Below are 54910 nucleotides of genomic sequence, written 5' to 3' on the forward strand. Positions count from 1 at the left end.
CCTGGAGTTAGCAGGTCGGACAGACGTTTCACAATTGTCGTGTTACTTACCGCCCAGCCCTTTCTTCGCCAGTTCTTCTTTGAAGTTTTCGCGGGTGATCAACACCACATCTGTGACTTCGGTGAAGACCGGGGGTTCTGCGCCTTTAGTCACCCAGTTGTAGAGCATCTCGCTGGATTTATAGCCGTGGACGTCCGGGCTTGGCAGCAGTGAGCCATAGAACCCGGTCGCTTCACCCTTGGAGAGTTCACTAATCGCATCAACGCCGTTAATGCCGATACCAATCACGTTCGGAGCTTTAAAGCCTTGTCCTTCAGTAGCACGAACGCCACCCAGTACGGTGTTGTCGTTCATACCGACAATCAGCCAGTGTTTAACCTCTGGGTGCTGAACCAGCATGGAGTTGGCGGCGTCGAATGCGCCTGGGATATCATTGGATTTGGTCGGAACCTGGTAGATCTGTTTTTCCGGGAAGCCCGCAGCTTTGAGTGCTTCCATTGATCCGGAAGTACGACGACGTGCGGTATCCAGTTCATTAGCGGTAATGGCCATCACGGCAGAAGATTTCACATCCCAGCCGCGTTTCTGCATTTCGTTGTACAACTCCTGTCCCTGACGCTCACCAATTTTTGTTGCCGCCATCATTACCAACGGTACGGTATCCATTGGCTTACCTTTGGCGTTGGCGAACTGGTCATCCACAGCGATGACTTTCATATCATAGCCACGTGCCTTGGCCATAATGGCTGGCCCAAGTTTCGGGTCAGGGGTACAAATCACGAACCCTTTTGCGCCACTTGCCGCCAGGCTGTCGATAGCATTAAGGGTTTTTTCACCGTCCGGGACAGCAATTTTAATTACCTCAAAGCCAAGATCTTTACCGGCTTTATCCGCAAAATTCCATTCTGTCTGGAACCAGGGTTCCTCCGGTTGTTTCACCAGGAAACCGAGCTTCATGGATTCAGCGATAGCGGATTGTGACATAACGGCAGCCAGACCGATGGCCGCCAGCGCTTTAGTGAATTTGTGCATGGTTAACTCCAGCTTTAACGTTCTTTTATGTAGGGTAAAATCAAACGATTTTTTGTAATTCAGACATAAAACAAGGCATTACTTTGATTGATAAGATCAACGCCAGTGCTGAGAGTAGTTGTAGCGGGAAATTGATTCTCCATAAGAGAGCGGCATCACACCACAGAATTACAGTAATTGCGTACATAAATTCAGTGGGAAATGACATAAAAAAGCGCTGCATTTCTGAAGGGAATAATAAGGAGTAGCAGATTAATCCATAACATCAGCCAGCGAATCCTTGTTCCCGAATACCGAAGCATTCGGGGATCCAGAGATTACCATGCGTAATAAATGTGTTCGGCGTGATCGCGAACAGAAGCGTCATCATCTAACAGACGAGCTGAGAGCGTGAAAGCAAAATCAAAAATATGCCCTAAACCTTTACCACTGAGAAGATTCCCATCTTCCACGACGGGCGCATCAACATATTCCCCGTCAGTAACATTTGCCCACAGTTCACCAGAGCACACATAGCGGCGTCCTTTCAACAAACCGTTACCGCCCAGCACCCGGGCTGCGGCAGAACAAACCGGGCAGATAAGTTTCCCGGCTTCATCATGACGAGCAACAAACTGAACTACCGCATCACTGGCAGCAAGGTTAACGCTTCCCTGTGGACCGCCTGGCAGCACAACTGCGTCATAAACGGTCTCCAGTCGGGCCATCAAAGTACTGTCGGTCACCATCGGGATATCGTGATAGCTCACTACCGCTCGAGACTCGGCGCAGGCCAGGGTCTCAACATCAATATTAAGACGACGCAAAATATCGATGGTAACAATGGCTTCAGCCTCTTCAAAACCGGGAGCCAGCAGCACCGCAACCTTCTTCATATACAACTCCTCGTTTAACCCACATAAACACCACAACAAATACCGAATTATTTATGCCGTCAGAGTAATTAAATTCGTTAAAACTGATCTAACGCATAAAATTAACCACCAGATAATTTCCATCAGCGTCGCTGAGAACAGAAAAATTCCATTAGCGTAATGATTGAAAATCGCCTGTAGAACCAGATTATCTTGTTGTAGAATTTATTTTTGTGACATGAAATAGCATTTCATTATTTTTATTCGCAATTAATTACTGATACATCAATTAGTTAACCACACCCCACTATGCTGCGGCGACAGATGCACAAATATTTTTATGACGATATGTAAAAAAATATAAATATGTAGTTTTAAGGATTTTCTTATGACCAGGCTGGCGTTATGATTATTTGTGATCGGTAAAGAGATCACTCTTTGGTCACCTAAAGGACCGGCGGAACGGAATTATTCTGCTAACAGTATGACTTGTACGTTGATGTGAAGTGCAGCGACAGCCCGTTGTACTGCCGTTAGTAACGTACAGCTTTCTTTCTGGAAATAAGGATATTGATATGGCTGCAGTTGGAATTGTTCACAAACTCAACGCGCAAATGAATCTTGAGTTTTACGCATCGAATCTCTACCTTCACTTTAGTGAGTGGTGCTATGAGCATAGCCTGACAGGCACCGCAACGTTTCTGCGTACTCAGGCGCAGGCGAACGTGACGCAAATGATGCGGGTGTTTAATTTTATGAAAAAAGCAGGCGCTAATCCTATCGTGAAAGCCATCGATGTTCCCGGAGATGAGCTGACATCCCTTGAAGAGTTGTTTCAAAAAACGCTTGATGAATATCAGCAGCGCTCCAGCACGCTGTCGCGCTTAGCGATCGAAGCTGAAGCATTGAACGATGCCCCTACCATTGATTTTCTGAACGATCTGGAAAAAGAGCAGCAACAGGATGGCATGCTGTTACAAACGATTCTCGATGAAGTTCGTAGCGCCAAACAGGCAGGCCTGTGTATGGCGCAAATGGATAAGCACCTGCTAAATGTCGTTAACTACCAGCAGCACTAATCTTTGATTCACTCTGCTTTCATGCCGGATGGTGATGCGATTCACCTTACCCGGCTTACACTCGGTCATCTATACGTTCACGCCTCCCGTTCCGGGAGGCGCAAAAAAACCTTTCTAAAACCTGAAACAACGGTTTATTTTAGTGAGACTCATTCTGCGGAGTGAATTTCAGTTCGATCAATGCAACCGCTTTTTGAATTGCACGCATAGTCACTGGATCGGCACCCGCCGGGTGACTGGAAAAATCGATGTTTTTAAGCTGGCTGGACATTTTCTCCCGGACTTCAACCGGGGCAATGACATCAATGATATCCAGAATTTGCTTGATAACCAGTTGGCAGGCAACAACATCCGAGAGCAGTTCCTGATCGGCATTCAGTGTTTGGGACATAGTGAGCTCCTTATAGAAAGGTCGTCATAGTACCCATTCAGCTGTCGAAACGATAGCGGCGCAAGCAGTGTAGTTGCGCTGAAAATAAAAAAAACAGTCAATTTCTTTGAGATGGCAAGCACGACATGAGTGAACATTTAGCGGTTGAGAAATTACGTGGCCTTTCGCCGGCAGCACTGCTCGTTGCCGGGGCCTTCTTTATGGAATTTATCGATGGCACGGTCATTGCCACCGCCCTGCCCGATATGGCAAAAAGCTTTGGTGTGCAGGCGGTTGACCTGAACATCGGCATCAGTGCCTATTTGATTACTCTGGCGGTCCTGATCCCCGCCAGCGGCTGGATAGCCGATCGTTTTGGCGCACGTAAGGTATTTACCCTGGCGCTGGCAATATTTACCCTCGCATCCGTCTTTTGCGGATTATCCACCAGCCTCGAAGGCTTTGTGGCGATGCGTATATTACAGGGTGTGGGCGGCGCACTGATGGTTCCGGTCGGTCGTCTCGCCGTCCTGCGTACAACGCCAAAGCATCAATTAATCACCGCCATTGCCACTCTGACCTGGCCTGCACTGGTTGCCCCGATCATCGGCCCGCCGCTCGGCGGGTTTATCACCAGCTATGCCAACTGGCGCTGGATCTTTTTTATCAATGTACCGTTGGGACTGCTGGCGATAGCTCTTGCGTTACGTATTATTCCGGATATTCATGACGACGAGCGCCGTCCGTTTGACTTCCCCGGTTTTATGGCAATGTCTGTCGCTATGGTCAGTCTGGTGTACGCCATGGAGTTACTGGGTTCACAACAGCCTCAGGGCTGGCTCACAGCCGGGCTGCTCACTCTCGGGATTGCCACCTTCATATTCGCTCTGCGCCACTTTCATCATGCCGCCTGGCCGATGATTCGTCTGGAGGCTATGCAGGTACCAACATTCCGCGTCACAATGTACGGCGGCTCACTGTTTCGTGCATCTATCAGCGCCGTACCTTTTCTGCTGCCGTTAATGTTTCAGGTCGGCTTTGGCATGAACGCCTTTCATGCCGGATCCCTGGTGCTGGCAGTGTTTGTGGGAAACCTGACGATTAAACCAGCCACCACACCATTGATACGCTGGCTGGGCTTTAAGAAACTGCTGTTGATTAACGGAGTTCTGAATGTTCTGGCGCTGCTGGCCTGCGCACTGATTACTCCACAAACTCCGGTATGGGTGATTTTACTGGTGCTATATCTGGGCGGCGTTTTCCGCTCGATACAGTTTACCGGCGTCAGCACGCTTGCCTTCGCGGATGTCCCTGCACCACAGATGAGCTATGCCAATACGTTGTTCAGTACGGCAACACAATTAGCGGTAGGGTTGGGGATATCACTGGCGGCTATCGGGATCCGAATTGGCGATAAAATCAGTGAATGGTTGGCGCTGGACAATATTCCGGGGATCAGTTTTCGTCTGGCATTTGTGGCTATCGCCATCATTTGCCTGATTGGTATGGTTGATACATTGCGTCTGACCCGCGATGCAGGAAGCGCGGTATCAAACAAAAATCGTTAAGCCCGGCAGACCGCTACCACCGGGCAACAGGATTTAGCCAATGATCTTACGGACAAACGCTTCGATCGCTTTGTCCTGGCAATTTTCAAAGAAACACTGTTGGAAACGCGGGCCCGACACGGCGGTTTTCACCAGTTCAGGATCGATAGCGCGCAGGGTATCAAGATAGTTTTCTTTTACCACTGCCGCTTTCACCTGATTCAAAATACCTGCGTTACGCACCTGCGGTTCTTTGCGCTCCGGCGGGTAACCTTCGCCATTACGACCTGTAAATGCTTTTTCAAACATGTAGCGCACGTTCAGCTCAGCGCCCCAGCCAAAGCCTTTGGCGAACGCCAGGGAGAGCGCATTACCATTATTGATCTGCGCAAACAGGAAAGCATCTGCCGGATCGAGACAATAGCCACACACCACACCAGGATGGATATTCAGCGACATCATGGCACCTTGTCCAGTGCCACAGCCTGTCACCACAAAATCGACCGCTTTGGAATTGAGCAGAATGCTGGCCATAATACCGAGGTGAATATAGGTCAAATGATGGTCGTTTTCGTCACTCATTCCAACGTTGAAGACAGGAAATCCTTTCTCATCCGCGACAGCCTTAAGCTCGTTATGAATGATCGCGTTTTTGCTTGCCTGGCTGTTTTCCATCATCAATGCAATTTTCATTCTGTATTCTCCTGAATGCGTCGCGGGAATTCCGCTGTGAGTCATAACATTCAGATCACATTACTATCTCTCAAACGCACTTTCAAATTTAATGAAATTTAGTTTTAAGAAATAATGAGATGCTCACATTTCCCCCGTTAAACGGCAGAATTCCTTACAACAAAAGCGTCGTTGTGATTAATCGCAGGTGATCTTCACGTTATTCAACCCATTGACTCGTCGCTGTATCAGTCAGGATAACGTATCACCGAATTTTCAGAGCGATATCATGAAGCCTCTTATTCTTGCACTCTTGCCGCTCGTGCTAACGGGATGCACTATCACAAAACAGGCGCAGGTCAGCGAAGCCAGCCCCATCACTGGCGTGGTTCGTCTTACTTACAACCAGGCAATGCTACAAACAGCGCGCACAGACAACTATATTGCCCAGAGTACGGCAACAAAAGAGTGTCAGCGGATGGGATACGCCAGCGCTGTAGCATTTGGTCAGCCAGTGGCAACTTGTAGCGTTTACGCAGGTTCCCTGTGTATGAATACCAGGATTACGCTTGCCTGGCAGTGTCATGGTGTGGCCGTGTCGCAGACACAACCTTTCGGCTATTAACCTTTCTGACCTGCATTGTTTTGCTGGTCTTTTATTACTTATATACCCGTCATACTTCAAACTGCAGGTGCGTTGACTACACTCAGAAACCCCAGTCACATAGTTATTTATGCTCCTGGGGATTTCCTCCCTTGCCGGGTGACTCGGCCTACGGCCTCGCCCCTTTGGGGCCTGCGCAAGCGCTGTTCAAAATACCTGCTGCATTTTGTCCTGCAACTCAAATTATTTAGAATATATCGCTCTTTTAATAGTATTAATGCGTTTTATTCCCATTCTCATTTTTAATAAATAAATTTATTATTTTACCTTTTGCAAATAATTAAATAACAAATTATAGTGGCGCCACGTAAATATATAATTAATGTTCGTGGAGCAGAACCATGCTGAAAACAGAAATGATCGACAAACTGAATGAGCAAATGAATCTTGAACTTTATTCATCTCTGCTCTATCAACAGATGAGCGCGTGGTGCAGCTACCACAGCTTCGAAGGTGCCGCTGCGTTTCTGCGTCGCCACGCCCAGGAAGAGATGACGCACATGCAGCGTCTGTTCGATTACCTGACAGATACCGGCAGCTTGCCGTGCATTAATACTGTGCCGTCACCGTTTGCTGAATATGCTTCTCTGGATGAACTGTTCCGTGTCACCTATGAACATGAGCAGTTGATCACGCAAAAAATTAATGAGCTGGCTCATGCGGCAATGACTCACCAGGATTATCCAACATTTAATTTCCTGCAGTGGTATGTTGCCGAGCAGCATGAAGAAGAGAAATTATTTAAATCTGTTATTGATAAGTTATCACTGGCAGGAAAAAGCGGTGAAGGTCTTTATTTCATCGATAAAGAACTGGCTACGCTTGATACACAGAATTAATTCTGTTGGATTACGGTGGCTGACCGCCACCGTTATTCGAGGATCTTAATGGCGGCAGATCTTGCTTTCATGAGTAGAAAAACCGTCATCGCTGGCAATGAATTTCCCCTTCGCCGCCAAAAACGCCACCAGCTCAGCCGCCGTCATGCCTTCAGCAGAACAGGTATGAAAACGCGCCTGCTCACCAAAACGGGCCGTAATCGCCGCTTCAAGACTGGCATTTGAATACTGCTCGCCAGACTCAATCATCATGTTGAGCACTTCGTGACCGTGAATAGAATCCATACTCCCTCCTTAATAAACCCCGTAGCCTAATGTGAACCATATTGCACTGCTTTGCGCTAACGCAGGTTTATGCTGGCAGGACACAAAAAATATCATCTGTAATACATCTTCACCGCCAAATATTCGTAAATTAATCTGTACACAGATTGTAACGGTGATTTGACGAAAATATCGTTATGCCTTAACCTGCGCCGCAGATATAACCGTTGATTATCTCTGGGACAGAGGAAAGCGTGAAGAATAGAACTCTGGGTAGTATTTTTATCGTGGCGGGAACCACGATTGGCGCCGGTATGTTGGCGATGCCGTTGGCTGCGGCGGGCGTGGGGTTTAGCGTCACGCTGGCGTTGTTGGTTGGGCTATGGGCACTCATGTGTTACACCGCGCTGTTGCTGCTTGAAGTGTATCAGCATGTACCAGCGGACACCGGACTTGGCACGCTGGCTAAACGCTATCTTGGTCGCTACGGGCAGTGGGTGACAGGCTTTAGCATGATGTTTTTAATGTACGCGCTAACGGCTGCATACATCAGTGGCGCAGGTGAATTACTGGCGTCAAGCATCAGCGACTGGACCGGTGCCAGCATATCCCCTACGGCGGGTGTACTGCTGTTCACCTTTGTTGCCGGGGGTGTGGTATGTGTCGGGACGTCACTGGTCGATCTGTTCAATCGCCTGTTATTCAGCGCCAAGATTATCTTCCTTGTCGTCATGCTCGCCCTGCTGATGCCGCATATCCATAAAGTGAATCTTCTCACTCTGCCGCTACAACAAGGCCTCGCACTCTCCGCAATTCCGGTGATTTTCACCTCGTTCGGTTTTCATGGCAGCGTTCCCAGCATCGTCAGCTATATGAACGGTAATATCCGTAAACTGCGCTGGGTGTTTATCACAGGTAGCGCTATTCCACTGGTCGCCTATATTTTCTGGCAACTCGCTACACTCGGCAGTATCAATTCATCGACGTTTATGGGGCTGCTCGCCAACCATGCTGGCTTAAACGGTTTGTTACAGGCGTTACGTGAAGTAGTTGCCTCGCCACACGTAGAGCTGGCGGTGCATCTGTTTGCCGACCTCGCGCTGGCAACATCCTTCCTTGGCGTCGCACTAGGATTATTCGACTATCTGGCCGATCTCTTCCAGCGCCGTAATACCGTAACAGGCAGAATACAAACCGGTGTGGTGACGTTCCTGCCGCCGCTGGCGTTCGCTCTCTTCTATCCGCGTGGTTTTGTGATGGCATTAGGCTATGCAGGCGTTGCCCTGGCGGTGCTGGCTCTGCTCATCCCGTCAATGCTGGTCTGGCAAAGCAGAAAACACAATCCACAGACAACCTGGCGCGTAGCGGGTGGTACACCAGCACTGGCGCTGGTTTTCATTTGCGGGATCATCGTGATAGGCGTGCAATTTTCTATCGCAGCAGGACTGCTACCTGAAGTCGGTTAAAACAATAGCTTTAGAGTCGCATTAAAGTTGTTAGTAAGACGAAGGGGCTAAACGCCCCTTTTTCTTAATGCAGACAGCACTGCTTATACTTTTTACCACTACCACATGGGCACGGATCGTTACGCCCAATTTTGGCATCCGTTTTTAACGGAACCTTCACCGGCGCTTCCTGTGGATGCGCCATCCAGTAGGCATGCAGATCCAGAGCCGCCAGGCGGATCGCATCCACGCTCTCGTCAAATGCTTCAGGAGTCAGTTTCTCAACGACCTCGAAGTTCTCTTCCGTACCGTGCAACGCAATTGCTTCAAGCGCCGGCTTTAACGAATCCGGTAATGAAGACCAGTCAGACAGCGCGACACCTCGCATATAGCCAAAGCACCACTCTTCAACAATAGTCAGCTCATGCTCTTCAATTTCGCGCAGGCCAAACAGCGGTTCAAACTGCTCAGGAAATTCGTCAAGGCGATCGGCTGTATCAGCCATATGCTGAAACGTCAGGTTCATGAAACGCGTCATTTCTTTCTCGGAGGACCAGCGAGGGACATACTGCGCGCCTCCCCATATAGCGACCAGCCATTGCTCCGGCTCAATTTCATAAGGTGAACTGAGCACCGCCGTCAATAAGCCATCCAGCTCTGACACATCCAGAATTGCCTTGTCCGTATTGTACTTAGTCAGTACATCATCCAGCCATTCCAGTTCGCTTTCGTTTAGTGGTCCCGTTTTCATAACGCTTTTCCTTAGTAAAAATTCTTGCCTGTGATTATCTTACATGGCTGGTGGGATAACAGATACAAATGGGCATGAGCGGTTCACTGACACCGCCTGTTCAGGTTAACAGGAAACGAGGGTAATTCCGGTAGTTAACGCACAAAAGAGGTCACAAAAAACCTGGTATCATCTTCTGATAACCAGAAAACCACCCGCAGGTGGTTTATTGTTGTTCAATATGGTTGAGCGTGGCCGTATATCCTGTTTTTGCTACCGCCTTGAGTAGCGTATCAGTAGAGAAATCTTCAGGCACGATCACTTCAGCCTGGCGCGTCTTCAGCGACGATTTAGCCTTGATCACGCCGTCAGTTTCACGTAGCGCCTGATTAACAGAAATGACACACAGCGAGCAGGTCATATTTTGTATATCCAGCACCACTTTTTGATGAGCTGCCTGAGCCCACAACGGCAGCAATAAGCAAGCGATCAGAGTGACTATTTTCATTCAAATACCTCATAAAACCAGGCAACCAGCGTTGGATAAAATAACACCGGTAAAATCACTATCAGCGTACACCAGTAGAGAATACGCATCTGTTTCAGGGTCAGCCAGCCGGTACACCACAACCTTTTGGAAAAATAGAGCCGCCAAAAGAGGCGCAACAGCAGCCCAAGCGTCAGCAGAATCAAGGGGAGACGCAAAAACTCGAAACGAGCGAATACCGTAAAACTTGCCGCCGAAATGCCAAACAGCAGATATAACAGTGGCCCCACGCAGCATAATCCTGCGGTGACGGCAGCCACAGCGGCCGTCAGCAGAGTGAGGCCAGCGCCTTTAGCGTTGTTCTGTTGCGACATAGCTGTAGGAGAACGCTTTAGGGTCATAGAAGTTGATCGGATCGCCGTCTACTTCCGCATAGGGGTAACCAAAATTGTTCATCGCCCCCTGTTCTGTGGCCGGATACAGTTCAAAATCACGTCCGTAGTTGAACCCTACCCAGTTCATTTCCCAGTTACCGAACAGGTAGGTGTTAACGGCCTGCACATCAGCATCCTGATGCGTTTTTTTCTCGGCCAGACGCATTTTCGTCACGTCCGCCGGGTCGCAAGGCAACCAGCCGTAGCCAGCCAGATAAAACTCTGCGCGACAGTGCTGACCTCCACTCACATCAGCTACCCCGGCACCGTCGGCTTTACCAAAGGCGCTTTTCGAGTAGCGTTCAAGCTTATTGGCTTTCCCCAGACGAATCCCGAATAATTCACGCGCCGGAATGCCGCTGGCACGTGCCAGAGCGACGAAAACGGAACTCATATCGGTGCATTTCCCTTTGAGTTTGCCACTCTTCAGAATCTCCGCCACATCACCCGTTCCGCAGCCGATAACGTCATTATCACGCTCCATATGGCTACTGACCCACTCATAGATCAGGCGTGCTTTTTTCAATGGGTCCTGCTCGTTGCCGGTGATTTTACGCGCTGTTTCCTGCACAAGCCCGTCAACGGGAGTATGCGCAGTCGGCAATAAATAGGGTTTCACATCCAACGGATAAACGATCTGCTCCGGCGCATGCCAGGTTTTTAGCGCATCCTGCTTCAGCGGCTCCCAATCGGCGGTTTCAATGTCAATATCAACCTTAATTAACAACTCTCCTTGTGAATTGGGCCAACTGGCAAACAACGTTTTCGCGCCATAAGCATTATTGGTAGTGACATATGCCTGCTTATAGTTGCCGCTAAAAACAAGGTCTGTCATCTGCTGAAATGCTGTATCTACCGGCAACGGGATCCACAGTTTCACCACACCGCTTGACCCTTGTGGCGGATTCAATTTATAGGTTTGCGATAAGGCAAAGCGCCGACGTACTACAGGCGCAACTAATGGCTCTGCGGCTTGTACCGTCTGGCTAACGACGGAAGGACCGACTAAACCGGCCGCAGAAAGGAGAACACTATTTTTAAGAAATTGTCGACGTTGCATTGCTGTCTGTCCATGTTGTATGAGTTGAGCGACGGCTAAACGGGCAGAGACCGTACACGATCATCACAGCAGACAGACGCTGACGTAAAAAGGCGAGTCGATGGAGTTTATTCATCAATAACAGACCTGTTAACTGTGAATGAAAAGAGAAACAATTAAGCCATTTTCAACCACAAGAGTACAGGCGCAGCATTAAAAAAGACGAAAAACGCATAATAACAGGCAGGCTCCATATCCTTAAAAACCGGCCACATCAAAATATGTACACGTTGGTTCCTAGTTTACGGGCTAACCCTTTTGCTCCCTCACGCATTACCGTATCGTGATTCCAGCGAAAGACGGGCGCTGCCAGTGGAGCAAGGTAGTTCATCCAGCGAATAGTGGTCCGTACATGCCAGTCATACCTGACGATAGTTTCCTTGCCGTTGTCGGAAAAAGACCATACTCCTCGCCCTTCAACTTCACCACTCGCCTCCCCTTCCAGCAGACAACAAGGCAGTATATTCAGTACGTTAATATCAAAGGTTAGACGATAAGGCAGCGCCCCTTTCCAGGTATAGCGGTGCAACGCGCCAATGCCCTGTATATCCCCTTTCTTTATTTCAATAATTCGCTCCAGGCTTCCCCACCATTCAGGCCACTGATCCGGGTGAGAGAAAACATCCCATACATCCTGAATCGAAGCTTCAACCCGCCAGACGGTGGACAACTGATATTCGGCCATAAACTCCGCGCCCTTAAGGTGTGAAAAAATCCACGGGAAAACGAATATTGATGATCATGGCATCCATAAGTACGGTTTCCAGCCACTTTCCACCAGCATCGTAACTGAGCACTTTCACGGGTAGTCGATGGTAGTTATCGAACCAAACGTCATACCGGTGAACACCATCAACGACCATCGTCCCCGGCCCCGTCACGCAGACGTGCGTGGTCGAACGCCCCGATACGTTCTCCTCCCCGATTATCGCCGTTTTCCCCTCTCGCTGCAGGTGACGAATATTGTCCAACAATGCGCCAATGTCAGACTGATCGACCCGATGGCCACGCTCGTCTTTTATTAAAGAATTTGTTGGGGAGAGGTTTAATACTGGCAAAGTTCCCAACCCAAACGGCCAAAGCTTCACGTTATTACTTACCGGGTTATAGGTAAGAACGGCCCCAGGATGCGGCTGAGTAAAATCCATCCTTATAAAGCCTGGCTTTTTATAGCTATATCGAATGATTTTACTTTCGGCCTGGACGGAAGAGGAACGAATAAGAACCTGATAAGACTGGAGCTTATCAAAATGCTGCCGGGCGATAACGATGTGGTCTGTAGTTGTGGAACGTTGTGACAGCAGTGATGCAACGGCCAAACTTTTGTCCACCGGATACATAATGCAGCTAAGGACAAGTAATGCAGCAAACATTACCGTCGGAGAAAGTAAGTCTCTGATGTAACCTCCTGCATCTGCATGGTGAGCAAACAGGGGTGATCGCCTGTTACCTGTTCAATTATAGTGCTTAATGCCCCCCTTTGACCTTCCTGTACCGTCATCATGAACAAGGACATAACAGCTAAATTGTTCGTCCTGCACCGGGTATCGTCGCAACCAAAAGCTATACTTTAATAGCCATACTTTTTATGAGTACTAATCATGAAAATGCCATGGGCGCTTTCCTGCGCTGCCCTCGCCATCCTGTTGATGGCCTCCTCCCATCTCACTGCCAGCACTTTGCAAGACCAGGCTGAACTGGAGCGAGAGTTAAGTGCCGCTTTAGCAACCGGACACAGCGTCATTATTATTGGTGGAACGGAGAATTTCGGTTTCACTCTCAGAGCCAGAAACAGGATCCACAGACCATTTGCTATCCAGGATGGTATTGGCGATCCCGTGATGATTAACGGTTTTCAGGACCACAACTATAACCCTGCACGGGATGGATTTATGAATAATCCTGCCCGGGGACGTTTTATGTTGAACGCACCTGTTCGTCGCTAAGTGCGATATACATGGCGAGTCACTAACGAGGAGGGATTGCTGGTGGTTTTGTATTAACGGGTCATGTGCTGCATGATAATGAACAGTTCGCGAAAACACGCACAAAAAAACCGCCGAAGCGAGTTATGATTGGGAGGATTTTTAACTAGTTACCGCTAGCGGTTAACATTCATTAGGCGAATTTTTACGGTCTGAAAACGAGTAGTTCCCCGCGACTCGTCTCCCACATGGATCTCCCCCCCTGCCGGGAGTATCTTTATAATTAATAATCAGTGATATTGACACTTATCATGTATTGCTGTTTTGTAAACAGAGAATATTTTTCAATAGCTGGCTCTATTGCTGCTGTTAATTTTCCACCAGCGCCATCATTAATTTTGGGGCTCTTATCTGCGTTATTATTGATTCTTTATAACTTTGCCAGAGGCAAGGAAAAGCCGGTGAAGAAATCTGCGGGAACATACAGTTCATCGGGTTTACATAAAACCATAGAAAAACAATCTAAGCTTAATGCCGGAGCGGCAATATGCGCTGCTACGGGCGTCACTGTCAATGCCGCCAGAACCGTTTGTGCCCGTTCAGCCTGGCGATCGGCCTGTTTTATTGCTCAGTATCTGCCGTTCGGTTTACACGATTTTATATATGCCATTTGGTAAGTGCGTAGTCGCATAAAAAAACCAATGGTGAAAGCAATGAGCAAATCCTGGGATAACCTCCTGATATAAAAAGGTTGTTTGAGTGTACTTAGCGAGCGGACAAAACCTAATGACAGTTAGTTATGGGATTAACAAATTCCAATTAGATCTTATATAATTTGTACGAACTCATACAAATTTATACTGAACCTGAAATCTGTATATACGTCTTGTATATAGCGACAGGCCTCAGTAACCACATCACTTTCAATCAAACCATTCACGAGGATGATTATTTACGTACATGTATCATTTTAACAAATGTAATCATAAAAAAATCACCCTTAATCCTGCCTCATATGGAATTACTACAAAAATGGATTGAAAAACTATAAGCAGAAACAGCACAGGTAAAAAAAACCGAAATACATGCAACTTTCTTATCAACTCGACAAGACTGAGTTGCGCTGTGGTTTGGGAGTTTTGAAATTTCAAGAAATGTGATCTTCCGTTTGTCATACTGAAACAACAAATAAAAGAAAATGATTCAGCCCCTTCAAACTCTGACTATGAGCAATGGGAGCGTTCTTGTTTTCAATATGGTGAACATACGGAAGCAACATTTAATACACAAGAACTACATTGAACTGAGCTCATCAGGTTCAACTAATTAAAGAAGAAATGATAATGCATAAAATCTCGGGTACTGAAAGAAGCAGACACTTTTGCTTCTTTGCATGGTTACAAATTTTTGTACAAGTATTATTTCCCCTGGTTCCAATCATGCCCCACAGTGTTCTGGCGGACAGCTTACCTCTTTCTTCGGCTACGTCTTCTCCATTTTCGACTGTACATAGCACGACATCAACCGACTCTACGCTGCCTTATACCGGAACATTAAACACCGTCGCCAGTTCGCTCTCTTCCAGTGGAAAAAACGGCGTAGTCAACAGTGCCAAATCAGCCGCCTCCGGTTATACCTCTTCAACGACTCAGCAGTGGCTCAGCCAGTTCGGTACCGCGCGCGTTCAGCTCAACATTGACGACAGCGGCAACTGGGACGAAAGCGCCATCGATTTCCTTGCCCCTCTGTATGACAATAAAAACGCTGTGCTGTTTACCCAGCTTGGTCTGCGAGCTCCCGACGGGCGCACGACCGGCAATATCGGCATGGGTGTACGAACTTTCTACACCGACAAATGGATGTTTGGCGGAAATGTCTTTTTTGATGACGATTTCACAGGCAAAAACCGCCGCGTCGGTATTGGTGCAGAAGCCTGGACAGATTATCTGAAGCTTTCCGCTAACACCTATATCGGTACAACTGAATGGCATAGTTCACGTGACTTCGAGGACTATAATGAAAAACCGGCTGACGGCTATGATATCCGTGCCGAAGGCTATCTCCCTACATATCCACTGCTGGGTGCCCGGGCCATGTATGAACAATATTATGGAAATGATGTTGCCCTATTCGACAAAGACCACCTGCAGAGCAACCCTTCCGCTATAACCGTCGGTCTGAACTATACGCCAGTTCCGCTGGTTACTGCTGGTATTGATTATAAGCACGGTCAGGATTCTATGGATGAAACCCGCTTCAGTCTGAACTTCCATTACACTTTAGGTCAGTCTTGGCAGTCGCAGATGTCCTCAGACCAGGTTGCCCTGCGCCGCAGTCTCGCTGGCAGCCGCTATGACCTTGTAGAACGTAACAATGAAATCATCCTGCAGTATAAGAAAAAAGATGACACCGCAGTTCTCACAGACATGACTCTAACGAGCGTTAAAGACAACAGCCCAGCAGACGGTATTGCTACTAATACAGTGACGCTTCACGCTATTACATCTGATAATAAAGCTGCATCAAATGCATCTATTACCTGGGCCGTCACTGGTAGTGCAAAACTTAGTACGACCACATCGATGACCGACGCCAATGGTAATGCTTCAGTCAATCTGACCAGTACAACTGCCGAACAGGTTATCGTCTCAGCTTCATCTGGAACATTGACCCGCACAATGCCAAGTTCATTTTCGCTGTCAGTGGCATCACTAAATCTCAACCTGACTAAAAATAACAGCCAGGCTGACGGTAATGATCAAAATATTGGCCAGGTAGTATTGAAAGATGCCAGTGGTAAAGTTCTTTCCGGCGTTGCAGTTGCATGGCAGGTAGACAGTGGAGCCACTATCGTCAGTAGCGAAAGCGCTACTGACAGCGACGGTGAGGCAACCATAAATTTCACCAGTAAAACCGTCGGCCCTGTAAAATTAAGCGCTACGGCAGGAGGAAAAACAGAGTCGGTTAACTCAGCCTTTATTAACCAGGCTATTTCAAATGTGACTGTCAGTATGAACAACAATAATGCCCCGGCTGACGGCAACACTGCGAACGTAGCTCAGGCTGTGGTAACAGACTCTAACGGCCAGCCAATGGTTGGCGTCAGTGTGACATGGAGTCTTGGCGTCGGTAGCGCAAAACCGGTTTCGCCACTGACGGTTATAACCAATTCCAGTGGAATTGCCACGTTAAACCTCACTGATACGGTGGCTCAGGATATTCATGTGGCCGCAAGCGCTGGAGATAAAACAGGCAATACTACTGCGACATTTGCAGAGGTGCCGTCCATTCTGGCGATTACAATGAGCCCAGATAATTCGCCAGCTGACGGTAGCACACAAAACGTCGCGCAAATCACGGTAACCCGAGCAGGCAATCCTGTAGAAGGGGCATCCGTACAATGGAGTAAATCTTCTGCGAATGCACAATATGCTTCAGCGACCGCAACATCTACGAATGCCCAGGGTGTCGCGACACTCTCGTTGACTGATCTGACAGCAGAACAATTCACCGTGACAGCAACGGTGAACGGTAGTAACAGCACCTCAGTGCAAACAACCTTTACACCAACAGACTTTGGGCCAATAACCATATCAATACCTGAAGCCGGTAATCCGTCGATTGTGAGTGTTAACCTGGCTTTGGATGGAGTTGATGTTGTGGTGGCTGCCTACAACAACATGGCAGCAGGTGATCAAATAACAGTAAGCTCAGTAATTTCAGGGGATGAATTTGGAAAAACACTCCCATATACCTCACCTATTCATATCGTATCCAGTTCAGAGGTAGGCCAGAATATTGCGTTGACTATCCCGTCGGAAAACCTGATGAAAGTGGAAGGAGGTGATGGGCAACCCAAGGCACAGCTAAATGTCAGAGCTGATATCACAAAAGGTACGGTAACAAAGAGCAGCGATACGCTGAAAAGCATTATCGACACCTGCGCACCCGGTGATACAGGTTGCTGATAATCAGTAAAACAAACCGCCCCTACAATTTGGCGCTATGGCAGGGGTACTGGTGCAATACACCGTAGCGCCCCCCCTGCCGTATCACTGGAAAGCCAAAACCCCGCGCAGGCGGGGTTCTCGTTATGTTCAGATTTGCGCAGTTAAAATTAAACTGTAGATCGGTTGTCTGTATTTCTGGGTGTGCAAAATTAAAACAACAATCCCACATGTAACAAAGTCATCTTAGGAAAGATGTCAGGAAATCAAATTTCAGGCACAAAAAAACCACCCGTAGGTGGTTTCACGACACTGCTTATTGCTTTGATTATTCTGTTCTTTCCCATGGTACCCGGAGTGGGACTTGAACCCACACAGCGCGAACGCCGAGGGATTTTAAATCCCTTGTGTCTACCGATTCCACCATCCGGGCTCGGGAAGAAATTGGAGGCGCGTTCCGGAGTCGAACCGGACTAGACGGATTTGCAATCCGCTACATAACCGCTTTGCTAACGCGCCGAAATCTTCAGGCTTTTCAGCCAACATCCGCAAATGCCGATGTTTAAAATTTGGAGCGGGAAACGAGACTCGAACTCGCGACCCCGACCTTGGCAAGGTCGTGCTCTACCAACTGAGCTATTCCCGCATCATCAAGTAACTTTGTTAATCACTTGATTTTGCTATCGTCTGGCAATCAGTGCTGCCGTTCGATGCGTTGCATTCTACTTACCTGACGCACTGAGTCAACGATATTTTTCACCACTGACGATCGTTTGCTGAAATTTGCGGCGAAACGATCACTGATCAAGCAAATCTCCGCGTGCGGCGCTCAAATACTGGAACATTGACCATAATGTCAGGATCGCGGCAACAAAGAAAAGTGCGATCCCGGCGTACTCAACCCAGATGTTTGGACGCCACAGTAACCAGGCCAGTGCCGCCATCTGCGACGTGGTTTTAACTTTACCGATCCAGGAAACGGCCACGCTGCTACGCTTGCCGAGTTCGGCCATCCATTCGCGCAGCGCAGAAATGATAATCTCACGCGCTATCATCGTGGCGGCGGGTAATGTCACCCACCAGCTGTGATAGTGCTCCGTCACCAGCACCATCGCGATAGCCACCAGCACTTTATCCGCGACCGGATCCAGGAAAGCACCAAAACGCGTGCTTTGGTTCCAGCGGCGCGCCAGAAAACCGTCAAACCAGTCGGTAACCGCCGCGATACAGAAGATAAGTGCGCAAACAAACGGAGCCCAGGTGAATGGCAGGTAAAATGCCAATACAAAGAAAGGGATCAGAATGACGCGAAACAGCGTGAGCAATGTAGGGATATTAAATTGCATATGACGGATAACTATCTGTTGTCAGTGAAATTACCCCTATGTTGCTACAGAGGGCCTAATGTTTCAACGAGTAGAAGATCTTTTCTGCCAGACCTTGCGAAATACCCGGCACTTTTGCAATTTCTTCGACACTTGCGTTACGAAGCCCTTGCAACCCGCCCATATACTTTAACAGCATCTGTCGACGTTTAGGTCCGACGCCCTCAATAGTTTCAAGCGTACTGGTGCTTTTCACCTTCGCGCGTTTTTTACGGTGTCCGCTGATGGCATGATCGTGAGACTCATCACGAATATGCTGAATAACGTGTAGTGCTGGCGAGTCAGGCGGCAGACTGAACCCCTCTCCTTCCGGTTCAAAAAACAGCGTTTCCAGACCGGCTTTGCGATCGGCACCCTTCGCCACCCCGAGCAACAGCGGATGTTGTTTATCCCAGGGTACATCCAGCTCAGCAAAAACGGCTTTCGCCTGCCCCAGTTGACCTTTGCCGCCGTCGATCAGAATGACATCCGGGATTTTACTCTCTTCAATTGCCTTGCCGTAGCGTCGACGCAGCACCTGGTTCATCGCCGCATAATCATCGCCCGGCGTGATACCGGTGATGTTATAGCGACGATATTCCGCACGCAGCGGTCCGTTAGCATCAAAAACCACGCAGGAGGCCACCGTCTGCTCGCCCATCGTGTGGCTGATGTCAAAACACTCCATGCGTTTCACCGCAGGTAACTTCAGCACCGATGCAAGGGCCGTCAGACGCTGAGTAATGGTGGACTGCTGAGAAAGCTTTGTGGTTAGCGCCGTTGCCGCATTGGTACGAGCCAGCTTCAGATAACGCGCGCGATCTCCTCGCGGTTTCGTCTGGACATTAATTCGTCGCCCGGCCAGCTCAGATAAGGAGTCCGCCAACAGCATCTTATCGCTAAGATTAAAGTCGAGCAGGATCTCACCGGGTAAGGTGCGCATCTGGCTGCCCTGTAAATAGAACTGCCCAACAAAAGTTTCAACAACTTCGCCCAACTCTGTTCCGCCCGGAACTTTAGGGAAATAGCTGCGACTGCCCAGTACCTTACCCTGGCGAATAAACAGAACGTGTACACAAGCCATCCCGGCGTCAAATGCTACGCCGATGACGTCCAGATCATCACCGGTATTCGAAACGAACTGTTTCTCGGTCACACGGCGTACGGCCTGAATTTGGTCACGAATACGAGCAGCTTCCTCAAACTCCAGATTCTGGCTGGCTTTTTCCATCCGGGCGATCAATTGCGTCAGGACCTGATCGTCTTTGCCGGATAAGAACAGCCGGACGTAATCAACCTGCTGCGCATACTCTTCTTCACTCACCAGACCTGCCACACACGGCCCAAGACAGCGGCCAATCTGGTATTGCAGGCAAGGTCTCGAACGGTTGCGGTAGACACTGTTTTCACACTGGCGAATAGGGAATATTTTCTGCAATAGCGCCAGCGTTTCACGTACCGCATAACCGTTTGGGAACGGTCCAAAGTACTCACCTTTTGCATGCTTGGCCCCACGATGCATCGCCAGGCGTGGATGAGTGTCACCACTAAGGAAAATAAAAGGATAGGATTTATCGTCACGCAGCAGCACGTTGTAGCGTGGCTGATACAACTTGATGTAGTTGTGTTCGAGCAATAATGCTTCGGTCTCGGTATGCGTCACCGTAACATCAATCTGCTGGATTTGCGCGACCAGCGCTTCAGTTTTACGTGAAGCGAGATTGCTGCGGAAATAGCTGGAAAGCCGCTTTTTCAGGTCTTTCGCTTTACCGACATAGATAACCGTCCCGGCGCTATCGTACATACGATAAACACCGGGCTGACTGGTCACGGTTTTCAGAAACGCTTTTGCATCAAACTGATCGGTCACTGGCTTGTTAATGTCTCCGCATTACACAGGCCATGGCGAATTGCCAGGTGAGTCAGTTCTACATCGCCGTGAATGTTTAATTTACTGAACATTCGATAGCGGTAACTGTTCACCGTTTTAGGACTGAGATTCAGTTGCTCTGAGATCTCATTGACCTTCTGGCCTTTGGTGATCATCAGCATAATCTGCAACTCGCGTTCAGACAAACTGGCAAACGGTGTCTCCGTTTTCTCAGGCTCAATCTGGCTGAGTGCCATCTGTTGAGCGATATCGGAGGCAATATAGCGCTGCCCGGAAAAAACCGAACGAATCGCACTAACAACTTCCTGAGGCGCGGCCCCCTTGCTGAGATACCCCGCGGCACCTGCCTGCATGACTTTTGCCGGCAACGGGTTTTCGGTATGGACTGTCAGCATAATCACTTTGATGTCAGCTGTTGAACGTGCAATTTTGCGGGTTGCTTCAAGACCGCCAATACCGGGCATATTCATGTCCATCAGCACAACGTCGACGGAGTTTGAACGGCACCATTTCACCGCATCCTCGCCGCAGCACGCTTCGCCGACAACTTTTATGCCTTTTATATCTTCAAGAATGCGTCGTATCCCTGCGCGCACCAGTTCGTGGTCATCAACAAGAAAAACGTTGATCAAAGGAATATCTCCAGAATAGGGATAACGCTACCGATAGTTAATCGGTCCTATGTTAACGGGTTTTATCTCAACTTTGAAATGTAAAAAACACCCGACTTTCGATTTTGCTCTCGTTTTTGGAAATTAGATTGTACGAAGAGTGGAAACTTCCACAGCGGACAACCTTCAGAGACAGTTATATCGGTCTGGCTGTTTCAGAATAGTGACAAAAAATTCATATTCTTACGCTGAATGATAAATAGCAAAGCAAGCTTGTAACAATAATTAACGAGTCGAATACTCGCAATATACAAAGAATGGAGAAAATATATGCACTGCAACATATTGTTTATTTTAATATCGCCAGTGGGCGTTTGCGCAAAAAACAACCTCTGATATTTTTAGCAAAGCTTATGGTATACTCCGGCGCCTTAAGATTTGCCATCGCACTTTTTCATTGAAACATAACGAGGAAAATAAATGAGTACGCCTGATTTTTCCACTGCCGAGAATAATCAAGAACTGGCTAATGAAGTCACCTGCCTGAAAGCCATGTTAACGTTGATGCTGCAGGCAATGGGACAAGCCGATGCAGGACGCGTGATTCTTAAAATGGAAAAACAGATCGCGCTGATTGAGGACGAAACACAGGCTGAGGTATTCTCCAGCACTGTTAAGCAAATTAAACAGGCCTACCGTCAGTAATAAGAAACCGGCTGACAGCATTGCTCTCAGCCGGTTTTTGCGCCTGATACTCAGAACGACAATTTACTCAGATAAGCCCGGTTGCTGCGGCATAGCAGGCAATCTGTGTTTTGTTCGGGGCATTGAACTTCTTCTGCATATTCTTCTGATGGAAGTTAACAGTATTTTCAGAAATCGACAGAATCATCGCTATCTCTGAAGAAGTTTTTCCCTCTGCGGTCCATTTCAATATTTCTTTTTCCCGCTTGCTAAAACGCATCTCCGGCGTCATGACCATGTCATCTTCCAGTCGAGTTAGAACTGACAGACTTTCCCGTATTAGCAGTTGCATCCTTAGTTCCACCTCATCCTGCTCAAAGCTGCTATTACGCACGCTCGCACGCGACACAGACAGGAAGCCCAAAGCCCGATTCGGCAACATTAAGCACTGGGTAATCCCCTTACGTAATCCGTGATTACGCGCCGCATCCCACAGTGGTTGGGCATCGCGGAACAACGTGTCATTCCAGGGCAGATGGCCCTGACTGAAATTTTCAGGCTTCAGTACCGGATCAATAGCGAAATAATTTTCGGATTGATAATGCGCCACCCATGCTTTGGGATACGTCGTATGAAGTGCCGTTTTAGGCCGGGTAAATGGTACGGGATGACGGACACAGAGCGCGTAAAAATCGAACTCCAGATGTTGCGTCTGATGTTGTAATTCATTATAGACATCCTCTGCCGTCGCCATTTCCTGAAAGCGTAACAGCATACTCCGTCGCCAGGTGAAGAAATCATGATCCTGCATACTAAGTGGTAATGCTCCTGAGATTGATAATCATCACAAATGTATGAACACGCTAACACATAAATGTATTTTATATATGCAAATTATCGGACAAGTGTGGAATTACTTGAGTATGGCTCAACAACAGGCTATTGCAGCAGAGTGATGAGTCAATATTAAATCAATAATTATAAATAGTTATGCAGGGCACTCACCAAAACGGCTTTGGTGAGTGCTGTGGCACTATTTATTGCATCAGAAATTTTTCAAGAAACTGGCGAGTACGAGGTTGCTGAGGATCGGTAAATAAAGCCTTTGCGGGTCCCTGCTCCACTATCCGTCCTTGATCCATAAATATCGCCCGGTCGGCAACATCACGTGCAAAGCTCATTTCATGCGTCACAATAACCATGGTGCGTTTTTCCAGCGCCAACTGACGAATGGTGCTCAGTACCTCGCCAACCAGTTCCGGATCAAGCGCGGACGTTGGCTCATCAAAGAGGATCACTTCCGGACGCATCGCCAGCGCCCGGGCAATAGCCACGCGCTGCTGCTGTCCGCCGGATAAACGCCGTGGATAACTGGTTTCTTTACCCGCAAGCCCTACCTTCGCCAGAAGTTCACGCGCACGGGCTGTCGCTTCATCCTTCGCCTCACCTTTGACAATAACCGGCCCTTCAATAATGTTCTCCAGCACCGTACGATGCGGAAACAAATTAAAGTTCTGGAACACGAAGCCCACGTGCTGACGCAACTGACGGATTAATCCCTTTTGCTGATTCAGGGAGCGTGCGGTATCAATAGTAATGTCACCAACTTTGATCGTGCCCGCCTCCGGTTGCTCGAGCAAATTAATGCTACGCAACAGGGTGGTTTTCCCCGAGCCGCTCGGCCCGATAATTGCCACGACTTCACCGGGTTTAACATCCAGATCGATACCGTGTAGCACCGTTTGCCCGTGAAATTTTTTCACCAGGTTTCTGACTTCGATAGCACTCATTTCGGCTCTCTCTCCTGGCGGTTTAGCTGCTCTTCAAAATAGTTCTGCAGTGCGGAAAGCACCGTCGCCATCACCCAGTAAATCAGCGAGGCCGCCAGATACATGGTGAACACCTCCAGTGTACGCGAAGTAATCAGTTGTGCCTGACGGAACAGTTCCGGTACCTGAATCGTCGCGGCCAGTGAAGTGTCTTTCACCAGGCTGATAAAGCTGTTACTCAGCGGCGGCAAGGCTACGCGCGCAGCCTGTGGCAGGATCGCCCTGCGCATTGTCTGCCACGGCGTCATACCAATACTCGCCCCGGCCTCCCACTGGCCTTTGTCGATGGAGGAGATTGCCGCGCGCAGCGTTTCCGCCGCGTAAGCCGCCGTATTCAGCGACAGACCAATCATCGCCGCCGGGACAGGATCCAGTTCAATGCCAAACTGCGGCAGGCCGTAATAGATCATGAACAGCTGGGCTATCAGCGGGGTTCCGCGAAAAATAGAAATGTAAAAGCGCGCCAGCCAGCGGACAGGTAACAGCGGCGACAGGCGCATCAGTGCGAGGATAAACCCCAGCACCAGCCCGAAAAACATCCCGCCAATACTCAGCTGAAGCGTAAATACCGCACCTTTCAGCAGATATGGCAGCGAATCAATCACCAGTTGGATACTTTCTTGCATTAGCGTTTTTCTACCTTGCCGTTACACATGAGGATGGTAGGCAAACAGCGCAGGCGCCCCACCGGTATGAATAAAGAGAATTGGCCCTTCATCTTTAAAGCGTTTCTGGCTGATGCCGTCGATTAATCCTGCCATCGCTTTACCGGTATAGACCGGATCCAACAAGATACCTTCCAGACGCGCTAACAGTTTTACCGCTTCCATGCCTTCTTCATTTGGCATACCGTAGCCCGGCGCAAAATACTCATCCCACAACAGAATATCTGCCGCAGCCGTCAGTTCCAGTTCACTGGCAATAGCCTGTTGTAGTGTAACAACTTTAGGCTTTTGATCGGCTACACTGCGCGATACGGTCACCCCAATCAGCTCAACGCCTGGCATCAGTTGTTCCAGGCCAACGGCCAGACCGGCATGCGTTCCCGCGCTGCCTGATGCTACCACGACAGAAGAGAGCTCAACCGCGCCCTCACACTGTTGAGCAATTTCCAGCGCGCTTTCAACATAGCCCAATGCACCAAGCGCATTTGAACCGCCGACCGGGATCACATACGGACGAAACCCTTGAGCCTCAATGCGTGTCGCCAGTTCCTGGAGCTGCGCGTTCGGGTCAGTCAGCGCATCACACATTTCAATCTGGGTATTGAACAGATCTAACAGCAGGCGGTTACCGTTACTGAGATAGTTTTCAGCAGTTGTGCCAATCGGGTTTTCCAGCAGCGCCACGCAATGTAGCCCCAGCTTCGCCGCCACCGCCGCCGTCTGGCGAACGTGGTTAGACTGAATAGCGCCCGCGGTTATCAGCGTATCTGCGCCTTCACGCAGCGCGTCCGCCGCCAGAAACTCCAGCTTGCGCAGCTTATTGCCGCCCATTGCCATCGGCGTGACGTCATCACGTTTAATGAAAATATCGCGTCCGAGATAATCGGAAAAACGCGGGAGATATTCGAGCGGCGTTGGCGCGCCAATAAATTCCAGACGCGGAAAGCGCGTTAAGTTATGCAGTGGCATAGAGCCTCCGGTATTGACTCGTTGTCTTTCGGGCCGCACGTACATTGGCTGCAACCCAAAATCCATTGAGCAGACGTTGTTGTGATGTTCTTTTTATTATGCACATTAAGGCGCTGTGAAATAAAAAAAGGCGCTGTTAAAGGCGCCTTTTTTATTCGGGTGACGATTATTTCGTCACATCCGCCCCAAACCATTTCTCAGAAAGGGCTTTCAGCGTACCGTCTTTCTGCATATCCGCAATTGCTGCATCCACTGCTTTCAGCAGATCTTCGTTGCCTTTACGCAGCGCCACGCCAGACTCCTGACGGGAGAAGGCTTCACCGGTTACAGCCAGCGTGTCTTTGGTTTTCTTAACCAGATCCAACGCAGCCAGACGGTCAACCAGAATGGCGTCAATACGGCCTACGCGCAAATCCTGGTATTTAGTCGGATCATCATCATAGGTGCGGATATCTACGCCCTGTACGTTCTGGCGCAGCCACTCTTCATAGTTGGTTCCCAGACCGACGCCAACTTTTTTACCTTTCAGATCAGCAGCGGTCTTAATAACGCCTTCATTGCCTTTTTTCACCAGCGCCTGGATACCGGAAACCGTATACGGGGTAGAGAAATCATATTTTTTCTTACGTTCGTCAGAGATGGTCACCTGGTTGATGACGACATCAATGCGCTTTGAATCAAGTGATGCCAGCATGCCATCCCATTTGGTCGGCTTCAGCGAGGCCTGAACCCCAAGGTGCTTTGCCAGTTCCTGGGCAAATTCCACTTCAAAACCGGTCAACTTGCCGTCATCACCCTGAAAACTAAACGGGGGATAGGTCCCTTCAAGACCCACCAGCAGCGTGCCGCGCTCTTTCACTTTATTTAACAGACCTTCATCCGCATAAGTCTTTACACTCATTCCGGCGACAAGTGCAACAGCCATTACACCCATCAGAGCCTGACGTCCCAGAAGTGCTAATTTCATAGTTACCCCGAATATTGTCATTAGTGACTGCTATTTATGAGCATAGTGTAAAGCGTTTGCCGTGATCCACAAACACGACTCTGTTACACCTTATTCGTTTTTAATATATATCAGAACTGGCTGTCCAGGAGGATTTCTGCATATGTCCCATATGCGTATGGGCTTTAAACTGCTCATATTTTCGCAGCGCAATACGGTAATTGTTAGTACTGGTTTGCGGTAACCACGGGGCGAGGTTTTCGTCGAGGAATCCTTCCTGCAGCAGGTCATGGGAGATATTCTGCTCGGTCAGATGATTGCCGAGGCGACGCAGGCGAACGACATATTCGCGTACCGTACCGTGGCTCATCTCGGTTTGCTCAAACAAAAATTGTTTAAAGCCGATGATGTCAAAAAAGTCGCTTTGTTCTTTGCAATGCAAATCACCGCAAAAACGGCATAACGCCACCCACTCTTTTTTTTCCTGCTCCCAGGCGGCGTCATCCATCAGCGTATCCAGGCGGGCGATAGCGATTTTATTCACAATCTGTCCCCGGCGGACCAACGTGATCCTGTCGAGTAACTTAAAGCAATGGGCGCAATGCGTCTGGCTGTGTTTGAAATCTTTGAGGTAGCGGCTTAGAGGCCGTCTTTTTGATTGCTGCACCGTCATGATAACTCCTGGTAGTCAATACGTTATGCGGCATTGTTCAGGGGTAAAATTACCCCTATAGCTTACCCAGTTTGGTGCGTAGACGTTTGATAGCCTGGCTGTGCAACTGACTGACCCGTGATTCGCCCACTTCCAGAACAGCACCAATCTCTTTCAGATTCAGCTCTTCCTGGTAGTACAGCGTCAACACCAGTTTCTCGCGCTCCGGCAACGCGTCAATCGCGTCCATCACGCGCTGGCGCAGGTTCCCCTCAAGAAGCTGTTGTAACGGGTTTTCCTGCTGGTGCTCTTCGGTCACCAGCTCAATACTATCGCCATGCTCTTCCCGCCACTCATCGTATGAGAAGAGTTGGCTGTTATTGGTATCAAGCAACATCTGACGATACTCTTGCACAGGAATAGCCAGACGCTCCGCCACTTCGGTTTCCGTCGCGTTGCGCCCTAATTCCTGCTCCAGTTGCCCCATCGCCTGTGCCACTTCGCGAGCATTGCGCCGGACACTACGCGGCACCCAATCCCGGCTGCGTAGTTCGTCCAGCATAGCTCCACGAATACGCTGCACTGCGTAAGTGGTAAATGCCGTTCCTTGCAAAGCGTCATATCGGTCAACTGCATTCAATAACCCGATGCCGCCCGCTTGTAGCAGGTCATCCAGTTCTACGCTCGCCGGCAAGCGCACCTGAAGGCGCAATGCTTCGTGACGCACCAACGGTACATAACGCTGCCACAGCGAGTGTTTATCCATTACACCTTCAGCGGTATACAGTGAATTCACGATAAACAGCCCTGCGTTAAATGAGTTATCGGCATGATTATCCGTTTCTGCAGGGGTTTTAATCGGGTGAATAGTGGGTGAAATGAGGGGTTATTTGGGGGTTACGGGTAAAGCTGAATGTAAAAAACCCCGCCGTAGCGGGGTTTGCGCGATAAGTGTAAATTAACGCAGCAGAGACAGAACGTTCTGCGTGGTCTGGTTAGCCTGAGCCAGAACAGAAGTACCCGCCTGTTGCAGAATGTTTGCACGAGACATGTTGGACACTTCGGTCGCGTAGTCAGCATCTTCGATACGGCTACGAGCTTCAGACAGGTTGTTTACGGTGTTGCCCAGGTTAGTGATGGTAGAGTTGAAACGGTTCTGTACTGCACCCAGGTCGGAACGCAGGTCAGCGACCTGAGCCAGCGCCGCGTCGATTTTCGCCAGCGGGCCTTCGGTTTTCTTGGCGGCCACTTCGTTCAGTGCAGTACCGGTTTTGAAGTTGTGATCTTTTACACTGGACGCCAGATATTGTTTGCCATCCACGTTAGCTACTTCAGTTTTTCCGTTCACGCCGCCGAACTGTACAGCTGCTTTTTGACCCACGGCGTTAGAATCAGTGTAATCAACAGTTTTAGCCGTGATAGTTTTGGTTTTTTCATCAAAATCAGCAGCATAATACTTACCACCAACTTCAAGTGCATACCCACCATCAATTGCTTTGCCATTTTTATCTTCAAAAGACATTTTGACAAGAGTGGTGTTAGCGGCAGTTGCTCCTGCAACACCACCAGTAACCAGTGCGGCAGCGGCTGCAGTGGTGTCAACCTTCGCAGCGGCATCTACTTCCTGAACTTTAGTTGGCGCAGTTGTCTCAGCAAGAGTAATTGTAGTTTCTTTGCCTCCAGCGATTGTAACAACGCCACCAGCATCCACTGTAGCCTTATACAAACCATCGCCATTAGTACCACCTGTAGAACCAGTAATATTAACGTAATAGTTACCGTCTTTAAATCTAACAGTACCAGTACCACCATCACCAGCAGCTGTCCCTGCTGCCGCTTCAATAGCTGCTGCTGCAGGTTGTGTAATACCTTGTGCTCCATCCTTATAGGATGTAGTTGTTACTGCCGTACCAACCTGCTTGTAAGCTTCCTGCACGCTCAGGCTATCCAGCCCCAGCGTTTTGGAGTTGATTTCTTTCAGGTTGATATCGATGGTTTCACCATCGTTTGCACCGACCTGGATGGTCAGGGTGTTGTCTTTCGCCAGTACTTTCACGCCGTTGAACTGGGTCTGACCGGATACGCGGTCGATTTCGTTCAGACGCTGAGTGATTTCAGCCTGGATGGAGTCGAGGTCAGACTGGGAGTTAGTACCAGTAGAAGACTGAACCGCCAGCTCACGAACACGCTGCAGGTTGTTGTTGATTTCAGACAGAGAACCTTCGGTGGTCTGCGCGATGGAGATACCATCATTGGCGTTACGGGATGCCTGAGTCAGACCTTTGATGTTAGAGGTGAAGCGGTTAGCGATCGCCTGACCAGCAGCATCGTCTTTCGCGCTGTTGATACGCAGACCGGAAGACAGACGCTCGATAGCGGAGCTCAGGGAAGACTGAGATTTGTTCAGGTTATTCTGGGTCAACAGCGACAGGCTGTTTGTATTGATGACTTGTGCCATGATCTTTTCCTTATCAATTACAACTTGATGTTATTGGGCTGTTGCCCACGGTTTCTCACCGTAACCCATGTATCGGCACGTTAATTTCGAACTTTAGAAAATTTTCACTTTCCGCCCTCTTTTTTCTTAGCCCCTGAAATACCCTCTTTAATTGCCACTATTCTGCGCATTATTTTTGCAAAACTATTATTAAACTTTGCGCGCAGATTGCCGATAAAGCGCTTAACTACTGTTTGCAATCACAAGGAATTAGGCATGCCTTCATTTACATCACTGGGCGTTGGTTCGAACTTACCGCTGGATACATTGCTGACAAACTTAACGACGGCTGAGAAAAAGCGCTTAACGCCTATTACCCAGCAACAGAGCGCTAACACCTCGCGTCTTACCGCTTACGGCACGCTAAAAAGTGCATTAGAAAAATTTCAGACGGCGAATACCGCACTAAACAGCGCCGATCTGTTTAAAAGCACCACAGCCACCAGCAGCACAGAAGATTTAAAAGTCAGCACCAGCGCAGGTGCGGCTCCGGGTAAATATACCGTTAGCGTGACCCAACTGGCACAGGCGCAGTCGTTATCGACTACGTCAAAAATTACCTCTACCAAAGAACAGTTGGGCGATACCAGCGTTGATGAGCGCACTATTACGATCTCACAACCAGGCCGTAAAGAACCGCTGGAAATCAAGTTAGGCAAAGGCGAAACCTCTCTCGAAGATATCCGGGATGCCATTAACGATGCTGACAGTGGCATTTCTGCAAGCCTGGTAAAAGTGAAAGATGACGATTACCAGTTGGTATTAACCGCAGAGAGCGGCACCGAAAGCGAAATGACGATCTCGGTGTCGAATGATACGAAACTGAACGATTTACTGTCTTATGACAGCAAAGCCGGCAGCGGGAAGATGAAACAACTGGTCGGTGCGCAAAATGCACAGTTGACCGTCAACGGCATCGATATTGAACGTCAAAGCAATACCGTAACCGACGCACCGCAAGGCATCACGCTCCAACTGACTAAAGAAATCAAAGATGCTTCCATCACTGTCACAAAAAGTGATGAAAAGGCCACTGCCGCAATTAAGACCTGGGTGGATGCCTATAACTCGCTGGTCGATACCTTTGGCACGCTGACTAAATATAAAGAAGTTGAACCGGGTGAAGCAGCAAGTACGGATAACGGCGCACTGTTGGGTGACAGTGTTTTACGTACTATCCAAAACGGTATTCGTGCTCCATTTGCGAACAGTGGCAGCGAATCCCCGTTTAAAACCATGTCTGAGATTGGCATTACTCAGGACGGCGGCACCGGTAAGCTAAAAATTGATGAAGAGAAGCTGGCTAAAGCGCTGAAAGATAACACAGCAGCCACCCGCGAACTGCTGGTTGGCGATGGCAAAGAAACGGGGATTACCACCAAGATTGCCACTGAAGTAAAAAGCTATCTGGCTGATGACGGCATTATCGACAATGCGCAGGACAATATTAACGCCAATCTGAAACTGCTGACTAAGCAGTATCTGACTGTAAGTAATAGCATTGACGAAGTCGTGGCACGCTATAAAGCGCAGTTTACGCAACTGGACTCAATGATGAGCAAACTGAACAGCACCAGTACTTATCTGGGTCAACAATTTTCAGCGATGAATAATTCCTGATAACACGAGGTAAGCATGTATACCGCGAGCGGTACCAAAGCCTATGCACAGGTCAGTGTGGAGAGCGCCGTGATGAGCGCCAGTCCGCATCAGCTGATCGAAATGTTGTTTGATGGCGCGCACAGCGCCCTGGTGCGCGCTCGCCTGTTTATGCAGCAGGGTGATATCGTTGCCAAAGGTGAAGCGTTGAGCAAGGCGATCAATATTATCGACAATGGCCTGAAGGCAGGCCTGGACCATGAAAAAGGTGGGGAGCTCGCAACCCATCTGTCATCACTTTATGACTATATGGTTCGTCGTTTGTTGCACGCAAATCTGAACAATGATTGCCAGGCCATTGAAGAAGTCGAAGCATTGCTCGGCAATATTGCGGAAGCCTGGAAACAGATCTCACCCAACGCGTCGTCCCAGGAGTCCCGTTAATGACCTCAGCCGTGGAGTTTATCAACCGTTGGCAGCGCATCGCGCTACTCAGTCACTCGCTGCTGGAACTGGCGCAGCGCGGTGAATGGGACCTTTTACTGGAACAGGAAGTTAGCTATCTGCAAAGTATTGAAGTGGTCATGGAAGAAAAAACTCCACCAGGCATTACGCGAAGCGTTCAGGATCTGGTTGCCGGGTATATTAAACAGACGCTGGATAACGAACAGTTACTCAAAGCATTGCTGCAACAGCGGCTGGATGAACTCAGCGGTCTGATCGGTCAGTCAACCCGTCAGAAGACGCTGAATAACGCCTATGGTCGTCTTTCTGGCATGCTGCTGGTTCCCGACGCTCCAACCACCCCATAATAATTTCCCGTCTCGCCTGAATAATCTTCCATACTCCAGAGGTCGGCCAATCGACTTCTGGAGCACGGAAGATGAAAAATCCCACGTTATTGCAGTACTTCCACTGGTATTACCCTGATGGTGGTCACCTGTGGTCCGAACTTGCCGCACGCGCTGGCGGACTCAATGATATCGGCATCAATATGGTATGGCTTCCGCCCGCCTATAAAGGCGCTTCAGGCGGGTATTCTGTCGGTTACGACTCTTACGATCTGTTTGATCTGGGCGAGTTCGATCAAAAAGGCACCATCGCCACTAAATACGGCGATAAAAACCAACTGCTGGCGGCAATAGATGCACTGAAACACAACGATATTGCCGTCCTGCTGGACGTGGTGGTAAACCACAAAATGGGCGCGGATGAGAAAGAAGCAATCCGTGTCCAGCGCGTTAACGCCGAGGACCGCACGCAAATTGACGACGAGATCGTCGAATGTGAAGGCTGGACACGCTACACCTTCCCTGCCCGCGCGGGTCAGTATTCTCAATTCATCTGGGACTTTAAATGCTTCAGCGGCATCGATCACATTGAAAACCCGACCGAGGATGGCATTTTCAAAATCGTTAATGATTACACCGGTGAAGGCTGGAACGATCAGGTTGATGATGAATTAGGCAATTTTGACTATCTGATGGGCGAGAATATCGATTTCCGTAACCATGCAGTGACCGAAGAGCTCAAATACTGGGCACGTTGGGTGATGGATCAAACACATTGCGACGGCTTTCGCCTCGATGCGGTGAAGCACATTCCAGCCTGGTTTTATAAGGAGTGGATCGAACACGTGCAAGAGGTTGCGCCAAAGCCGCTGTTTATTGTCGCTGAATACTGGTCTCACGAAGTGGACAAACTACAAACCTATATCAACCAGGTGGAGGGGAAAACCATGCTTTTCGATGCCCCTTTGCAAATGAAGTTTCATGAAGCGTCCCGTCAGGGCCGCGATTATGATATGAGCCAGATATTCACCGACACGCTGGTTGAGGCCGACCCATTCCATGCGGTGACGTTAGTCGCCAATCACGATACCCAGCCGTTACAGGCGCTGGAAGCCCCCGTAGAGCCCTGGTTTAAACCGTTGGCCTACGCGCTGATCCTGTTGCGAGAAAATGGTGTACCGTCGGTTTTCTATCCCGATTTATACGGCGCGCACTACGAAGACACCGGAGGCGATGGCGAAACCTATCCTATCGACATGCCAATCATTGAACAGCTTGATGAGCTAATCCTGGCCCGCCAGCGCTTCGCCCATGGCATACAAACGTTGTATTTTGATCACCCCAACTGTATTGCTTTTAGCCGGAGCGGCACAGACGATGATCCGGGCTGCGTGGTAGTGCTGTCCAACGGTGATGATGGTGAAAAGACCATCGCGCTCGGCGTGAATTACGCCAATAAAACCTGGCGTGACTATCTGGGCAATCGAGAAGAAAGTGTGATGACAGACGAAAATGGCGAGGCGACGTTTTTCTGCAATGGCGGCAGCGTTAGCGTATGGGTGATTGAAGAGGTGTTGTAATGCACAACCCCGGTGGCGCGGGCTACCGGGGCACAAAGCTTATGGCAGCGGTGTAGCCAGTGGCGTTTTCTTTAACACCTCAGCACACTCCTGCGTTGGGCGATCAACTCGTTGCAGCGTCATGCCGTCGTATTCCAGCGTATTGCCTTCGCGGTCAATTTCATACAGCTCGCGCTTCGCCGTCACGTTGGTGAGATCGCCGGAGATCATTGTCAATTTCCCCGGAACGGCAATCACCCGCTGCCACTGGCGACAATCCAGCGTATCCCCCTCTTTAGTGACCACCAGACTGGCGATGGCTTCCGGACTCACCAGCGCACGCTGCGGACCTTTTGACTGCCAGTACCCTTCCAGACCGGCGGGGGCTGGCGTTTTCACCACGTCGTTATAATTTTCTACCTCGGCGCATCCGGCAAGGGCCAGCAACGCACCAATGATTGCTAATTTTTTCATCATTCATCCTGCATGCGAAGAAAGTGGGATTGTGGCATTAAACCCCTGATGTCGCCAGCCTTTCGGGTGTGCGGATAAATATTGATCCAGGCAATAATACTTCTTATTACTAATAGTCAAAAATTCTGAACGGTGTAGTATCCACAACTCTTGTTAAATACCTTCTGAGTTCAGAGGCAAAACGCATGTCATGGCAACACTTCAAACAGGCCTGGTTAATTAAATTTTGGGCCCCTGCCCCTGCGGTCATCGCGGCGGGTATTCTCTCCACTTACTATTTCGGCATTACGGGTACCTTCTGGGCCGTTACCGGTGAATTCACCCGCTGGGGTGGTCAAATCCTGCAACTGTTTGGCATTCACGCCGAAGAGTGGGGATACTACAAACTGATCCACCTCGAAGGCTCTCCGCTGACCCGCATCGACGGGATGATGATCCTCGGTATGTTCGGTGGCTGCTTTGCCGCAGCGCTGTGGGCCAACAACGTTAAATTACGCATGCCTCGTAGCCGGGTACGTATTATGCAGGCGATTATCGGTGGGATGATTGCCGGTTTCGGCGCACGTCTGGCCATGGGTTGTAACCTTGCTGCGTTTTTCACCGGTATTCCGCAGTTCTCACTGCATGCCTGGTTCTTCGCACTGGCTACGGCGATTGGTTCATGGTTCGGCGCGCGCTTTACCCTGTTACCAATGTTTCGTATTCCGGTCAAAATGCAGAAAGTGTCCGCGGCATCACCGTTAACGCAAAAACCAGAGCAGGCTCGTCGCCGCTTTCGCCTTGGTATGCTGGTGTTTATCGGCATGATCGGTTGGGCGCTGCTGACGGCAATGGATAAACCCAAGCTCGGGCTTGCCATGCTGTTCGGTGTTGGTTTTGGCCTGCTGATTGAACGGGCGCAAATCTGTTTTACCTCGGCCTTCCGCGATCTGTGGATTTCCGGGCGCACCCATATGGCAAAAGCGATCATCTTCGGGATGGCGGTCAGCGCCATCGGTATTTTCAGCTATGTACAACTGGGCGTCGAGCCGAAGATCATGTGGGCAGGTCCCAACGCAGTGATCGGTGGCTTACTGTTTGGCTTTGGGATCGTGCTGGCTGGCGGCTGTGAAACTGGCTGGATGTACCGAGCAGTTGAGGGTCAGGTGCACTACTGGTGGGTCGGTCTGGGTAACGTTATCGGCTCTACCATTCTGGCGTACTACTGGGATGACTTTGCTCCTGCACTTGCCACCAGTTGGGATAAAGTGAATCTGCTTAATACCTTTGGTCCACTCGGTGGCCTGCTGGTGACTTATCTGCTGTTGTTTGCCGCGCTGATGCTGATCATTGGCTGGGAAAAACGCTTCTTCCGCCGTGCCGGGCTGACGCTGGCTAAGGAATCCGCATGAAAAATATCGTCCCTGATTACCGCCTCGACATGGTTGGTGAACCGTGCCCATACCCGGCCGTTGCAACGCTGGAGGCGATGCCACAGTTGAAGAAAGGTGAAATTCTGGAAGTGGTGAGCGATTGCCCGCAGTCGATCAACAATATCCCACTGGATGCCCGTAATCACGGATATACAGTTCTGGATATTCAGCAGGATGGCCCAACGATTCGCTATCTGATTCAGAAGTAACGTTATTCTCCCGTTGCGTCGTGCAGCGGGAGATTTTTCAGCTCACTACACCTGCATGCTCATCACTTCCTGGTACGCCGATACCAGTTTGTTTCGCACCTGAATGCCCATTTGCATTGAGACCGACGCTTTTTGCATATCGGTCATCACATCATTCAACGCAATACCGGGTTCGCCCAGAGTAAATTTTTCTGCCTGCACGCGAGAGGCAGTTTGCACATCGCTGATTCGGTCTAACGCCGCATGCAGCTGACCGGCAAAGCTCACGGTTGGTTGTGGCTGCATATCCTGCATTTTCGCTGACGTCGCCGTAGCCTGTAGCTGGCTGATGACCCCTTCAATCCCCTGTATTGCCGACATACTGATCCCCTGGATGTTTTTTTACTTAGCAGAGATTACCAGCTCGTCAATAAGATAAAGGCGCTAAATAACGATAAAAAACCTCGGTTTTTGGCGCATAGAAAAATGAGAAACCGCAAATAATGAGACCGTCAATTTTTCGAGTTTGCTGACCCGGGAGTGAGTCTTGTTCCACTTTGCAAAAAACGCCGTCCACGATAATCCACGAGGTGCGAGATGAGTGCGACAGCATCGACTGCAACCCAACTTAAACCTCTCGAGTGGTTAAATCGCCTGCGCGCGAATCCCAGAATTCCTCTGATTGTGGCGGGTGCTGCCGCCGTCGCTATTATTGTGGCGATGGTCCTGTGGGCCAAAGCGCCTGATTACCGCACACTGTTCAGCAACCTTTCCGATCAGGACGGCGGCGCAATCGTCACCCAACTGACGCAGATGAACGTTCCCTATCGTTTCACCGAGGGAAGCGGCGCTATTGAAGTCCCTGCTGATAAAGTCCATGAACTGCGTTTGCGCCTGGCGCAGCAAGGCCTGCCGAAAGGTGGCGCGGTGGGCTTTGAGCTGCTGGATCAGGAAAAATTTGGCATCAGCCAGTTTAGCGAGCAAGTGAACTACCAGCGTGCGCTGGAAGGCGAGCTGGCCCGTACCATTGAAACTTTGGGACCGGTCAAACGCGCCCGTGTTCACCTGGCGATGCCAAAACCTTCGCTGTTCGTACGTGAGCAAAAATCACCTTCTGCCTCTGTCACCGTGAATCTTGAACCGGGACGGGCGCTTGATGAAGGTCAAATTAGCGCGGTAACACACCTGGTTTCCAGTGCCGTCGCGGGTTTGCCGCCTGGCAACGTCACGCTGGTCGATCAGGCGGGTCATCTGTTAACCCAGTCGAATACCAGCAGCCGCGATCTGAACGATGCGCAGTTGAAATATGCCAGCGATGTTGAAAGTCGTGTTCAGCGTCGTATTGAATCGATCCTGTCCCCTATCGTCGGGAACGGTAACGTCCACGCGCAGGTTACCGCACAGCTGGATTTTGCCAGCAAAGAGCAAACCGAAGAGCAGTACAGTCCGAACGGCGATGAGTCGCAGGCGGTACTGCGTTCACGTCAGTTGAACGTCAGCGAGCAGATAGGTAGTGGGTATCCTGGCGGAGTTCCAGGAGCGTTGTCTAATCAGCCAGCCCCGGCTAATACCGCACCAATCGCTACGCCACCGGCTAATCAGCAAAATGCACAGAATGCACAAACGACGCAGACGGCCAATAACGCCAACACTAGCCCGCGTAATACCCAGCGCAATGAGACCAGCAACTACGAAGTCGACCGTACCATTCGTCACACCAAGATGAATGTGGGCGATGTGCAACGCCTCTCCGTAGCGGTCGTGGTCAACTATAAAACGTTGCCGGATGGCAAGCCCCTGCCGTTAACCGCTGATCAGATGAAACAAATTGAGGACCTGACCCGCGAAGCTATGGGCTTCTCCGATAAACGCGGCGATACCCTCAACGTGGTGAATTCACCCTTCACGGCGACAGACGAAACAGGCGGAGAATTACCGTTCTGGCAGCAGCAGTCCTTTATTGAACAGCTGATGGTTGCCGGACGTTGGTTACTGGTTCTGCTGGTTGCCTGGATCCTGTGGCGTAAAGCAGTACGTCCGCAACTCCTGCGTCGCAGCGAAGAGGCGAAAGCCGCGAACGAGCAGACGCGAGTCCGTCAGGAAACCGAAGAAGCGGTAGAAGTTCGTCTCAGCAAAGATGAGCAGACCCAGCAACGTCGTACGAATCAGCGTCTGGGTGCAGAAGTCATGAGCCAGCGTATTCGCGAAATGTCAGATAACGATCCGCGCGTCGTGGCGCTGGTCATCCGCCAGTGGATAAATAACGAACATGAGTAATCTTAGCGGCACCGATAAAAGCGTCATTTTACTGATGACCATTGGCGAAGATCGCGCGGCTGAGGTGTTTAAGCACCTTTCCACGCGCGAAGTTCAGGCACTCAGTACGGCGATGGCCAATGTCCGGCAGATCTCCAATAAGCAATTGACGGATGTACTGGCCGAGTTTGAGCAAGAAGCAGAACAGTTCGCGGCGCTGAACATCAACGCTAACGAATACCTGCGTTCTGTCCTGGTGAAAGCGCTGGGCGAAGAACGTGCCTCCAGCCTGCTGGAAGATATTCTGGAAACTCGCGATACCACCAGCGGCATTGAAACGCTCAACTTTATGGAGCCACAAAGCGCCGCCGACCTTATCCGCGACGAACACCCGCAGATCATTGCCACTATTCTGGTACACCTCAAACGTGGTCAGGCTGCCGATATTCTGGCGCTGTTTGACGAACGTTTACGCCACGATGTGATGCTGCGTATTGCCACCTTCGGCGGCGTGCAACCTGCCGCACTGGCTGAGCTGACCGAAGTACTGAACGGCCTGCTCGACGGTCAGAACCTCAAACGCAGCAAAATGGGCGGCGTGAGAACAGCAGCAGAAATTATCAACCTGATGAAAACACAGCAGGAAGAAGCAGTTATTACCGCCGTACGCGAATTCGACGGCGAGCTGGCGCAGAAAATTATCGACGAGATGTTCCTGTTCGAAAACCTGGTGGATGTCGACGATCGCAGCATCCAGCGTCTGCTGCAGGAAGTGGATTCCGAATCGCTGTTGATCGCCCTGAAAGGTGCCGAACAGCCGCTGCGCGAGAAGTTCCTGCGCAATATGTCGCAGCGTGCCGCCGATATCCTGCGCGACGACCTCGCCAACCGCGGTCCGGTTCGTTTGTCTCAGGTGGAAAACGAACAGAAAGCCATTCTGCTTATTGTGCGTCGCCTGGCAGAAACCGGCGAAATGGTGATCGGCAGCGGCGAGGATACCTATGTCTAACGAACTGCCATGGAAAGTCTGGACACCGGACGATCTCGCACCGCCAATGGCGGAGTTTGTACTGGCCGAACACAGCGATGATCCGCTGTCCGAAGAGGCAGAAGAGCCACAGCTATCTGCTGAGCAGCAGCTTGAACAACAGCTGGCGCAGATGCAGCTCCAGGCCCATGAGCAGGGGTATAACGCCGGTCTGGCTGAAGGTCGACAGAAAGGACATGAGCAGGGTTATCAGGATGGTTTAGCACAGGGTCTGGAACAAGGTCAGAACCAGGCCCGCGCTCAGCATGCGCCGATTCATGCCCGCATGCAGCAACTGGTGAGCGAGTTTCAAAATACGCTGGATGCGCTGGACAGCGTGATCGCCTCACGCCTGATGCAGATGGCGCTGGAGGCAGCACGTCAGGTTATTGGTCAGACACCGATTGTCGATAACGCCGCGCTGATTAAACAAATCCAGCAGTTGTTACAACAAGAGCCGCTGTTCAGCGGTAAGCCGCAGTTACGCGTACACCCGGACGATCTCCAGCGTGTAGAAGAGATGCTGGGCGCGACCCTTAGCCTGCACGGTTGGCGGCTACGCGGCGACCCTACTTTGCACCATGGCGGGTGCAAAGTGTCGGCCGACGAAGGCGATCTTGACGCCAGCGTTGCTACACGCTGGCAAGAACTTTGCCGCCTGGCAGCACCAGGAGTCGTGTAATGACAACGCGCCTGACTCGCTGGCTCAATACGCTGGATAACTTCGAAGAGAAAATGTCGCTGCTACCGTCTGTGCGTCGCTACGGACGCCTGACCCGTGCAACGGGGCTGGTACTGGAGGCTACAGGCTTACAACTGCCGCTGGGCGCAACCTGCGTCATTGAGCGTCAGGAAGGTACTGAAACTCAGGAAGTTGAAAGCGAGGTAGTGGGCTTTAACGGCCAACGGCTGTTTCTGATGCCGCTCGAAGAAGTTGAAGGCGTTCTGCCCGGTGCACGCGTTTACGCGAAAAACATTGCAGGTGAAGGACTGCAAAGCGGAAAACAATTGCCGCTTGGCCCGGCCCTGTTGGGGCGTGTTCTCGACGGCAGCGGTAAACCGCTCGATGGCCTGCCTGCTCCCGATACTACGGAAACCGGTGCGTTAATCACGCCACCGTTTAACCCGCTGCAACGTACCGCGATTGAACACGTGCTGGATACCGGAGTGCGCCCCATCAATGCGCTGTTAACCGTTGGACGAGGTCAGCGTATGGGGCTTTTCGCCGGTTCCGGCGTCGGTAAAAGTGTCCTGCTCGGCATGATGGCACGTTACACCCAGGCCGATGTTATCGTCGTTGGCCTGATAGGCGAACGTGGTCGCGAAGTTAAAGACTTTATCGAAAATATTCTCGGGGCTGACGGTCGCGCACGCTCCGTGGTGATTGCCGCTCCGGCGGATGTGTCCCCGCTGTTGCGTATGCAGGGTGCCGCTTATGCCACACGCATTGCCGAAGATTTTCGCGATCGCGGTCAGCACGTGCTGCTGATTATGGATTCCCTCACCCGCTACGCGATGGCGCAGCGTGAGATTGCTCTGGCTATCGGCGAACCGCCCGCGACCAAAGGCTATCCGCCATCGGTGTTTGCGAAATTGCCTGCGCTGGTGGAACGTGCCGGGAACGGTATTCACGGCGGCGGTTCAGTTACCGCATTTTATACCGTACTGACCGAGGGCGATGACCAGCAGGATCCGATAGCCGACTCCGCCCGTGCGATCCTTGACGGACACATTGTCCTGTCTCGTCATCTGGCTGAAGCTGGCCACTATCCGGCAATAGATATCGAGGCGTCAATCAGCCGCGCAATGACCGCGCTCATCAGTGAAAAACACTATGCGCGGGTGCGTAACTTTAAACAGCTACTGTCCAGTTTCCAGCGTAACCGCGATTTAGTCAGCGTGGGCGCGTATGCCAAAGGCAGCGATCCGATGCTGGATAAAGCCATCGCCTTGTGGCCGCAACTGGAAGCATTTTTACAGCAAGGCATCTTTGAACGAGCCGACTGGGAAGACTCCCTGCAGGCTTTGGATCTGATTTTCCCTGGGGTGTGATAAAGCAGGAGAACATAGGTCATGGCACAACATGGTGCGCTGGCAACGCTGAAAGACCTGGCTGAAAAAGAGGTAGATGACGCCGCGATTCTTTTGGGAGAAATGCGTCGTGGATGTCAGCAGGCGGAAGAACAGTTGAAGATGCTGATCGATTATCAGCATGAGTACCGTACCAATCTTAATAGCGATATGGGTCAGGGTATTACCAGTAACCGCTGGATTAACTACCAGCAATTTATTCAAACGCTGGAAAAAGCGATTGAACAGCATCGCCAACAGCTTAATCAGTGGACGCAGAAAGTTGACCAGGCGCTCAACAGCTGGCGCGATAAAAAGCAACGGCTTCAGGCATGGCAGACTCTGCAGGACAGACAGACCACGGCGGCCTTACTGGCTGAAAACCGACTGGATCAGAAGAAAATGGATGAATTTGCTCAGCGTGCAGCTATGAGGAAACCCGAATGATTACTTTGCCCCAACTGATCACCACCGACACCGACGTAGCCGCAGGTCTTCAGTCAGGAAAAGCGGTAGATTCACCCGAGGATTTTTTAGCTCTGCTGGCTGGCGCACTTGGCGCGGGCGACGCGCAGAGTAAAGATGCACCACTGTCCCTTGCGGATTTACAGGCGGCAGGAAGCAAACTGCAAAAGGGATTGCTGCAAAAAAATGGCGACACCACGCAAACAGCAAAGCTAGCCGACCTCCTGGCACAAAAAGAGGTGCAGGCAGATGCCACGCTGGGCGATTTGACTGACGCACAGCAACTGCTGTCAGCACTTACCCCGTCGCTGAAAGTCAATGCCCTGTCAACGTTGAGCAAGGCCGCCCAACAGGACGAAAAAACGACAACGCTGAGCGATGAAGATCTCGCCAAGCTGAGTGCGCTGTTCGCCATGCTGCCAGGTCAACCAGCCGTTACGCCAGCCGCTGACACACCGACTGCACCGGCCGATACCGCCCTGACCACCCTGTTACGCGGCAATGCGCACGGTGCTAATGGGGATAATACCGCGGCGCTCGCAGCAGGTGACATGAAAAAAGGTAAAACGGATACCGCAGTACACACCAGTGGCGTTGATCAGGCCAGTAATCCGACATTAACACCGTTGGCGGCTGCCGCTGCTGCCAGAACTGAGATCGAGAGCGCCCCCTCGCCAACGACCGCGAGTGTAGCAATAGCACCGCCGGTTGGCAGCCAAACACACGCGCAGCCACTGCCCACAGCCGCACCGGTATTGAGCGCGCCATTGGGTAGCCACGAATGGCAGCAATCGCTGAGCCAGCACGTTACGTTGTTCACACGTCAGGGCCAGCAAAGCGCCGAACTGCGTCTGCATCCGCAGGATTTGGGTCAGGTACAAATTTCTCTCAAGCTCGATGACAACATGGCGCAGTTGCAAATGATGTCGCCGCATAGCCATGTTCGAGCGGCACTGGAAGCGGCATTACCGATGCTGCGCACTCAGTTGGCTGAAAGCGGGATCCAGTTGGGGCAAAGTAGCATCAGCAGCGAAAGTTTTGCCGGTCAACAGCAGTCATCTGCCCAGCAGCAACAGACTGGTCGTGCCCACGGGCAAGATCTTTTTGCCTCCGAAGATGACGCAATGATGGCAGCACCGGCCTCGTTGCAAGCCATTGCGCGCGGTGATGGCGCAGTAGACATCTTCGCCTAACGCCAGAGGTAGCATGATTATCCGCGTCTTTTCCACGCTTTGTCGTGGACAGGACACGGGATAATCAGCCCATAAGCTGTACCGAAACAGGAAGCCCGTATCTGATGACTGACTCCGCGATTAACAAAAAGAGTAAACGCGCTATTTGGATCCCTCTGCTGGTGTTAATTACCCTCGCCGCCTGCGCAACTGCGGGATATAGCTACTGGCGCATGCAGCAGCAGCCGTCCGCCAGCGTCAAAGCGGAACCAGCCCCACCGCCGGCCCCGGTATTTTTTGCACTGGATACGTTTACCGTCAATCTGGGCGATGCGGATCGCGTGTTGTATATCGGCGTTACGCTACGCATGAAAGACGAAGCTACGCGCGCACGTCTTAACGAATATCTACCGGAAGTACGCAGCCGTTTACTGCTGCTGTTTTCTCGTCAGAATGCCGCCACGCTCTCCACTGAGGAAGGCAAGCAACAACTGATTGCCGCCATCAAAGAGACACTCGCGACTCCGCTCGTTGTCGGGCAACCAAAACAGGTTGTCACCGACGTTCTTTATACAGCTTTTATTCTGCGGTAAAGACATGGGCGACAGTATTCTTTCTCAGGCTGAAATTGACGCATTGCTTAACGGCGATAGCGAAACTAAAGACGAACCCATTTCCGGTATTGCAAACGAAAGCAATATTCGTCCGTATGATCCCAATACGCAACGCCGCGTAGTACGTGAGCGTTTGCAAGCGCTGGAGATTATTAACGAACGTTTTGCGCGCCAGTTCCGGATGGGGTTATTTAACCTGCTACGCCGTAGCCCGGATATTACCGTGGGTGCGATCCGTATCCAGCCATATCACGAGTTTGCGCGTAACTTACCGGTTCCGACCAACCTGAACTTAATCCACCTGAAACCACTACGCGGTACGGGTCTGGTGGTGTTCTCGCCAAGTCTGGTGTTTATCGCCGTCGATAACCTGTTCGGCGGTGATGGTCGTTTCCCGACAAAAGTGGAAGGGCGCGAGTTTACCCATACTGAACAGCGCGTGATCAATCGCATGCTGAAGCTGGCGCTGGAAAGCTACAGCGACGCATGGAAAGCGATCAACCCGTTGGAAGTGGAGTACGTTCGTTCCGAGATGCAGGTGAAGTTTACCAATATCACCACATCACCCAATGACATCGTCGTGAATACGCCCTTCCATGTTGAGATTGGCAACCTGACCGGTGAATTTAACATCTGTCTGCCATTCAGCATGATTGAACCTTTACGCGAACTACTGGTTAACCCGCCGCTGGAAAACTCGCGTAATGAAGATCAGAACTGGCGCAATAATCTGGTGCGTCAGGTTCAGCATTCTGAGCTGGAGCTGGTGGCAAACTTTGCCGACATTCCGCTGCGGCTATCCCAGATTTTAAAGCTGAAACCCGGCGATGTACTGCCGATTGAAAAACCCGACCGCATTATTGCTCATGTGGACGGCGTGCCTGTGCTGACCAGCCAATATGGCACCGTAAACGGTCAGTATGCGTTACGCGTAGAACATTTGATAAACCCGATTTTGAATTCGCTGAATGAGGAACAGCCCAAATGAGTGATATGAATAATCCGTCCGATGAGAACACTGGCGCATTGGACGATCTGTGGGCTGACGCGTTAAACGAGCAAAAAACAACCACAACTAAAAGTGCGGCCGATGCAGTATTTCAGCAGCTAGGCGGTGGCGACGTCAGCGGTGCTCTGCAGGATATCGATCTGATCATGGATATTCCGGTCAAACTGACCGTCGAACTGGGGCGCACGCGCATGACCATTAAAGAGCTGCTGCGTCTGACGCAGGGTTCCGTCGTTGCACTGGACGGCCTGGCGGGGGAACCGCTGGATATTCTGATCAACGGTTATCTAATTGCCCAGGGCGAAGTCGTCGTTGTCGCGGATAAATACGGTGTACGTATCACCGATATTATTACGCCGTCTGAACGTATGCGCCGTCTGAGTCGTTAATGATGAATACCCAGGCCACTGTTTCTCAGCCAGCCGCTGTATCCGGATCTCCGTTGGTACAGGTAAGTGGCGCGCTGCTCGGGATCATCGTGTTGATCCTGGCGGCAGCCTGGGTCATTAAACGTCTGGGATTTGCACCGAAAGGGACCGGTACGCGAGGGCTAAAAGTCTCGGCCAGCACTTCATTAGGTCCGCGCGAGCGCGTGGTCATTGTTGAGGTCGAGGATGCGCGCCTGGTGCTGGGCGTCACTGCATCACAGATAAACGTACTGCACACCCTCCCCCCTGCGCCCATTATTGCAGAAGAAAAACCGGCCTCCCCTGCGGATTTCCAGGCCATGATGAAGAGTTTGCTCAAGCGTCCCGGGAGATCCTGATGCGCCGTTTGTTTTCCCTCACGCTGGTAGGCTTGTGGTTGATCAGCCCTGCCGCCTTCGCCCAGCTTCCTGGCCTTGTCAGCCAACCGTTGCCCGGCGGAGGTCAGAGCTGGTCTTTGCCTGTACAAACGCTGGTGTTTATCACCTCCCTGACGTTCCTGCCCGCTATTTTACTGATGATGACCAGCTTCACCCGCATCATCATCGTATTCGGTCTGTTGCGTAACGCGCTGGGAACACCATCCGCCCCACCCAACCAGGTTCTGCTCGGACTGGCGCTGTTTCTGACTTTTTTCATCATGTCTCCGGTGATCGACAAAATCTACGTTGACGCGTATCAACCGTTCAGCGAAGAGAAGATCTCCATGCAGGAAGCAATGGAGAAAGGTGCTCAGCCGTTGCGTGAATTTATGCTACGCCAGACCCGTGAAGCTGACCTGGCGTTATTTGCGCGCCTGGCAAACAGCGGACCGTTACAGGGACCGGAAGCGGTTTCCATGCGTATTTTGCTTCCCGCTTACGTCACCAGTGAACTGAAAACAGCATTTCAGATAGGTTTTACTATTTTCATTCCCTTCCTGATCATCGATCTGGTTATCGCCAGCGTACTGATGGCGCTCGGGATGATGATGGTGCCACCTGCCACCATTGCGCTGCCATTTAAGCTGATGTTGTTTGTGCTGGTTGATGGCTGGCAGTTGCTTGTCGGCTCGCTTGCACAAAGCTTTTACAGTTAGAGGCGCGAAATGACTCCTGAATCGGTCATGATGATGGGCACAGAGGCAATGAAAGTTGCCCTTGCCCTCGCCGCACCTTTGCTGCTGGTGGCTCTCGTCACGGGGCTTATCATCAGTATTCTGCAAGCAGCAACCCAGATTAACGAAATGACGCTGTCCTTCATTCCCAAAATCGTCGCCGTCTTTATTGCCATCATCGTTGCCGGCCCATGGATGCTTAACCTGTTGCTCGACTACGTACGTACGTTGTTCGGCAATATCCCCTATATCATCGGGTAGACAACACTATGCTGCAGGTGACCAGCGTTGAGTGGCTCCACTGGCTGAATCTTTACTTCTGGCCACTGCTGCGCGTGCTGGCGCTCATTTCTACAGCACCAATTCTCAGTGAGCGTGCGATACCCAAACGGGTGAAACTGGGGTTGGGACTGATGATAACCATTGTTATCGCCCCGTCACTTCCCTCGATTGACGTCCCCATTTTTTCCGCCGGGGCGTTATGGCTGGCGATGCAGCAAATCCTGATCGGTATCGCGTTAGGATTCACTATGCAGTTTGCATTTGCCGCGGTTCGTACAGCCGGTGAATTAATCGGCCTGCAAATGGGCCTTTCCTTCGCCACCTTCTTCGACCCAGGAAGTCGTCTGAATATGCCTGTGCTGGCAAGACTGATGGATATGCTCGCAATGTTGCTGTTTTTGACCTTTAACGGTCACTTATGGCTGATCTCACTGCTGGTAGATACCTTTCATACCCTGCCCATAGGGGGCAATCCGGTTAACAGTAATGCGTTTCTCGCCCTCGCCCGCGCAGGCAGCTTAATCTTCCTCAACGGACTGATGCTTGCCCTGCCGGTAATGACCTTGTTGCTTACCCTCAACCTCGCACTCGGATTACTAAATCGTATGGCGCCACAGTTGTCGGTATTTGTGATTGGCTTTCCGCTGACCCTGACCGTGGGTATTTCATTAATGGCCGCCCTAATGCCATTAATTGCACCGTTTTGTGAGCGATTATTCAGTGAAATTTTTAATTTGTTGGCCGATATCGTCAGCGAAATGCCTGTAAATAATAGTCCATAACTTTTATCCTGTTTTACTAAGGATTGTCTTAAATTTATAAACCAACAACATCCACCAGGATATATCTGTCGCGGTTTATTTGTTTTAGCCTCACTCACATATCGCAACATTTACTTTACTTTAAGATGTTTCCTGGCAAATTATACTCAACTTTACGGGATAGTAATTTCGCCTGAAAAACAGCGAAAGCGTCATCTTGGGTAGTTATTATTCCGTTTAGTTGTGATGCAATAATCAGGTAAGGGGAATTATCGTTACGCATTGAGTGAGGGTATGCCATGTCAACGATTATTATGGATCTATGCAGTTACACCCGGTTAGGGTTGACCGGGTATCTGGTAAGTCGGGGGGTGAGGAAAAGGGAAATCAACGATATTTCAACCGTTGACGAACTCCGCATCGCCTGCGAATCACTGCACCCTGCTGTGGTGTTTATTAATGAGGACTGTTTCATCCACGATCCAGATAACAGTCAGCAAATAAAGCAAATCATTAATCAACATCCCAGTACATTATTTATTGTGTTTATGGCAATTGCCAACGTACATTTTGATGAGTATCTCTTAGTAAGAAAAAATTTATTGATTAGTTCTAAATCGATTAAGCCCGATTCACTGGATGAACTTCTTGGCGATATTCTGAAAAAGGAAGTCGATATTGTCGTTGATGTAAAACTGCCGACATTATCATTAAGTCGCACCGAATCCAGTATGCTACGTATGTGGATGGCGGGTCAGGGAACAATTCAGATTTCCGATCAAATGAATATCAAGGCAAAGACGGTGTCATCCCATAAGGGGAATATAAAAAGGAAGATTAAGACGCATAATAAGCAGGTTATCTATCACGTCGTTCGACTCACCGATAACGTCACCAACGGGATCTTTGTGAATATGCGGTAAAACGTTCTGACTGGTGGATATTCCACCAGTCAGAATAAACCCGAAAGACTTACATCACTCCAGTTTTTCCACAAAGATACCATCCTGATGTCCTGACTCATTAAAGAACCAGATACCGAGCGGGTAGTCTTCCAGCGAAACCAGGTACATTGTGCCTTCACTAAACTCTTCGATTGCCAGTACCACGCCCGGTCGACGAGGTCCGCCGTCCGTTTTGACTGTAACCCGATCATTCACCTTCATAGTTTTCCTCCTGTGGCTTTGTGCCAGTGTAGAACAAATTCCTTTTTCTGGCAGCGCCTGGCGCGTGTGATTGCGGGTTTTCTCGACGGTCTATACTTAAGTAGCGTGCATCAGAGGTTTTGCGGCGCGCGCCCGATATCCGTAACGGTTGAGAGGTATGAGGATGAAAACCGCGAAAGAGTACAGCGATACGGCCAAACGCGAAGTCGGCGTCGATGTGGACGCTTTGCTGAAGGCAATCAACGAAATCTGCGAGAGCGAAATTCACCGAAGCCACGATGACCCGGAACGCGTTAGCGTTGACGGTCGTGATTACCACACATGGCATGAACTGGCTGAAGCGTTCGAGCTTGATATCCATGATTTCAGCGTGTCTGAGATCAATCGCTGACTATGGGCGAAAAAAATCCCGGCCCTTATCGGGTCGGGATCAAGCTTGCTTATGCAAGAAGCACTTGAAAATTCGTTACACCAGGAAATCTGATGTGTTGGCAACCTTATCTGCAATTTTTTTGTCTGACAAGTAAATAATTCTCACTAAAATGATAAATATAACTAATGATTGAGATATCACCGGGTTACGTTTGAGCGATATATTCAGATTTCCTGGCTAAGCGGTCTTCGTTCACCGGACACCAGTTCATCTTCGCGGAACGCCTCCCGCTTGACGCCAAAGCCGTCGTACCAGCGACACTCCACCATACCGCTGGCATACCCGGTAACGATCATACGTGGGCCGCCCTCTTTCGCGGTAACTTCCTCACTGACAGAAAAGACCATACCTGCCCCCTGTATCAAGAGAAACCTTTTCACCTTAGACGACAAAGAGCAGTTTTGCGTAACCAACCACAGAACATTTAGTGCGAAACACCGCGCAATTTTGCCACCATTTTCACCAACAGCACCACGATACCGCCAATGATGAAACCGAGGACGAGGTTAAGCAGGGTCGGAAGCATAAGCGCGATAAATGCGCTTTGCTGCTGCGAAAAATGTTCAATCGCATGATGTAACGGCGCAATGCCGTGCACCACAATTCCGCCACCCACCAGAAACATCGCCAGAGTACCGACTACGGACAACGTTTTCATAAGCCAGGGCGCGACTACCAGCAACCCTTTACCTGTCAACTGCGCGAGGGTACTGGTCTTTTCTACCAGCCAGTATCCGATGTCATCAAGCTTGACGATAATGCCAACCAGGCCGTACACGCCAATAGTCACCGCTAAGGCGATACCAGAAAGTACCAGCACCTGATTCAGCAAAGGTGCATCCGCCACAATACCTAAAGTAATCGCGACAATCTCAGCAGATAAAATAAAGTCGGTACGCACGGCCCCTTTGATTTTATCTTTCTCAAAGGTCAGTGGATCCTGCGCCGCAAGGGTGGCAAGACGTTGCTGACGTTCCTCAGGGGTTTCCTGGTGCTTGCGGGCTTCCAGAGTATGAAGGACTTTCTCCACTCCTTCGAAGCAGAGAAACGCCCCGCCAATCATAAGTAACGGCGTGATAGCCCAGGGTATGAAAGCACTGATCAACAACGCCAACGGCACGAGGATAACTTTGTTGACGAAAGATCCTTTTGCCACGCTCCATACAACCGGAAGCTCGCGGTTAGCGCGTACCCCCGACACTTGCTGCGCATTGAGCGACAGGTCGTCCCCCAACACTCCCGCTGTTTTTTTCGCGGCCAGTTTTCCCATCATGGAGATATCGTCGAGAAGCGTGGCGATATCATCAAGTAAAGTGAGTAAGCTACTTCCTGCCAAAATTTTTACCCTCAATATTATTTTTTTGCAGTCGTAAGTATGAAGTAAAACACGTAATGCTGAAACCGGCCTTTCTGGTCAACAATTATTTAACAACAGCGGACAATTATAAATCTCGCCAGCAAGATAGTTTTGACGTTTACTATGTTGCACCTTTTTATTTCCACCGTGAGGGATTATGCGTTTCAGGCAATTGTTACCACTTTTCAGTGCGCTGTTCGCGCTGTATATCATTTGGGGTTCCACGTACTTCGTTATCCGTATCGGTGTTGAAAGCTGGCCGCCGTTGATGATGGCTGGCGTGCGTTTTCTCTCTGCGGGAATTCTATTAACTGCGTTTTTACTTATTCGCGGTCATAAGCTGCCGCCTTTACGCCCGCTCCTTAATGCCGCGCTGATCGGTATTCTGCTGCTGGCAGTGGGTAATGGTCTGGTTACCGTCGCAGAACACCAAAATGTCCCTTCCGGCATCGCTGCCGTGGTAGTCGCCACGGTTCCACTGTTTACTCTTTGCTTTAGTTATTTTTTTGGTATCAAAACGCGCAAACTGGAATGGATGGGGATTGCTATCGGACTGGCAGGGATCATCATGCTCAACAGCGGGGGAAATCTGAGTGGCAATCCGTGGGGGGCAGTGTTAATTCTAATCGGCTCGATGAGCTGGGCATTTGGCTCCGTATACGGCTCACGCATAACCTTACCCGTCGGCATGATGGCTGGTGCGATTGAAATGTTAGCCGCGGGTATTGTGCTGATGTGCGCATCGCTTCTCAGCGGAGAAAAATTAACCACTATGCCATCACTTTCCGGCTTTATGGCGGTGGCTTACCTGGCCCTGTTTGGCTCTATCATCGCCATCAACGCTTATATGTACCTTATCCGCAATGTTAGCCCAGCCCTGGCGACCAGTTACGCTTACGTCAATCCTGTGGTGGCTGTGTTGCTAGGAACAGGTCTGGGCGGTGAAAGCCTGGCGCTCATCGAGTGGTTGGCTCTGGGCGTGATAGTTTTCGCGGTAATACTGGTGACACTGGGTAAATACCTTTTTCCCGCCAGGGCCGACGCTGTCGCGGCTCCATCGGAAAAGTCCTTACAGTAAATGAATGCCAAGAGTGTCAATCTGCGCGGTGGAGCCACCGCCGCAGATCCACTCAATAACGCGTTCCGACAGTGCCTCATCCGCGAGTTTTTTTCGTCCCCGTAACGCGCATTCCCAGACAATCAGTACACGCCAGCCTTGCGCCTGTAGCTTTTCGCGATCCCGTCCGTCACGCTCGACATTCTTGCTTATTTTATCCAGCCAGAAGGCTGTTCGGGTGGCTGGCGTCTTAAACAAATAACAGTTGTGGTGATGCCAGAAACAGCCATGGGTGAAAATCACGCACTGATAGTCATCCACGACAAAATCAGGGCGACCCGGTAACGCAGCATCCTGAACGCGAAAAGTAACTCCCTGCTCTGTCAACACGCTGGCCAGTCTTTTTTCAATAGCCGTATCGCGGGTGGCGATTGCCCGCATATTTTTACTGCGTGTTGCTTTATCGTGAACGTCTGCCATGCAGATTCTCTTTTTCTCGCATCGCAACGGCCTGTTTGATTTTTGGCTCCAGCAGTCTGGCAACCGCTGCGAATGCAGGGACGACCACCGAGTTACCAAACTGACGATAGGCCTGGGTATCTGACACCGGAATTCGGAACTGATATCCCTGAGGTGATTCAAATCCCATCAGACGCGCGCACTCTCTGGGCGTTAGTCTGCGTGGACGGTGCAACTGATTCTTGGGATCGTCGAAATCTTTTTCCCCCAGCGCCATGTCCCAGCCACGATCAATCAGGATTTCCGCCCCGTCTTTGTAATAGCGTGCAGATAGTGTGCGCGTCACGGTATCCGGGTTGTCGGGATACACCATGCCGTAACCAAACCCATTTCCGCGCGCCTGATGCTTTTTCGCATAACGATAGAGATATTTCCACAGCACTGGCGTCAGTACATATTTCGCATCAACCGTCGGCTCAAGTAGTTCCGCCAGCGTAAGACGTCGCTGCGGGTAGCGGGTAACAATATTGCGCAGCGTAAAGTCTGTTTTCAAATTCAGACAGCGTCGAAAACCAACGAGCACAATACGTTCGCGATGCTGGGGCAAAAAATGTTTTCCATCGATGATTTTGGGATCATCCGGTCCGTTATCCGCCGCATCCGCTACGTCATAACCCAGTTCATCCAGCGTCTGCATAATGATACGAAACGTTTTTCCCTGGTCATGACTCTTCAAGTTTTTGACATTTTCGAGCACAAATATAGCCGGACGTCGCGCATCAATAATTCGGACGACATCAAAAAATAGCGTGCCTTGTGTATCGCAGGCAAAACCGTGAGCACGACCTAACGCATTTTTCTTTGATACGCCAGCCAGAGAGAACGGCTGACAAGGAAAACCCGCCAGCAGCACATCATGCTCAGGAACATGCTGGCGAATATGTTCTGCTGCCTGTTGATCACTCACCCCTTCATGGTGACTGAGCGTGATATCGCGAATATCTTCATTAAAGTAATGTTGATTCGGATCGCAATAGTTGTTCGCTTTGTAAGTTCGTACCGCATGCTTGTTCCACTCGCTGGTAAAAACACACTGTCCGCCTATTGCTTCAAAACCTCGGCGAATGCCACCAATTCCGGCAAAAAGATCGATAAAACGAAAAGCATAATGTGGATGATGCGCGGGCGGCGTGGGAAGCAAAGTCTTCAGATGAGCAAGTTCATTATCGCTAAGGCGATGCCATGTCTCATTCGCAACTACGCGCTTAAAGATTGCCGGGCTCCAGTGATTCTCGCCAATCTCATTAAGATGAGCGACCAGCGTTTTTACGTCGTAGATCTCAAGCAACTTCACCAAAATCGCCTGCGCGGCGGTCCCGGTATCATCTGTCATCAGGTTCATGGTGCCTGCTACTGAAAATTTTTCCTGCATACGTTTAACCGGCCGAAATGGATGGTCGACAGGTTAACATAAAATAGAGGTGTTGACGTTTTGACTGTTATGTCTACTGATTTGATGTAAAGGGTTGAATAGCAGCGAGATCCAGCATTTCATATTCCCCTTTCAGCTCTGCGCTTAATTTCGCCATATAGGTCAGCAAAAAGTCAGCATTATGTTGTGCCAGATGCCGTCCTTGCTCAGTTTGCATCGTCATCGGTAACGTCAGCAATTTGGTCTGAAAATGGTCAAGCGCATATTGCTTATCGTCTGGAGTACGGTGTCGGGCAAAAGGATCTTCCGCGTCAAACAATGCTACGCCCAATGCGCCCGAAACAGCAAACACACGTGCTAAACCGATGGCCCCTAAAGCTTCAAGTCTGTCAGCATCCTGGACAATTTTAGCTTCAATTGTCTCAGGCGTGATTTTTGCGCTAAAGCTGTGCGCTTCAATGGCGTGACTCACCGCTGGTAAATGGTCTTCAGGAAAATCAGGAAAATCTTGAACCAACACACGGCGCGTCTCCTGTGCGGCCAACACTGACGAACGATGACGGTCAGGATGGTTTTTCGACAAGCTGACAAGATCATGGAAATAGCAGGCTGTCAGAACCACCAACCAGTCAATCTCTGCACCATTACCCAGCTTTTGCGACGTCATCCACACGCGTCGAAAATGAAAAATGTCATGCGCAGCATCTTGTCCCAAGTGATTTTTGCGTAACCACGCTTCAAACTGCGACTGCCAGTATTGTAAATCCACGTTAACGCTCTCAGCAGAAAGAAAACTACCTTAACAATAAAAGTCATCACAGACCACATACAGTTGTGTTCTTTATAAGAAGTAATTACTACATAGCATCAAAGAATGAATACAACCAAGTTTACAATATGACATGGCAACAATATGCGATTAAAGAAATCATTCCTTACGCACATAATATATAAAATCACCATGATTAAAATATACCCATAACATCATGAAAACATACATTTAAATATTTAATAAAACAATAAGGCACATATTAAATAGTTATCAAAAAACCAAACGGAAACATATTGAAATATTTAAAATATATTTGTTACATGTTATCTTTTAAATCAATCGAACTTAATAGAATAGTATCTAAATGTAGTTACTGGATAGAGCTACATATTCTTATCAATTATTATTAAAGGAAATATATAATGAAAAGAAAAGTTTTGGCATTACTTCTTCCTGCGTTATTAGCTGCCGGCGCAGCAAATGCTGCTGAAATCTATAATAAGAATGGCAATAAACTCGACGTGTACGGCAAAGTTGATGGTCTGCGTTATTTTTCTAATGATGCAGGCAGTGACGGTGATCAGACCTATGCGCGTCTTGGCTTTAAAGGTGAAACCCAGATCAACGATATGATGACGGGCTACGGTCAGTGGGAATACCACATTCAGGCCAACGGCCCCGAAAGCGATCACGGTGATTCCTGGACTCGTCTGGCCTTTGCCGGTTTAGGCTTCGGTCAGAATGGTACCTTCGACTATGGTCGTAATTACGGTGTAGTCTACGACGTTGAAGCGTGGACCGATATGCTGCCAGAGTTTGGTGGTGATACCTACGCCCAGACCGATGTTTACATGACAGGGCGTACCAACGGCGTTGCAACCTACCGTAACAATGGCTTCTTTGGTCAGGTTGATGGTCTGAACTTTGCGCTGCAATATCAGGGTAATAATGAAGGGCACAGCGCAAATCAGGAAGGTTCTGGTAATGGCAATAGTCGTAAACTGGCTAAACAAAATGGCGATGGTTATGGCATGTCCGCCTCTTATGACTTTGACTTCGGTTTAAGCATGGGTGCTGCCTATTCCAGTTCAGATCGTACAAATGATCAGGTTGCAAAAAGCAACCGCAATGACAAATCCAGCATTACTGCGGGCGGCGATACAGCTGACGCATGGACTGTTGGTACTAAATACGATGCGAATGATGTTTACCTGGCGGCAATGTATGCTGAAACTCGCAATATGACCTCATATGGCAACAGTGACGGTATCGCGAATAAAACGCAGAACTTTGAAATCACAGCCCAGTATCAGTTTGACTTTGGTCTGCGCCCTTCCGTTTCCTACCTGTTGTCTAAAGGTAAGGACTTAGGTGGTCAGGGCGTTTATAATAACCGTGGTATCGCTCAGTACACCGACAAAGATCTGGTGAAATATGTCGACGTCGGTGCGACTTACTACTTCAACAAAAATATGTCCACCTACGTTGATTATAAAATCAACCTGCTGGATGAAGACGATCAGTTCTACGCCGATAAC

At 50.0% G+C, this 54910-nt stretch carries 62 protein-coding genes, 3 tRNA genes and 2 pseudogenes; 34 read left to right on the forward strand and 33 right to left on the reverse strand.

Annotation, left to right across the window (positions count from 1 at the left end; all coding sequences use genetic code 11):
- Positions 1–42 precede the first annotated feature (42 nt).
- Together AACS05_RS13780 and AACS05_RS13785 are read right to left on the reverse strand one after the other, a co-directional pair.
- Positions 43–1032 carry an arabinose ABC transporter substrate-binding protein gene (locus AACS05_RS13780; protein ID WP_045444221.1) on the reverse strand — a complete coding sequence of 330 codons (990 nt, stop codon included), beginning with the start codon at positions 1030–1032 and terminating at the stop codon, positions 43–45.
- Between the two features lie 317 nt (positions 1033–1349).
- Positions 1350–1907: a DJ-1/PfpI family protein gene (locus tag AACS05_RS13785; RefSeq protein ID WP_045444225.1), complete on the reverse strand. Its 558-nt coding sequence runs from the start codon at positions 1905–1907 to the stop codon at positions 1350–1352.
- Positions 1908–2461: 554 nt separating this feature from the next.
- On the opposite strand from AACS05_RS13785, the gene AACS05_RS13790 reads away from it, so the two are divergent.
- Positions 2462–2965, forward strand: a complete 504-nt coding sequence (locus AACS05_RS13790; RefSeq protein ID WP_045444228.1) for a non-heme ferritin-like protein — start codon at positions 2462–2464, stop codon at positions 2963–2965.
- Positions 2966–3104: 139 nt separating this feature from the next.
- On the opposite strand, the gene AACS05_RS13795 is transcribed toward AACS05_RS13790, so the two are convergent.
- Complete coding sequence (locus tag AACS05_RS13795; RefSeq protein ID WP_045444231.1) at positions 3105–3356, reverse strand: DUF2766 family protein; 252 nt, start codon at positions 3354–3356, stop codon at positions 3105–3107.
- 125 nt (positions 3357–3481) lie between these two features.
- On the opposite strand from AACS05_RS13795, the gene AACS05_RS13800 reads away from it, so the two are divergent.
- Entirely contained in the window at positions 3482–4903 is a 1422-nt protein-coding gene (locus tag AACS05_RS13800) for an MFS transporter (protein WP_045444234.1), read from the forward strand.
- Positions 4904–4936: 33 nt separating this feature from the next.
- Here the strand turns inward: AACS05_RS13800 and AACS05_RS13805 are convergent, their stop codons facing one another.
- Positions 4937–5575, reverse strand: a complete 639-nt coding sequence (locus tag AACS05_RS13805) for an RpiB/LacA/LacB family sugar-phosphate isomerase (RefSeq protein WP_045444237.1) — start codon at positions 5573–5575, stop codon at positions 4937–4939.
- A 268-nt stretch (positions 5576–5843) separates the two neighbouring features.
- Between AACS05_RS13805 and yecR the strand changes: the two genes are divergently transcribed.
- Positions 5844–6179, forward strand: coding sequence for a YecR family lipoprotein (gene yecR, locus AACS05_RS13810; protein ID WP_045444238.1), 336 nt, complete (start codon positions 5844–5846; stop codon positions 6177–6179).
- A 380-nt stretch (positions 6180–6559) separates the two neighbouring features.
- Positions 6560–7057, forward strand: coding sequence for a non-heme ferritin (gene ftnA / locus AACS05_RS13815; RefSeq protein ID WP_045444240.1), 498 nt, complete (start codon positions 6560–6562; stop codon positions 7055–7057).
- Positions 7058–7102: 45 nt separating this feature from the next.
- Here the strand turns inward: ftnA and AACS05_RS13820 are convergent, their stop codons facing one another.
- The gene (locus AACS05_RS13820; RefSeq protein ID WP_045444242.1) at positions 7103–7342 is read right to left on the reverse strand and encodes a YecH family metal-binding protein; all 240 of its coding nucleotides are present in this window, start codon (positions 7340–7342) and stop codon (positions 7103–7105) included.
- Between the two features lie 233 nt (positions 7343–7575).
- Between AACS05_RS13820 and tyrP the strand changes: the two genes are divergently transcribed.
- Entirely contained in the window at positions 7576–8787 is a 1212-nt protein-coding gene (gene tyrP / locus AACS05_RS13825) for a tyrosine transporter TyrP (protein ID WP_045444245.1), read from the forward strand.
- Positions 8788–8851: 64 nt separating this feature from the next.
- Here tyrP and AACS05_RS13830 read toward each other — a convergent pair whose 3' ends face one another.
- From AACS05_RS13830 to AACS05_RS13855, 6 genes are all read right to left on the reverse strand, one after another.
- Complete coding sequence (locus AACS05_RS13830) at positions 8852–9517, reverse strand: YecA/YgfB family protein (RefSeq protein ID WP_045444248.1); 666 nt, start codon at positions 9515–9517, stop codon at positions 8852–8854.
- A gap of 205 nt (positions 9518–9722) precedes the next feature.
- Positions 9723–10004, reverse strand: coding sequence for a heavy-metal-associated domain-containing protein (locus AACS05_RS13835; protein WP_045444251.1), 282 nt, complete (start codon positions 10002–10004; stop codon positions 9723–9725).
- Entirely contained in the window at positions 10001–10357 is a 357-nt protein-coding gene (locus AACS05_RS13840; protein ID WP_045444259.1) for a mercuric transporter MerT family protein, read from the reverse strand. The genes AACS05_RS13835 and AACS05_RS13840 overlap by 4 nt, the downstream gene beginning before the upstream one ends.
- On the reverse strand, positions 10335–11477 hold the full coding sequence (locus tag AACS05_RS13845) for a transglutaminase-like domain-containing protein (RefSeq protein WP_045444262.1): 1143 nt from the start codon (positions 11475–11477) through the stop codon (positions 10335–10337). The genes AACS05_RS13840 and AACS05_RS13845 overlap by 23 nt, the downstream gene beginning before the upstream one ends.
- A 253-nt stretch (positions 11478–11730) precedes the next feature.
- Positions 11731–12201, reverse strand: coding sequence for an SRPBCC family protein (locus AACS05_RS13850; RefSeq protein ID WP_045444264.1), 471 nt, complete (start codon positions 12199–12201; stop codon positions 11731–11733).
- Between the two features lie 13 nt (positions 12202–12214).
- Positions 12215–12664 carry a DUF1571 domain-containing protein gene (locus tag AACS05_RS13855; RefSeq protein WP_231593075.1) on the reverse strand — a complete coding sequence of 150 codons (450 nt, stop codon included), beginning with the start codon at positions 12662–12664 and terminating at the stop codon, positions 12215–12217.
- Between the two features lie 453 nt (positions 12665–13117).
- Here AACS05_RS13855 and AACS05_RS13860 point away from each other — a divergent pair, with 453 nt between their 5' ends.
- The 3 genes from AACS05_RS13860 to AACS05_RS13870 all read left to right on the forward strand — a co-directional run bounded on the left by AACS05_RS13860 (position 13118) and on the right by AACS05_RS13870 (position 17409).
- Positions 13118–13462, forward strand: coding sequence for a hypothetical protein (locus tag AACS05_RS13860; protein WP_045444268.1), 345 nt, complete (start codon positions 13118–13120; stop codon positions 13460–13462).
- A 278-nt stretch (positions 13463–13740) separates the two neighbouring features.
- Complete coding sequence (locus tag AACS05_RS13865; RefSeq protein WP_136345467.1) at positions 13741–14118, forward strand: hypothetical protein; 378 nt, start codon at positions 13741–13743, stop codon at positions 14116–14118.
- Between the two features lie 666 nt (positions 14119–14784).
- Complete coding sequence (locus AACS05_RS13870) at positions 14785–17409, forward strand: inverse autotransporter beta domain-containing protein (RefSeq protein WP_081918211.1); 2625 nt, start codon at positions 14785–14787, stop codon at positions 17407–17409.
- A gap of 325 nt (positions 17410–17734) precedes the next feature.
- Here the strand turns inward: AACS05_RS13870 and AACS05_RS13875 are convergent.
- The 6 genes from AACS05_RS13875 to uvrY form a co-directional block, all read right to left on the reverse strand.
- Positions 17735–17821, reverse strand: a tRNA-Leu gene (locus AACS05_RS13875).
- 12 nt (positions 17822–17833) lie between these two features.
- Positions 17834–17907: transfer RNA gene (locus AACS05_RS13880), tRNA-Cys, on the reverse strand.
- Positions 17908–17958: 51 nt separating this feature from the next.
- Positions 17959–18034: transfer RNA gene (locus AACS05_RS13885), tRNA-Gly, on the reverse strand.
- A gap of 151 nt (positions 18035–18185) precedes the next feature.
- The gene (gene pgsA, locus AACS05_RS13890; RefSeq protein WP_003030490.1) at positions 18186–18734 is read right to left on the reverse strand and encodes a CDP-diacylglycerol--glycerol-3-phosphate 3-phosphatidyltransferase; all 549 of its coding nucleotides are present in this window, start codon (positions 18732–18734) and stop codon (positions 18186–18188) included.
- Between the two features lie 55 nt (positions 18735–18789).
- Positions 18790–20622, reverse strand: coding sequence for an excinuclease ABC subunit UvrC (gene uvrC / locus AACS05_RS13895; protein ID WP_045444271.1), 1833 nt, complete (start codon positions 20620–20622; stop codon positions 18790–18792).
- Positions 20619–21275, reverse strand: coding sequence for a UvrY/SirA/GacA family response regulator transcription factor (gene uvrY, locus AACS05_RS13900; RefSeq protein WP_003834023.1), 657 nt, complete (start codon positions 21273–21275; stop codon positions 20619–20621). Before uvrY ends, uvrC begins: the two co-directional genes overlap by 4 nt.
- A 296-nt stretch (positions 21276–21571) precedes the next feature.
- On the opposite strand from uvrY, the pseudogene AACS05_RS25005 reads away from it, so the two are divergent.
- From AACS05_RS25005 to AACS05_RS13910, 3 genes and pseudogenes are all read left to right on the forward strand, one after another.
- Positions 21572–21652 (forward strand): annotated as a pseudogene (locus AACS05_RS25005) (hypothetical protein); the annotation flags it as partial.
- Positions 21628–21738: pseudogene (locus AACS05_RS13905) on the forward strand (hypothetical protein); the annotation flags it as partial. The pseudogenes AACS05_RS25005 and AACS05_RS13905, both read left to right, overlap by 25 nt.
- Positions 21735–21959 (forward strand): DUF2594 family protein, encoded by a 225-nt coding sequence (locus AACS05_RS13910; protein ID WP_045444275.1) that lies wholly within the window; start codon positions 21735–21737, stop codon positions 21957–21959. The pseudogene AACS05_RS13905 and the gene AACS05_RS13910, both read left to right, overlap by 4 nt.
- Positions 21960–22026: 67 nt before the next feature.
- On the opposite strand, the gene sdiA is transcribed toward AACS05_RS13910, so the two are convergent.
- The 8 genes from sdiA to AACS05_RS13950 form a co-directional block, all read right to left on the reverse strand.
- Positions 22027–22749: a transcriptional regulator SdiA gene (sdiA, locus tag AACS05_RS13915; protein WP_045444278.1), complete on the reverse strand. Its 723-nt coding sequence runs from the start codon at positions 22747–22749 to the stop codon at positions 22027–22029.
- 226 nt (positions 22750–22975) lie between these two features.
- Entirely contained in the window at positions 22976–23728 is a 753-nt protein-coding gene (gene tcyN, locus AACS05_RS13920; RefSeq protein WP_045444281.1) for an L-cystine ABC transporter ATP-binding protein TcyN, read from the reverse strand.
- Positions 23725–24393 (reverse strand): cystine ABC transporter permease, encoded by a 669-nt coding sequence (tcyL, locus tag AACS05_RS13925; protein ID WP_045444284.1) that lies wholly within the window; start codon positions 24391–24393, stop codon positions 23725–23727. Before tcyL ends, tcyN begins: the two co-directional genes overlap by 4 nt.
- Before the next feature lie 21 nt (positions 24394–24414).
- Positions 24415–25401, reverse strand: coding sequence for a D-cysteine desulfhydrase (dcyD, locus tag AACS05_RS13930; protein WP_045444287.1), 987 nt, complete (start codon positions 25399–25401; stop codon positions 24415–24417).
- Positions 25402–25567: 166 nt separating this feature from the next.
- Positions 25568–26368 (reverse strand): cystine ABC transporter substrate-binding protein, encoded by an 801-nt coding sequence (gene tcyJ / locus AACS05_RS13935; protein ID WP_045444291.1) that lies wholly within the window; start codon positions 26366–26368, stop codon positions 25568–25570.
- 100 nt (positions 26369–26468) lie between these two features.
- Positions 26469–27020: a flagella biosynthesis regulatory protein FliZ gene (gene fliZ, locus AACS05_RS13940; RefSeq protein ID WP_045444294.1), complete on the reverse strand. Its 552-nt coding sequence runs from the start codon at positions 27018–27020 to the stop codon at positions 26469–26471.
- A gap of 55 nt (positions 27021–27075) precedes the next feature.
- Entirely contained in the window at positions 27076–27795 is a 720-nt protein-coding gene (locus tag AACS05_RS13945; protein ID WP_045444297.1) for an RNA polymerase sigma factor FliA, read from the reverse strand.
- A 162-nt stretch (positions 27796–27957) separates the two neighbouring features.
- On the reverse strand, positions 27958–29457 hold the full coding sequence (locus tag AACS05_RS13950; protein ID WP_045444300.1) for a FliC/FljB family flagellin: 1500 nt from the start codon (positions 29455–29457) through the stop codon (positions 27958–27960).
- A gap of 255 nt (positions 29458–29712) precedes the next feature.
- On the opposite strand from AACS05_RS13950, the gene fliD reads away from it, so the two are divergent.
- The 4 genes from fliD (at position 29713) to amyA (ending at position 33466) form a co-directional block, all read left to right on the forward strand.
- Positions 29713–31116, forward strand: a complete 1404-nt coding sequence (fliD, locus tag AACS05_RS13955; protein ID WP_045444303.1) for a flagellar filament capping protein FliD — start codon at positions 29713–29715, stop codon at positions 31114–31116.
- A 15-nt stretch (positions 31117–31131) separates the two neighbouring features.
- A complete protein-coding gene (gene fliS, locus AACS05_RS13960) occupies positions 31132–31539 on the forward strand; it encodes a flagellar export chaperone FliS (RefSeq protein WP_045444306.1) in 408 nt (135 codons plus the stop codon).
- Positions 31539–31907 (forward strand): flagella biosynthesis regulatory protein FliT, encoded by a 369-nt coding sequence (gene fliT / locus AACS05_RS13965; RefSeq protein WP_045444309.1) that lies wholly within the window; start codon positions 31539–31541, stop codon positions 31905–31907. The genes fliS and fliT overlap by 1 nt, the downstream gene beginning before the upstream one ends.
- 71 nt (positions 31908–31978) lie before the next feature.
- The gene (amyA, locus tag AACS05_RS13970; RefSeq protein ID WP_045444312.1) at positions 31979–33466 is read left to right on the forward strand and encodes an alpha-amylase; all 1488 of its coding nucleotides are present in this window, start codon (positions 31979–31981) and stop codon (positions 33464–33466) included.
- Positions 33467–33505: 39 nt separating this feature from the next.
- Here amyA and yedD read toward each other — a convergent pair whose 3' ends face one another.
- On the reverse strand, positions 33506–33919 hold the full coding sequence (gene yedD / locus AACS05_RS13975; RefSeq protein ID WP_045444315.1) for a lipoprotein YedD: 414 nt from the start codon (positions 33917–33919) through the stop codon (positions 33506–33508).
- Positions 33920–34104: 185 nt separating this feature from the next.
- On the opposite strand from yedD, the gene yedE reads away from it, so the two are divergent.
- Together yedE and yedF are read left to right on the forward strand one after the other, a co-directional pair.
- Positions 34105–35310, forward strand: coding sequence for a selenium metabolism membrane protein YedE/FdhT (yedE, locus tag AACS05_RS13980; protein WP_045444318.1), 1206 nt, complete (start codon positions 34105–34107; stop codon positions 35308–35310).
- Complete coding sequence (gene yedF, locus AACS05_RS13985) at positions 35307–35540, forward strand: sulfurtransferase-like selenium metabolism protein YedF (protein WP_000790504.1); 234 nt, start codon at positions 35307–35309, stop codon at positions 35538–35540. Before yedE ends, yedF begins: the two co-directional genes overlap by 4 nt.
- A 45-nt stretch (positions 35541–35585) precedes the next feature.
- On the opposite strand, the gene fliE is transcribed toward yedF, so the two are convergent.
- The gene (fliE, locus tag AACS05_RS13990; RefSeq protein WP_045444321.1) at positions 35586–35900 is read right to left on the reverse strand and encodes a flagellar hook-basal body complex protein FliE; all 315 of its coding nucleotides are present in this window, start codon (positions 35898–35900) and stop codon (positions 35586–35588) included.
- 216 nt (positions 35901–36116) lie between these two features.
- On the opposite strand from fliE, the gene fliF reads away from it, so the two are divergent.
- From fliF to rcsA, 14 genes are all read left to right on the forward strand, one after another.
- Positions 36117–37796 (forward strand): flagellar basal-body MS-ring/collar protein FliF, encoded by a 1680-nt coding sequence (gene fliF, locus AACS05_RS13995; protein ID WP_045444324.1) that lies wholly within the window; start codon positions 36117–36119, stop codon positions 37794–37796.
- Positions 37789–38784, forward strand: a complete 996-nt coding sequence (gene fliG, locus AACS05_RS14000) for a flagellar motor switch protein FliG (RefSeq protein ID WP_045444327.1) — start codon at positions 37789–37791, stop codon at positions 38782–38784. Before fliF ends, fliG begins: the two co-directional genes overlap by 8 nt.
- On the forward strand, positions 38777–39484 hold the full coding sequence (gene fliH / locus AACS05_RS14005) for a flagellar assembly protein FliH (RefSeq protein ID WP_045444329.1): 708 nt from the start codon (positions 38777–38779) through the stop codon (positions 39482–39484). Before fliG ends, fliH begins: the two co-directional genes overlap by 8 nt.
- Positions 39484–40854 carry a flagellar protein export ATPase FliI gene (fliI, locus tag AACS05_RS14010; protein ID WP_045444331.1) on the forward strand — a complete coding sequence of 457 codons (1371 nt, stop codon included), beginning with the start codon at positions 39484–39486 and terminating at the stop codon, positions 40852–40854. The genes fliH and fliI overlap by 1 nt, the downstream gene beginning before the upstream one ends.
- 21 nt (positions 40855–40875) lie before the next feature.
- Positions 40876–41319, forward strand: a complete 444-nt coding sequence (fliJ, locus tag AACS05_RS14015) for a flagellar export protein FliJ (RefSeq protein ID WP_045444334.1) — start codon at positions 40876–40878, stop codon at positions 41317–41319.
- Positions 41316–42530 (forward strand): flagellar hook length control protein FliK, encoded by a 1215-nt coding sequence (gene fliK, locus AACS05_RS14020; RefSeq protein WP_045444337.1) that lies wholly within the window; start codon positions 41316–41318, stop codon positions 42528–42530. Before fliJ ends, fliK begins: the two co-directional genes overlap by 4 nt.
- 104 nt (positions 42531–42634) lie before the next feature.
- Positions 42635–43102, forward strand: a complete 468-nt coding sequence (gene fliL, locus AACS05_RS14025) for a flagellar basal body-associated protein FliL (protein WP_045444339.1) — start codon at positions 42635–42637, stop codon at positions 43100–43102.
- 4 nt (positions 43103–43106) lie between these two features.
- Entirely contained in the window at positions 43107–44111 is a 1005-nt protein-coding gene (fliM, locus tag AACS05_RS14030) for a flagellar motor switch protein FliM (protein ID WP_045444342.1), read from the forward strand.
- Entirely contained in the window at positions 44108–44521 is a 414-nt protein-coding gene (fliN, locus tag AACS05_RS14035) for a flagellar motor switch protein FliN (protein WP_005127761.1), read from the forward strand. Before fliM ends, fliN begins: the two co-directional genes overlap by 4 nt.
- Positions 44521–44898, forward strand: coding sequence for a flagellar biosynthetic protein FliO (gene fliO / locus AACS05_RS14040; protein ID WP_136345466.1), 378 nt, complete (start codon positions 44521–44523; stop codon positions 44896–44898). The genes fliN and fliO overlap by 1 nt, the downstream gene beginning before the upstream one ends.
- Positions 44898–45635 carry a flagellar type III secretion system pore protein FliP gene (gene fliP / locus AACS05_RS14045; protein WP_045444346.1) on the forward strand — a complete coding sequence of 246 codons (738 nt, stop codon included), beginning with the start codon at positions 44898–44900 and terminating at the stop codon, positions 45633–45635. Before fliO ends, fliP begins: the two co-directional genes overlap by 1 nt.
- Positions 45636–45644: 9 nt before the next feature.
- A complete protein-coding gene (gene fliQ / locus AACS05_RS14050; RefSeq protein WP_045444349.1) occupies positions 45645–45914 on the forward strand; it encodes a flagellar biosynthesis protein FliQ in 270 nt (89 codons plus the stop codon).
- Positions 45915–45922: 8 nt separating this feature from the next.
- Positions 45923–46717 carry a flagellar biosynthetic protein FliR gene (gene fliR / locus AACS05_RS14055; RefSeq protein WP_045444352.1) on the forward strand — a complete coding sequence of 265 codons (795 nt, stop codon included), beginning with the start codon at positions 45923–45925 and terminating at the stop codon, positions 46715–46717.
- 278 nt (positions 46718–46995) lie between these two features.
- A complete protein-coding gene (rcsA, locus tag AACS05_RS14060; RefSeq protein ID WP_045444355.1) occupies positions 46996–47619 on the forward strand; it encodes a transcriptional regulator RcsA in 624 nt (207 codons plus the stop codon).
- 54 nt (positions 47620–47673) lie between these two features.
- Here rcsA and dsrB read toward each other — a convergent pair whose 3' ends face one another.
- Positions 47674–47862 (reverse strand): protein DsrB, encoded by a 189-nt coding sequence (dsrB, locus tag AACS05_RS14065; protein ID WP_045444358.1) that lies wholly within the window; start codon positions 47860–47862, stop codon positions 47674–47676.
- Between the two features lie 163 nt (positions 47863–48025).
- Here dsrB and yodD point away from each other — a divergent pair, with 163 nt between their 5' ends.
- Positions 48026–48253, forward strand: a complete 228-nt coding sequence (yodD, locus tag AACS05_RS14070) for a YodD family peroxide/acid resistance protein (protein ID WP_045444359.1) — start codon at positions 48026–48028, stop codon at positions 48251–48253.
- 206 nt (positions 48254–48459) lie between these two features.
- Here yodD and AACS05_RS14075 read toward each other — a convergent pair whose 3' ends face one another.
- Positions 48460–48642 (reverse strand): YodC family protein, encoded by a 183-nt coding sequence (locus tag AACS05_RS14075; RefSeq protein WP_045444360.1) that lies wholly within the window; start codon positions 48640–48642, stop codon positions 48460–48462.
- Positions 48643–48719: 77 nt separating this feature from the next.
- Positions 48720–49631, reverse strand: a complete 912-nt coding sequence (locus AACS05_RS14080) for a DUF808 domain-containing protein (protein WP_045444361.1) — start codon at positions 49629–49631, stop codon at positions 48720–48722.
- A 178-nt stretch (positions 49632–49809) separates the two neighbouring features.
- On the opposite strand from AACS05_RS14080, the gene yedA reads away from it, so the two are divergent.
- The gene (yedA, locus tag AACS05_RS14085; RefSeq protein WP_045444362.1) at positions 49810–50730 is read left to right on the forward strand and encodes a drug/metabolite exporter YedA; all 921 of its coding nucleotides are present in this window, start codon (positions 49810–49812) and stop codon (positions 50728–50730) included.
- Here the strand turns inward: yedA and AACS05_RS14090 are convergent.
- The 3 genes from AACS05_RS14090 to AACS05_RS14100 form a co-directional block, all read right to left on the reverse strand.
- Entirely contained in the window at positions 50722–51189 is a 468-nt protein-coding gene (locus AACS05_RS14090) for a very short patch repair endonuclease (RefSeq protein WP_045444365.1), read from the reverse strand. The genes yedA and AACS05_RS14090 overlap by 9 nt on opposite strands.
- Positions 51170–52600 (reverse strand): DNA cytosine methyltransferase, encoded by a 1431-nt coding sequence (locus AACS05_RS14095; protein ID WP_045444366.1) that lies wholly within the window; start codon positions 52598–52600, stop codon positions 51170–51172. The genes AACS05_RS14090 and AACS05_RS14095 overlap by 20 nt, the downstream gene beginning before the upstream one ends.
- A 73-nt stretch (positions 52601–52673) precedes the next feature.
- Positions 52674–53369: a phosphohydrolase gene (locus AACS05_RS14100; RefSeq protein WP_045444368.1), complete on the reverse strand. Its 696-nt coding sequence runs from the start codon at positions 53367–53369 to the stop codon at positions 52674–52676.
- A 425-nt stretch (positions 53370–53794) separates the two neighbouring features.
- Here AACS05_RS14100 and ompC point away from each other — a divergent pair.
- The coding region (gene ompC, locus AACS05_RS14105; RefSeq protein ID WP_045444370.1) for a porin OmpC at positions 53795–54910 on the forward strand (1116 nt) is incomplete at its 3' end.

Origin of the sequence: Citrobacter sp. S-77, from assembly GCF_963864895.1 — a bacterium.
Taxonomy (GTDB): domain Bacteria; phylum Pseudomonadota; class Gammaproteobacteria; order Enterobacterales; family Enterobacteriaceae; genus Citrobacter; species Citrobacter murliniae.

Bases quoted from the DNA above. Each gene is read 5' to 3' on its own strand.
- fliS (WP_045444306.1), top strand. From the start codon at position 31,132: ATGTATACCGCGAGCGGTACCAAAGCCTATGCACAGGTCAGTGTGGAG.
- AACS05_RS13840 (WP_045444259.1), bottom strand. From the start codon at position 10,357: ATGTCGCAACAGAACAACGCTAAAGGCGCTGGCCTCACTCTGCTGACG.
- fliF (WP_045444324.1), top strand. From the start codon at position 36,117: ATGAGTGCGACAGCATCGACTGCAACCCAACTTAAACCTCTCGAGTGG.
- fliQ (WP_045444349.1), top strand. From the start codon at position 45,645: ATGACTCCTGAATCGGTCATGATGATGGGCACAGAGGCAATGAAAGTT.
- amyA (WP_045444312.1), top strand. From the start codon at position 31,979: ATGAAAAATCCCACGTTATTGCAGTACTTCCACTGGTATTACCCTGAT.
- yecR (WP_045444238.1), top strand. From the start codon at position 5,844: ATGAAGCCTCTTATTCTTGCACTCTTGCCGCTCGTGCTAACGGGATGC.
- AACS05_RS13790 (WP_045444228.1), top strand. From the start codon at position 2,462: ATGGCTGCAGTTGGAATTGTTCACAAACTCAACGCGCAAATGAATCTT.
- fliO (WP_136345466.1), top strand. From the start codon at position 44,521: ATGATGAATACCCAGGCCACTGTTTCTCAGCCAGCCGCTGTATCCGGA.
- AACS05_RS13855 (WP_231593075.1), bottom strand. From the start codon at position 12,664: ATGGATTTTACTCAGCCGCATCCTGGGGCCGTTCTTACCTATAACCCG.
- AACS05_RS14090 (WP_045444365.1), bottom strand. From the start codon at position 51,189: ATGGCAGACGTTCACGATAAAGCAACACGCAGTAAAAATATGCGGGCA.
- AACS05_RS13820 (WP_045444242.1), bottom strand. From the start codon at position 7,342: ATGGATTCTATTCACGGTCACGAAGTGCTCAACATGATGATTGAGTCT.
- tcyL (WP_045444284.1), bottom strand. From the start codon at position 24,393: ATGCAAGAAAGTATCCAACTGGTGATTGATTCGCTGCCATATCTGCTG.
- dsrB (WP_045444358.1), bottom strand. From the start codon at position 47,862: ATGAAGGTGAATGATCGGGTTACAGTCAAAACGGACGGCGGACCTCGT.
- AACS05_RS13835 (WP_045444251.1), bottom strand. From the start codon at position 10,004: ATGAAAATAGTCACTCTGATCGCTTGCTTATTGCTGCCGTTGTGGGCT.
- rcsA (WP_045444355.1), top strand. From the start codon at position 46,996: ATGTCAACGATTATTATGGATCTATGCAGTTACACCCGGTTAGGGTTG.
- fliH (WP_045444329.1), top strand. From the start codon at position 38,777: ATGTCTAACGAACTGCCATGGAAAGTCTGGACACCGGACGATCTCGCA.
- AACS05_RS13870 (WP_081918211.1), top strand. From the start codon at position 14,785: ATGCATAAAATCTCGGGTACTGAAAGAAGCAGACACTTTTGCTTCTTT.
- AACS05_RS13830 (WP_045444248.1), bottom strand. From the start codon at position 9,517: ATGAAAACGGGACCACTAAACGAAAGCGAACTGGAATGGCTGGATGAT.
- AACS05_RS13780 (WP_045444221.1), bottom strand. From the start codon at position 1,032: ATGCACAAATTCACTAAAGCGCTGGCGGCCATCGGTCTGGCTGCCGTT.
- fliZ (WP_045444294.1), bottom strand. From the start codon at position 27,020: ATGACGGTGCAGCAATCAAAAAGACGGCCTCTAAGCCGCTACCTCAAA.
- AACS05_RS13845 (WP_045444262.1), bottom strand. From the start codon at position 11,477: ATGCAACGTCGACAATTTCTTAAAAATAGTGTTCTCCTTTCTGCGGCC.
- AACS05_RS13850 (WP_045444264.1), bottom strand. From the start codon at position 12,201: ATGGCCGAATATCAGTTGTCCACCGTCTGGCGGGTTGAAGCTTCGATT.
- AACS05_RS13785 (WP_045444225.1), bottom strand. From the start codon at position 1,907: ATGAAGAAGGTTGCGGTGCTGCTGGCTCCCGGTTTTGAAGAGGCTGAA.
- AACS05_RS13805 (WP_045444237.1), bottom strand. From the start codon at position 5,575: ATGAAAATTGCATTGATGATGGAAAACAGCCAGGCAAGCAAAAACGCG.
- AACS05_RS13910 (WP_045444275.1), top strand. From the start codon at position 21,735: ATGAGTACGCCTGATTTTTCCACTGCCGAGAATAATCAAGAACTGGCT.
- fliN (WP_005127761.1), top strand. From the start codon at position 44,108: ATGAGTGATATGAATAATCCGTCCGATGAGAACACTGGCGCATTGGAC.
- fliJ (WP_045444334.1), top strand. From the start codon at position 40,876: ATGGCACAACATGGTGCGCTGGCAACGCTGAAAGACCTGGCTGAAAAA.
- fliK (WP_045444337.1), top strand. From the start codon at position 41,316: ATGATTACTTTGCCCCAACTGATCACCACCGACACCGACGTAGCCGCA.
- fliP (WP_045444346.1), top strand. From the start codon at position 44,898: ATGCGCCGTTTGTTTTCCCTCACGCTGGTAGGCTTGTGGTTGATCAGC.
- AACS05_RS13795 (WP_045444231.1), bottom strand. From the start codon at position 3,356: ATGTCCCAAACACTGAATGCCGATCAGGAACTGCTCTCGGATGTTGTT.
- pgsA (WP_003030490.1), bottom strand. From the start codon at position 18,734: ATGCAATTTAATATCCCTACATTGCTCACGCTGTTTCGCGTCATTCTG.
- fliL (WP_045444339.1), top strand. From the start codon at position 42,635: ATGACTGACTCCGCGATTAACAAAAAGAGTAAACGCGCTATTTGGATC.
- AACS05_RS13860 (WP_045444268.1), top strand. From the start codon at position 13,118: ATGAAAATGCCATGGGCGCTTTCCTGCGCTGCCCTCGCCATCCTGTTG.
- fliE (WP_045444321.1), bottom strand. From the start codon at position 35,900: ATGTCGGCAATACAGGGGATTGAAGGGGTCATCAGCCAGCTACAGGCT.
- fliD (WP_045444303.1), top strand. From the start codon at position 29,713: ATGCCTTCATTTACATCACTGGGCGTTGGTTCGAACTTACCGCTGGAT.
- fliG (WP_045444327.1), top strand. From the start codon at position 37,789: ATGAGTAATCTTAGCGGCACCGATAAAAGCGTCATTTTACTGATGACC.
- yedA (WP_045444362.1), top strand. From the start codon at position 49,810: ATGCGTTTCAGGCAATTGTTACCACTTTTCAGTGCGCTGTTCGCGCTG.
- fliR (WP_045444352.1), top strand. From the start codon at position 45,923: ATGCTGCAGGTGACCAGCGTTGAGTGGCTCCACTGGCTGAATCTTTAC.
- ftnA (WP_045444240.1), top strand. From the start codon at position 6,560: ATGCTGAAAACAGAAATGATCGACAAACTGAATGAGCAAATGAATCTT.
- dcyD (WP_045444287.1), bottom strand. From the start codon at position 25,401: ATGCCACTGCATAACTTAACGCGCTTTCCGCGTCTGGAATTTATTGGC.
- yedE (WP_045444318.1), top strand. From the start codon at position 34,105: ATGTCATGGCAACACTTCAAACAGGCCTGGTTAATTAAATTTTGGGCC.
- fliT (WP_045444309.1), top strand. From the start codon at position 31,539: ATGACCTCAGCCGTGGAGTTTATCAACCGTTGGCAGCGCATCGCGCTA.
- yedD (WP_045444315.1), bottom strand. From the start codon at position 33,919: ATGAAAAAATTAGCAATCATTGGTGCGTTGCTGGCCCTTGCCGGATGC.
- fliI (WP_045444331.1), top strand. From the start codon at position 39,484: ATGACAACGCGCCTGACTCGCTGGCTCAATACGCTGGATAACTTCGAA.
- yodD (WP_045444359.1), top strand. From the start codon at position 48,026: ATGAAAACCGCGAAAGAGTACAGCGATACGGCCAAACGCGAAGTCGGC.
- yedF (WP_000790504.1), top strand. From the start codon at position 35,307: ATGAAAAATATCGTCCCTGATTACCGCCTCGACATGGTTGGTGAACCG.
- AACS05_RS13800 (WP_045444234.1), top strand. From the start codon at position 3,482: ATGAGTGAACATTTAGCGGTTGAGAAATTACGTGGCCTTTCGCCGGCA.
- tcyN (WP_045444281.1), bottom strand. From the start codon at position 23,728: ATGAGTGCTATCGAAGTCAGAAACCTGGTGAAAAAATTTCACGGGCAA.
- AACS05_RS14095 (WP_045444366.1), bottom strand. From the start codon at position 52,600: ATGCAGGAAAAATTTTCAGTAGCAGGCACCATGAACCTGATGACAGAT.
- AACS05_RS14075 (WP_045444360.1), bottom strand. From the start codon at position 48,642: ATGGTCTTTTCTGTCAGTGAGGAAGTTACCGCGAAAGAGGGCGGCCCA.
- tcyJ (WP_045444291.1), bottom strand. From the start codon at position 26,368: ATGAAATTAGCACTTCTGGGACGTCAGGCTCTGATGGGTGTAATGGCT.
- sdiA (WP_045444278.1), bottom strand. From the start codon at position 22,749: ATGCAGGATCATGATTTCTTCACCTGGCGACGGAGTATGCTGTTACGC.
- AACS05_RS13950 (WP_045444300.1), bottom strand. From the start codon at position 29,457: ATGGCACAAGTCATCAATACAAACAGCCTGTCGCTGTTGACCCAGAAT.
- fliM (WP_045444342.1), top strand. From the start codon at position 43,107: ATGGGCGACAGTATTCTTTCTCAGGCTGAAATTGACGCATTGCTTAAC.